Below are 56,131 nucleotides of genomic sequence, written 5' to 3'. Positions count from 1 at the left end.
GAAACCGCTCGAGCGCCGCGCACTGATCGACATGATTTCGACCCATGCGCCAGGCACAGGGGCGAGCGACAGCCGCGTGCATGCGGTGGTCTCAGCCGTCGGCGGCGCCGGCGCCAGTATGATCGCTTCGTCGCTCGCGCATGTGCTGGCCCAGCCGACCAAGAATTCCACGCCGCGGATCGACTTGTTCGACACGGATTTTTGCTCCGGTGCGCTGGGCTACTATCTCAACCTTGTCAACGACTACGACTTGAAACCGGTCATCGCCAATCCTTCCCGGGTCGATCTGGAATTCATCGATCTGGTCAGAAAGCGTCATTCGGGGGGCTTTTCACTGCTGTCCTTCAAGCAGCCATCCGTCCTTCTGGCGCCGAAGGGCCGTGAGCTCGTGCTGCGCATGCTCGACGTGGCCGCCTTCGAGAGCGACCACACGATCATCGACATTCCCTATTATGACACGCCCTGGAAATTCGAGGTGCTCGCTTCGGTCAACAGCATCTGCATCGTCACCGAAATGACTGTCCCTGCGCTTTCTCAAGCCAAGGATTTGTTTACCAATCTGGTACGGCTGCGAGGCAATTCGGATCAGATTTTCATCGTAATCAACAAATACCGCAGCAAGCTTTTCGGCCTCGGCCTGCGCCGGCAACAAACGGCGAAGATATTCAAGGAGATCCCGACGCATGTCATCGGAGATGACTGGGATACTTTGAGCGAGGCGGTCAATCGCGGCGTGCTGCCATTTCAGGTGAATTCCAGGGCGCGTTTCTGCGGCGCGGTCGGTAAACTTGGGGCACTGGTGCGATGAAGGCGATCGACAGTGGGCGGACAAGGCCCCGCGCCACCGATGTCAGCCGGGTGGCTTTAGCAATTCTGGCCGCTGCCGGGGATGCCGGGGCAGGCGGGCTGGTACCACGAAGCCTTGGGCCGACGACAAGCGCCGTGGTGACGATCGAAAAAAGCTACGCGGCTGGGACAATCGTCATCGTCACCGCGAACCGTACGCTGGATCTCGTCATCTCCGATGGACGCGCGATCCGCTACAAGATCGGCGTTGGACGAGACGGATTTCGCTGGAGCGGTATCGTCAAGGTTGGACGCAAGGCTGAGTGGCCCGACTGGCGCCCGCCTGCCGAGATGAAGGCGCGCTCAGCCGGACTTCCGGACCTGGTGCCTGCCGGACCACTCAATCCATTGGGCGCGCGCGGGATCTATCTCTACAAGGACAGCACCGATACACTCTACCGCATTCACGGAACGAACGAGCAGTCGACGGTCGGCGGTTTTGCGTCATCGGGCTGTTTTCGCATGAGCAATGCCGACGTCATCGATCTCTATGAGAGGGTGAAAATCGGTTCCACGGTCATTGTAAAATAGTTCGGGGGGTGGGAAGCATGGCGACCGGAATCATTGGGCGTTTCTACAAGCATCAGCAGGAACCTGAAAGCCGGGAACATCCGGAGGCGATCGAACCATCTCCAGTCGCAGTTCAGGACATGCCTGCCCAACCGGTCTCTGACACCGCCACGGCAAGCGGCGAAGAAGCCTCGCTCGGGCCGGACATGGTTTCCGAGCGGGTCAATCTGCACCGCTACCTGCTCGACCGCATCAACCTCGGGATCCTCGACACGCTCGACAACGAGGAGATCGCCACCGAAATCCGACCGTTGGTCAAGGATTATATCCGGAGCAACAATTTCCCGCTGAACGCCAGGGAAATCAACGATCTGATCCGCGATATCACCGATGAGATGCTCGGGCTTGGACCGATAGAGCCGCTGCTGGCCGACGACACGATCGCAGATATTCTCATCAACGGCTACAACAGCGTCTATGTCGAGCGGAGCGGCAAGCTCGAGAGCACCGCAGTGCGGTTCAAAGACGAGGACCATCTCCTTCGGGTGATCAACAAGATCGTCTCGGCGGTCGGCCGCCGCGTCGATGAGTCGACGCCGATGGTTGACGCCCGCCTCAAGGATGGCTCGCGTGTCAACGTCGCCATCAGGCCGATCTCGGTCGATGGACCGCTCGTTTCCATTCGCAAATTCACCCGCAAGCCGCTGACAATGGAGCGCCTTGTGCAATATGGCGCCATGGCCGATGCGATGCGCGTCCTTCTCAGCGCCGCGGTCAAGGGCAAGGTGTCCATGGTGATCTCAGGCGGCACCGGTTCCGGCAAGACCACCTTGCTCAATGCTCTCTCGTCGCAGATTTCTCCAAAGGAGCGCCTAATCACCATCGAGGACGCGGCCGAGCTTCAACTGCAGCAGCCACATGTCGGGCGTTTGGAAACCCGTCCGCCGACGCTCGACGGACGCAACGAGATCCGCCAGCGCGAACTTTTGAAGAACGCCCTCCGCATGCGTCCCGACCGCATCATCGTTGGCGAAGTACGCGGCGACGAGGCGTTCGACATGCTGCAGGCGATGAATACCGGTCACGAGGGGTCGATGACGACCATTCACGCCAACACGCCCCGCGACGCCGTCGGTCGGCTCGAGCAGATGGTCGGCATGGCCGGGATGCCGATGTCGCAGTTGAGCATTCGCTCGCAGATCTCGTCCGCCATCACCATCATCGTGCAGGTCCAGCGCCTGAGCGACGGCAGCCGCAAAGTTGTCTCGATTTCCGAGATCACCGGCATGGAGGGCGAAGTCGTGCAGATGCAGGAGATCATGAAATTCAAGAAAATTGGTACCGATGAAGGCGGGCGGATCCATGGAGAATTCCGCGCCACCGGCATCAGGCCGCGGTTCGTCGAGGAATTTGCCGAACTCGGGATTGAGATCCCTGTGGCGATTTTCGATCCCGGTAAACCGCTGCAAACGGGACCCGTCCAATGATGCTGACCCTGCTATACGCGGCCGTTTTCACCGCGGCCCTTGTTGCTGTCGAAGCGGTCATGCGCGGCTACTTCAAGACATCCGAACGCCACCGGGCTGTAAACCATCGGCTGAGATTGCTCGAGGTCAGCGATGATCATCGCAAGACCTATAGCGACATGCTCAAGGAGCGCGGGGTTGCCGGCAGCTGGCGGCAAATCCCCGTAATGCAGCGGCTGCTGCGGTTCTACGCGCAGTCGGGCATTAAGTTCGATGCCAAGAGGTTTGCTCTCTTCGCGATCGCTGGTGCACTTCTGACGTGGCTGGTCGTCCAGTTCCTAGTGCCGAGCACACTGCTCAAAATACCCGTCTTCCTCCTGATCTGCCTTCTCATCCCCGCACTCGTCGTCTGGCGCGCACGGGCGCGCCGCCTGAAGAAATTCGAACTGAAGCTTCCTGAAGCGCTCGATGTCGCCAATCGCAGCTTGGCCGCCGGCCACCCTCTGCCGGCGGCGATTTCTTTGGTGGCACGCGAGATGCCTGATCCGATCGGCACCGAGTTCGGCCTGCTCTCGGATGAACTCACCTACGGCGTGAGCCTGGACGATGCCCTCCTCAACTTGGCGGATCGGGTCGGCGCCGAGGATCTCAACCTCTTGGCGATATCGCTGAGCGTACAGGCGGGAACCGGCGGAAATCTCGTGGAGATCTTGCAGAACCTTTCGAAGACGCTGCGAGACCGGACGATGCTGAAGGCAAAGGTCAGGGCGATTTCGTCAGAGGGACGCATCACGGCGATCTTCATGTCGGTCTATCCGTTTCTGCTCTATGCGATGATCAAGGCATTGTCGCCGACCTACTTCGATCCCGTCTGGGAGAGCGGCTACGGCACCGCCATTGTGAGCGTGCTGCTCACCGTCATGGCGATTGGCAATGTCATTCTCTACAAGATGGTCAACTTCGAGTACTGAGGCGGTCATGTCGAGTGAGTATGGAATTTACCTCATCCTCTTCTTTGCAGTGCTGATATTTACTGCGGCAGCATCGGAATTGTTTTTTCGACAACGCGAGGTCTCGGTTCGGGTGTCGAAGAGCTCGTCGGCAACAGGCCAGGAGTTCCACCTTGGCGATGCGACGATTGCCGATCTCGGCGAGGCGGAAAATCGCCTGATCCGTCGCTATTTCGAGATTACCCGGCGTGACACCAATGTGAACTCCACCCAGAACCGGCTGATCAGGGCAGGGTACTTCGCTGCCGGCGCCGTGACCACCTTCCAGGTGGTTCGCGCGGTCGTCTGTATCAGCATGCTCGTCGCGACGGTCTGGGCCCTGAACCGGGTCGCGCCTGCTATGTCGCAAATGGCGACCCTGTTCGTTGCCATGTTTGCTGCGGGTGCGACCTTCATTCTCGTCAACATCTACATCGACCGGCGTGGCGCCGCCAAGGAGCGGGAGTACCGCCGCCTCTTTCCCGACTTTATGGATATGCTGATCGTCTGCCTCGATGCAGGCATGAGCATCGAGGCGGCGGCCAACCGCGTGGCCCGGGAATTCGTCGACAAGCAGCAGGATTTCGGCCTGCATCTCTCGATCATGATGCTGGAAGTGCGGGGCGGCCGGCGTTTGCGCGAGGCGCTCTCCAACCTTGCCACCCGCCTGAGGATTGACGAGGCCAGGGCCCTTTCGGTTCTGTTCCGTCAATCGGAGGAACTCGGAACCAGCGTAACGCAGACGCTGCGGGTCTACAGCAAGGAAATGCGCGATCTGCGGATTGTTCGCGCGGAGGAGAAGGCGAACGCCCTGCCGGTCAAGATGCTGCTGCCGCTCGGCGCGTTCCTTTTTCCGGTGAGCCTCGTCATCGTTCTCGTACCTGTTGTTATCCGCGTCGTCATGCTTCTCGTCAGCATGAAACCCGGCGGTTGAGCCAAGCGAGGTCATATGCAGTATTCGCTCGAAAACAATCGTAATGATGCAATCATTTCCCTCGATCCGCGTATGCCACTGGCACCGGCAAGCATGGAACAAGCGGGATTGGACCCGTCGTTCCTGCTTCGGCTGGCGTCAAAATGTGCGGCCGAGCAGGATACGACCACGGCATCTCATCTCGCTGACCGGATGAAATTGCCGAAGGTGATCGTCAATATGCTGATCAAGGAGCTCGTGAAACTCGCCTACCTCGAGGCTCGCGGCCTGGCCGGCGAGGATGTTCGATCCGATGTTCGATACGCGCTGTCGATGAAGGGGTTCGAATATGCCCATGCGGCGTCGCGTCAATCCCAATATGTCGGGCCGGCGCCGGTGCCGCTCGACGCGTTCTGCCGGCAACTGGGTTTGCAGTCCATCCATCACGAGCGCGTGACCCCGGAGCGGCTGACCGATAGTCTTCACGGGCTGGTGCTTTCAGACGCCCTGGTCGAAAAGCTCGGGCCGGCCATCAACTCCGGTCGCTCTATCCTGCTCTACGGACCGCCCGGCAACGGAAAAACGAGCATCGCCGAGCGCACGTCGCAGCTGTTTCGCCAAACGATCTGGGTGCCCTATGCCATCGAAGTGGGCGGCCATGTCATCAGTTTCTATGACGAAGCAGTCCATCTCCCCGTATCCGAGGCTGTCAGCGAAGCCCATCCGAAAGCGGATCAACGATGGATCGAATGCCGCCGTCCGGTGATCAAGACGGGCGGGGAATTGACCCTCGATCAGCTCGATCTCATCTTCAACGCAGGACCGAATGTCTATGAAGCGCCCATACACTTGAAGGCATCAGGCGGCGTTTTCATCATCGACGACTTCGGGCGCCAGCAAGTGGCGCCGCAGGCGCTCATCAATCGCTGGATTGTGCCTCTCGAGCGCGGATATGACTTCCTGACGCTGCACACCGGCAAGAAGTTCAAGGTTCCCTTTGACGAACTGGTGGTATTTTCGACCAATATCGCACCGAAGGACCTCTCGGACGAGGCGGGCTTGCGGCGCCTAAAATACAAGATCTTTGTCAACACGCCGTCGCGCGACGAATATATCAGAATTTTTAAATCCTATGCCAGCGGCACCGGATTGGCTGTCTCTGATTCAGAGCTGAGCCTGTTCTACGATCGCAAGTACAACGGCGATGTGCTAGCGTCGTGCTATCATCCCAAATATCTTCTCGATTTTGTCGGTTCTTACTGCGAGTTCAACGGCTTGGCGAGAATCGCGTCGCTCGATATGCTCGAACGGGCGTGGGAAGGTGTATTTACGTCGGAATGAGTGCGGACTTGGCGCTGATCGCGGCCTTTTCCTGGACAATGTGTCCAAGCGGATGTGATGACTTACGGGGGAGTAAACGCATGACCGGCATCCCGAATATCGACGTCGAAGTCGACGGCGCAAAACCAAGCCATCTGCGAGCACCGGAGCCGAAAGGCTCAAGAAACCCGCTGCTCGTCGGTTTGATCCTCATGCTCTTGCCAGTGAATGCTGGCGTTCTCATCTATACCGCCAAGAACTCAGCGGATGTTCGCGAGAGCCGCGAGACCATCGCCGCGCTCAAAAGGTCCATCGACGGCCTCAAAGGACAATTAGACAAGCAGTCGCACCACATTGCGGACAATGCCAAGGCCGACGAACTCGCACTTGTCCGCCAGGAGATGGAAAGCCTGCAGAAGGCTATCTTGTCGATGAATGAACGGATGCGCACCGACATAAGCGGTACCCGCATGGGTTCAGCTTTGGTCCTCAGCGCGCCCGGCAAGGAGCCGGCACAATTTTTCGCACCCCGTGCCGTGCCAGCGGAAACCGAAACTCCGGATAGCACTCTTGCGTCGATCGAAGCCGGGGGTATTGCCGTCGATAACCTCCCGCGTTACGAACGCACACTCTCGCCCGAAGGCCAGCTCATCCTTCGGAAGGCACGGTAAACGCCGATCTCACCGAAACCTTCAAAGCAATCGGCGGACGCCCCGCCGATGCTCGCAGTGCGGCAAGAGCAGCTCTATCTCGACGCGGATTGATCGGTCGCTGAAGGGGCCTAGCCCCGCTGAGGGTGATTGACGCTGTTCTTCATCAATTCGAGATTGCGGGCAGTGACCTCGTTTCCGGGGTCAAGCTCATAGGCTTTCAGGAAATACCGTCTGGCATTGCGCAAATCACCGCGTAAAAGGTGAGAATATCCGATATTGTTGTAGTAGACCGGAGTATTGCCGATCATCCGCGAGAGTTGCTGATAGGCGCGGTCAGAGGTGTCGAAGCGGGCAACCATGTCGGCGGAGGCTGCCAAGCCCAACCAAGCGGCCGGATCCTGCGGAAAAACGTCAACCGCCCGCTTGTAAATGGCGTAGGATTTTCCGTAGTTCTTTTCCTGAAACTGCAGCTTGCCGGTCGTGATCAACTCGTCGTTCTTATAGAAGGCGACGGCTGCGTCATCTTCAAGGGTCTTTGCACTATCTCCATAAGCAGCCAGACCATCGACGCTGGATGATTGGCAGCCAGCTAAAACCGCTCCGGCCGCTATCAAAAACGCAATGCATTTAGTTCCAGCTCTGATCTGCAACATTGCAACTCGATCCCCCATCAGACATTTTTACCTAAGATCCGGATGCGTTCACCGGAAATCATCGTAAAAAAAAGCTAACAACTCAAGAATTTGAGCGAATAGTCGCAAAAAAGCGACAGATGCGGTCTACGCTGAAAGACACCAGCGTGGTAGATGGCAACCATTCAAGGTTGGTATCATGTGTCCGGTGATTCTCAGAGTAGAAAATTAATCAACGTCGCCTAACCTCTTAGCAGGTCAAAGGATGGAGCGCCTTATGCGGACCGCTATTTTCACGCTGATGCGACTTGGACCATCACTCGCTTATGCGACAGCATTGATCTTCGTTCTCAGCATGCCGCTCTTGGAAAGCTATCCGGCAAGTGCGTTCGCCTGGTGGCTCCATATGACGATACTTCCGGTCATGCGCGAACCCATTTATCTGCTTTTAGCGGTACCCGGCGTTGGAATTTGGAGCGCCGCGGTCCTGTTGATGCTTGCATCGGTTTTTGGGATTCGAGTGGCCCTGCAGCCGCAAAGACACTACCGGTCGGGCTTCATCCATGCCCATATCGCGCTAATCGCGACCGGGCTAACTATGGGACGGGCAGCAGTCGCGCAAGCCGGCCTTTCCGGCTTTGCGATGCCTCAGCTTCAGCGAAGCGACTGGTCGTTCCTGCCGCTATCCTACTCGCCGCTTGGGGTCGTCCTTTTTGTATCCGTCTGTTTGGCTTGCATTTGCTGCCATTTAACGGTCATCAAGCGGATAAAATCAGCGCCATAGAACCTGGCGGCGCGTGTCTTCACCAACTGCCGCTTCACGCTTTAGTCTCTGGCGCTGAGGATTTCGATCGTCCGCTCGTCGAATTTTCCTTGATAAAAGCGTTCGATCGCCCGGTGGAAGGGCGAGCCGTGATCGCTGATCGCGGCAAACAAGGTCATTGATGAGCGCAGCTTGAGATCATCAGGCGAACCGAAGATGTCATGTGCCGATCGGCCGTCGATCGACAAAATCGCCTCGACGCAGCGCAGCAGCCGGCTCGAGAGAGTGGGATCGGCGAGATAGGCGGCCGCTTCCCCGGCCGAGCGTATGGCATATTTTTCGGCCATCGCAGAGGTGCCGAGGCCCGCAATCTGCGGGAAGATGAACCACATCCAATGAGACGTCTTGCGTCCGGCCTTCAGCTCGGAAAGCGCCTGTTCATAGACGCCCTTTTGCGCCTCAATGAAACGACCAAGATTGTAGTCGATGTTGCCGGCCATGGTCTCTCCTCTTTGCTGTCAAGCAGCCTGGCCCAAGATCTCCTTGCCCGGCGAACCGGTTCTTGTAGCCGGCGCCAGGCTGGCAGAGGCGAGCCACGGTCGCCTTCAGCAAACCCTTTCAGCATAAGGGCTGCTGTCGCGGCAGTGGCCGTAAGGCGGCGCGCTGTCGCCTGATGTGGCGGCAATGGCCGAGGTCGTCATAGGATCGGTATCACCAGAAGAATATGCGGCAAAACCTGCAAAGCTCAGGACGACCAAGGCCGCAACCACGAAAATGCGCTCGAAACCGGAAAGCTTCTGGGCGCTGACATGTTCCACATAGTCGTGCTCGCCTGGGCCGGCCGTTTCGTCCTCTTTCACATGGAGGGTCACCATGTCCTGGCGACGGCTTAATGTTTCACAATCTATCATTTTAATTACTCCTGCAACACATGCGGGGGCGGTCGAAGAGGACACTCTCACCCTCACGCCGAACCGGCTCGGCATGCGTGCATGCATGTGTGTCTTCAATCGTGGCAAATGAAGGGGCGATATCCAAACTCAGTGTTCAAAAATTCGTACCAATAGATGCAAAAGACCGTGAGGCTCTGGCTCGCTCGAATGATCCGGGTTAGTCCTTTGACAGCATCTCTCATCAGGACCGTCCCATGAGCAAATCCTTCGGTGCGATGTCGGTCGCCCAGCTTTCCGTCCTCATCCAAGGCGGTGCCGCCGATCCGGTCGATGTGGCCGAGACGGTGTTCGAATCCATCGAAAATTATGCCGATAAGGCGGTCTTCACCACGCTGCTCAAAGACCGGGCTATGGAGGAGGCGCTCGCATCTTCCAAACGTCTGCGGGAAGGGCGCTCGCTGGGTCTGCTGGACGGCGTTCCGATTGCGTGGAAGGATCTTTTCGACATCGAGGGGTTGCCGACGACGGCGGGGTCCGTCGTCCTGACCGCCGACGCGCCCGCCAGCTGCGATGCGGCGATCGTCGGTCTCCTCAGGCAGGCGGGCATGGTCGCCATAGGCCGCACCAATATGAGCGAATTCGCCTTTTCCGGCCTGGGCATCAATCCGCATTACGGCACGCCGGTCAATCCACGCGGCGCCGATCTCCCGCGCGTTCCCGGCGGTTCGTCCTCCGGCGCCGGTGTCGCCGTCGCAGCCGGGCTGGTCCCGGTCGCGATGGGCACGGATACCGGCGGATCAGTGCGCATTCCTGCGGCCTTCAACGGCATCGTCGGCTACAAGGCGACACGCGGCCGTCATGCGATGGATGGCGTCTTTCCGCTGGCCAAGAGCCTCGATTCCCTGGGGCCGCTCTGCCGCAGCGTCAGGGACGCCGTCTGGATCGATGCGGCGATGCGCGGCTTGACCGCGCCTGATGTCGTCCAGCGACCGCTGCGGGGGCTGGAATTGCTCGTGCCCGAAAATGTCGTTTTCGATGCGGCGGAACCGGGTGTCATTGCCGCGTTCGAGGCGGCTTTGGAGCGCTTTCAAAATGCGGGCGCCTCCGTTTCCCGCACCGCCATTCCCGCTTTCAACGAAATCTTCGACCTGATGACGAGATATGGTCCGCTGGTAACGGCGGAGGCTTTCGCCCTTCACCGCGAACGTCTGGAGGGGCCGGACGCAGACCGGATGGACCATCGCGTCGTCATGCGCACCCGCTTGGGAAGCAGGACCACGACGCCCGATTACATCGCGATCCTGCAGGCACGCAGCCGCCTGATCGCCGATGCGGAGCGTCTTATCGGTAACCGTCTGATCGCCTTTCCCACGGTCGCTCATGTCGCTCCGCCGATCGCGCCGCTGGAGGATGATGATGAACTCTTCTTCGCTGCGAATAACAAGACGCTGCGCAACACCGCGCTCGGCAATTTCCTAGACTGGTGCGGCGTTTCCATCCCCTGCGGCACGGGCGTAGCAGGCATGCCGGTCGGTCTGCTGCTTTCGGCGACCGCCAGTCGTGACGAGGCGCTGCTGGGGGCGGCACTTGCTGCCGAGGCGGTGGTCCGCGGCGATTTCGTCTGAAATTGGCAATTGAACCACCGGGCTTTTATTGCCATTGATGGATGAGGAGAGCCTGGAGGAAAGCACGTGCAGGTTTTGCAGAACGGACGCTTCGCGGTTTCGACCTGGTCGCTGCATCGGCTGCTCGGCACCGTTTATGCCTATAGCCCCGATCCCGGCAAGAGCGCGGCGCCAAAACAGCCATATGGTCCCGGCGGTGCGGCGCTGATCGACATGCCGGCAGCGCTCGCCGCGCGCGGTATACACCGGCTGGAAGTCTGCTCCTTCCATCTGCCGAGCCTTGATGCCGCTTATTTGAGTGAACTCAGCGACGCGATGGCGTCGTCGAACGTGCTGTTCCAGACCCTGCTCGTCGAGGACGGCGATCCAAGCGACCCCGAAACGGCCGAACGCGACGTCAGATGGATGGCAGAATGGATCGATATTGCGGCTGCGCTCGGGGCGCAAAGGATGCGCGTCATCGCCGGCAAGCAGAAGCCGGTGCAGGAAAACCTTGCCCGCGCCGCCCGTAACCTTGGCTGGCTGGCCGAAAAGGCGGAGGGCAGCAATGTGCGTGTCGTCGTCGAAAACTGGTTCGATCTGCTGCCGTCCCCCGTCGAAGTGAACTGGCTGCTGGACCGGCTGAACGGGAGGGTCGGGCTCAACGGCGACCTTGGCAACTGGGCTGCACCGGCCAAATACGAAGGCCTGGCCGATATCATGGGTTGGGCGGAAATCTGCCACGCCAAGGCCGATTACGGCGCCACCGGCCTCGATGCGGACGATTATCGCAAGTGCCTGGAGATGTGCGAAAAGGCCGGTTACGCCGGTCCTTTCACGCTGATCTACGACTCGCCGTTCTTCGCCGACGAATGGGACGGCATTCTGCTGCAAAAGCAGTTCATCGAGGGTTTCCTGCGCGAGGCGCCGGCGCGCAGCATTGCTTAAATACCAAGGACTTCGCGCTTATTCCTGGCGCGGGAACCTCTGGCTTTCCTCCAGCACGTTTAGATCCATGTGGTTGCGCATATAACGCTCCGAGGCTTTCTGCAGCGGCTGATAATCCCACGGATAATAGGCGCCGTTGCGAAGTGCTGCGTAAACCACCCAGCGGCGTGCCTGGCTCTCGCGTACGGCCGCATCGAAATCTGACAGGTTCCAACGTCGCCCGGCCTGTTCGACAAGCCGAGCCAAGGTGTCGGCATGCGCCGGGTCGGCCGCCAGATTCTTGAGTTCTTGCGGATCGGCCTCGAGATCGAACAGCATAGGCGGATCCTTCTCGCAGAGCGATAGCTTATATCGCCCATCCCTCAGGCAGACGAGCGGCGCTTCGGAGCCTTCCGCGGCATATTCCATCGGCACGGGGCCGCGGCTGCCGGTGCCTTGGGCAAGCGGTGCAAGATCCCAGCCCTCGGTCCACGGTCTCAGCGAAGCGATGTCGATCCCGACGAGGCCGGCGAGCGTCGGCGTCACGTCGAGGGTGGAGACGGGTTGGTCGATGCGGTTAGGCTTCCAGCCTGGTGCCGCAATCATCAGCGGAACGCGGGCAGAACCTTCGAAGAAGTTCATTTTGAACCAGAGGCCGCGATCGCCGAGCATGTCGCCATGGTCGGACACGAAGAGGATGATCGTGTTGCCGGCCATGCGGCTGCGTTGCAGGACGTCGAGAACCTCGCCGATCTTTTCATCGACATAGGAGATATTGGCGAAATAGCCGCGTCTTGCCCGCCTGATCTGTTCGCGGCTGATATCGAATGCATCGTGGTCGCAGGCTCTCATCAGACGCTGCGAATGCGGGTCCTGCTGATCATACGCGATCGGTGCAACCGCCGGATCGAGGGCCGGGCAGTCCTCATAGAGATCCCAATATTTGCGCCGTGCGACGTAGGGGTCGTGTGGATGCGTGAAGCTGACGGTCAGGCACCAGGGGCGCTCGTCATGGCCACGCGAGAGGTCGTAGAGTTTCCGCGTGGCGTGATAGGCGACCTCGTCGTCATATTCCATCTGGTTGGTGATTTCGGCCACGCCGGCGCCGGTGACCGAGCCGAGATTATGGTACCACCAGTCGATGCGCTCGCCGGGCTTGGTGTAGTCAGGTGTCCAGCCGAAATCGGCAGGATAGATATCCGTCGTCAGGCGCTCTTCGAAGCCGTGCAGCTGGTCGGGGCCGACGAAGTGCATCTTTCCCGAAAGCGCCGTCTGATATCCGGCCGCGCGCAGATGATGGGCATAGGTCGGGATATCGGACGCAAATTCGGCCGCGTTGTCATAGACCCGCGTCCGGCTCGGCAATTGTCCGGACATGAAGGAGGCTCGCGCCGGCGCGCAGAGCGGACTTGCCGTATAGGTATTGCCGAAACGCACCGAGCGCTCAGCCAGCGATTTCAGATGCGGCGCGTGAAGAAAATCGGCGGGGCCATCGGGAAACAATGTCCCGTTCAACTGATCTACCATCAGGATAAGGAAGTTAGGGCGCGCCATTTGGAATTGCCTTTTGCTATTTGAAGATTTTATTGAAACGCCTATCATCTCACCTGTAAAGGCTGCTTTTTTCGATGGCTTCCCAAAGGGATTTTTATGTCAGAACGACCGCCTGAGCTCGGATGGATGCGCCTGTTCGTCGAGATCGCCAGGCTCGGGAGCTTTTCAGCGGCTGCAACTCTTCTCGGGCTGACCCAGCCAGCCGTGAGCTACCAGATCCGCCGGCTGGAGGAGCAGTTCGGCGTCACCCTGCTGCGCCGGCGGCATCGCGGGGTCGAACTCACTGCCGAGGGCGAGCGGCTTCTTGAGGTCACCGCAAAAGCGATCGGCGACATCGATGCCCTCGCCCGCAGTTTCAGGGTCGAAGCTCAAAGACCGGTCGTCAGACTCAGGACCGATTACGCTTTCTCGGCGCTCTGGCTGATCCCACGTATGGATGGCTTTCGCCATCTGCATCCGGAAACGGATATGCAGATCGTCGCGACGCAGCGGCTTGCCGCCGGATTTCGCGACGAGGCAGATGTCGCGGTGGTTTTCGGTACGCGGGCGGAATTCGGCTCTGTCGGTACGCTGCTGTTGCCGGAGAGGATCGTGCCCGTCTGCACGCAGGGATTTCTCGATCGCAACGGCCCTTTCGACGATCCAGGACAGCTTGCCAAGGCGCGGCTCATTCATCTCGATGCGCCGCTGCCATCACCCTGGTTCGACTGGCGCAGCTATTTTGCCGAATTCTCGGTCCTGCGCGACATCAATGCCGGTCGCGGCGATATCAGTTTCAATACCTATTCATTGGTCGTTCAAGCCGCTCTGAGCGAGCAAGGGGTGGCGATCGGCTGGATGGGCCTGGTTGATACGCTTCTTTCGGCACGCATGCTGCTGGAAGCCGGCCCGCCGCTGGAGGCGCCCGACCACGGTTACTGGCTGGTGCCGCCGCGATCTCCGAACATCCACAGCGAGAGGCTGAGCGCCTGGCTGTCGGATGAGGTGAAGAGAAATGGTGGGTAACGGTTGCATTTCTCGTCGGGAGAAGCCTTGTCATTGGCAATGGCGACCGACATTGTGGGATCGCATCTAAGGAGAAGGTGGCTGACGCATGCGAGCGATCGGATATGTCATCGGACTGCTTATGGTCCTGCTCGGCCTGATCTGGATCGGGCAGGGAAGCGGCTATTTTCCCTATCCGGCGTCCAGTTTCATGATTGCCCAAAAGATCTGGATGCTCTGGGGCGCCGTTCTGGCGGTTGCGGGCATCGTCGTGATGGTCATCAGCTCGCGGCTGCACCGCAGAGGATGAATTGCTGCTGCCGTTTGGCGGCAATCCGGCCGTTGACGGCCTGTCGAAATGAGGAGAATGGCATGAGCGCAGCTGAAATCGATGGCTTTGCGGACCGGATCAGGAAGCATCAAGGCGGCATGATCTCCGGCTGGGTCGGCATCCCCGACGCCATGCTCGTCAACCATCTGGCGCAGGAAGCTTTCGATGCAGTCGTGCTGGATATGCAGCATGGGATGTGGGACATGCAGTCGGCGGCAAACGCTGTCGCTCAGACGCGTCTTGCCGGCAAGCCGGCCATCGCGCGCATTCCCGTCGGCGATTTCGCCTCGGCCTCGCGGCTGCTCGATGCCGGTGCCTCCGGTGTCATCGCGCCGATGATCAATTCGGCCGAGGATGCGCGAGCGCTCGTCAGGACCACGAAATATCCGCCCCTCGGCGAGCGCAGCTGGGGGCCATCTCTTGCGCTGAACCATTCCGGCCTGTCGGCCGATGCCTATCTCAAGAACGCCAACGAGCTCACCGTCGCCATCGCCATGGTCGAGACCCGCGCCGCCCTCGATGCGATCGACGGCATTCTCGGGGTGACCGGCATTGACGGCATTTTCGTCGGCCCTGCCGATCTCTCGATCGCGCTGTCCAACGGTGACCAGGTGGCGCCGAACGCCGCCGAGATCGACAGCGCCATGCAGCACGCCGTTTCGCGCTGCCGCGCCCACGGCAAATTCGCCTGTGCCTATGCCGGCGACGGTGAGCGGGCCGGCGAACTGCTGAAATTCGGCTTCGATCTGGTCATCGCCGGTGCGGAGACGGTGCAACTGCGCGCCGGCGCCCGCCGGGCGATCAATGCTGCGCGCAGGATCGCTTCCGGCGGCTGAGCTCGTCTCAGCGGGCCGGTTTAACCGCCAGCCAGATCACATGCCGGGCGCCGCGCTTGCGGTTGGCGCGGGTATTGACGACGTCGACGGCAAAGCCGCTGTCCTTGAGACGGCGGGTGAAATCCGGATCGGGACCGGATGACCAGACGGCGAGCACGCCGCCGGGGCGCAACGCGTCTCGGGCGGCGCGCAGGCCGGCGAAATCATAGAGACGATCATTGGATTTGCGGGTCAGCCCGTCCGGGCCGTTGTCGACGTCGAGCAGGATAGCGTCATAGGCGACCTTGCCGGCGCGGATCGCCTCGCCGACATCGCCCTGATGGATGCCGACGCGCGGGTCGTCGAGGCAGCCTTTGAAGACCTCGGCCATCGGCCCGCGCGCCCAGGCAATGACGGCGGGCACCAGTTCGGCGACGGTGACGGCGGCATCCTCGGGAAGCACGGCAAGGGCGGCACGCAGGGTGAAGCCCATGCCGAGCCCGCCGATCAGGATTCTCGGCGTTGGATGCGCCTTGATCCGCTCCCAGGCAAGGGTCGCCAGCGCCTCCTCCGAGCCGCTGAGGCGGCTGTTCATCAGCTCGTTGGCCCCGAGCACGATCGAGAATTCGCTGCCGCGCCGCTTCAGCCTGAGTTCGCCGTCTTCGCCGGGAATGGTCGCGGAATCGAGCTGGATCCAGGGCAGCATGACGGTTTCGCCTCACATGAAAGGGATCGTCCCCTAGCATAGGGCGAGGGGCGAAGCCAGCAAACCGGCCTTAGATCATCCGCATGAAATGATCCGGTTCCACTTCGACGATATTGTCCTGCGGTGCGGCGGAACGGCGGCGGACGTCGTCGACCTCATCGGGCCTGAGGCGTGCCTTCGGATCGTCGAAGCGGATATCGGGATCGGGCACGGCCGAAAGCAGCAGTCTTGTATAGGGGTGCAGCGGATTGTCGATCACGCTGGCGGTGCTGCCCCATTCGACGATCTGGCCGGCATACATCACCGCGATGTCCTCCGCGACATAGCGGGCGGTGGCGATGTCATGGGTGATGTAGAGCAGCCCGAGATTCATCTCCTGCTTCATCTCGTTCAGCAGGTTGAGCACGCCGAGGCGCACCGAAACGTCGAGCATCGAGGTCGGCTCATCGGCGACGATGACTTCAGGCTTGACGGCAAGGGCGCGTGCGATGTTGACGCGCTGGCGCTGGCCGCCGGAGAGCTCGTGGGGGTATTTCGGAGCGACGAGATCGGGATCGAGCCTGACGCGCTGCAGCATTCCGCGGATCGTTGCGTCGATCTCGCTTCCCTTGATCTCCGGCCGGTGCAGCTTCAGCGGTCGCCTGAGATGATGGGCGATGGTGTGAGCAGGGTTCAGCGAGGCGAAGGGGTCCTGGAAGATCATCTGCACTGAACGGCGGTACCGGGCGATTTCTGCGGATTTCGCCCCTTCGACCGGGCGGCCCTTATAGAGGATCTGCCCCGATGTCGGCTGATACTCGCGCATCGCCATCCGGGCGCAAGTGGTCTTGCCGCTGCCGGATTCGCCGACGAGCGCCAGCGCCCGGCCGGCATGCAGCGAAAAGGAGATCGTGCGGGCAGCATGGACGGCGGATGCGCCGTGGCCGAAGGTCTTCGTTACCTGGTCTAGAGCGAGGATGGCATTGCTCACAGCAGCACGCCTCCATGAAGCGAGGGGAAGGAGGCCCAGAGCTTCTTCGTATAGGCGTGCTTCGGCGTCTTGTAGATCGCCTCGGCGCCGTTCTGCTCAACGAGCTTGCCGGCAAGCATGATGCCGATGCGGTCGCAGAACTGCACCATGAGCCCGAGATCATGGGTGATAAACAGCACGGAGAAGCCGAATCTGCGACGAAGTTCGTTGATGCGCTGGAGGATCTCGCGCTGGACAACAACGTCGAGCGCTGTCGTCGGCTCGTCCATGACGACGAGTTTCGGATCGAGCGCCATGCAGATGGCGATGACGATGCGCTGGCGCATCCCGCCGGAAAACTGGTGCGGATAGTCGCGCATGCGGTCCGGCGCGATGTCGACCAGTTTCAGCATCTCGGCGGTGCGCTCGCGGGCTTGCGCGCGGCTCATGTTCTTATGGGTACGCAGCACGTCGTAAAACTGAGCCTCGATGCGCAGCACCGGATTCAGCGAATTCATGGCGCTCTGGAAAACCATGGCAACCTCGCGCCAGCGGAAGGCGGCGAGCGCCTGCCGGTCGAGGCCGAGCACGTCGCGGCCGTCGAGCAGGATACGGCTCTCCTTGCGGATCAGTGCCGGCGGCCTGTGCAGGCGGCTGATGGCGAATGCGATGGTGCTCTTGCCGCAGCCGGATTCGCCAGCAAGGCCGAAGACTTCGCTCGGTGCGACGTCGAAGCTGACATCATCGACGGCGCGAAAATCCTTCTCCTCGCCGATATAGTCGATGGTGAGGTTCCTCACCGAAAGCAGCGGCTGCGTCACAGGCGGCCCTCCCCGGAACGGACGAGCAGCGACCAGCGCTTCAGGTGATTGCCGGTGCGCAGGCGCGGATTGGCGATCTCGTCGACGGCGAAGTTCAGCAGCGACATGCCGATGCCGAGAAAGGCGAGCGCGAAGCAGGGGGTGAGGATATCCCACCAGGCACCGACCGAAAGGGCCGAGGCCTTCTGGGCATTGTAGAGCATCGTGCCCCAGGAGATTGCTTTGGGATCGCCGAGGCCGAGGAACTCCAGCGTCGCCTCTGTGATAATCGCGAAGATGACGCTGCCGATGAAATTGATGCCGACGATCGAGATCACGTTGGGGAAGATCTCGAATGTCATGATGCGCCATTGCGGCTCGCCCATCATCTCGGCGGATTTGACGAAATCCTTCTGCTTGACGGAGAGCGTCTCGGCGCGGGTGACGCGCGCGCCCCAGGCCCAGGAAGTGGCGCCGAGGATGAGGGCGATGACCAGCGGACTTGCCTGGCCGATGAAGGCGGCGAGCACCAAGAGCAGCGGCAGATTGGGAACGACGAGCACCATGTTGGTGAAGAAGCTGATGATCTCATCCGTCTTGCCGCCGCGATAACCGGAGATGATGCCTAGCGCTGTGCCGACGAAGGTGATCAGCAGGCCGGCGCCGAAGCCGACGGCAAGTGATGTGCGTGCGCCGTAGAGCAGACGGGCGAAGACATCCTGGCCGATGCGGGTCGTGCCGAGCAGATGATCGAGCGACGGCGGCTGATGCGGCCTGCCGGTGCGGGCAGCGGGATCATATTGCGTCAGCAGCGGCGCTGCGATCGCGACGGCGATGATGAAAGCGATGATGACGAGGCCAGCGAGCGCCTTACGGTTTCGAAGCAGGGCTCTCATTTCATGCTCCCTTCAGCCGCGGGTCGAGCAAGATATAACTGACGTCGACGATGAAATTGGCGATCAGCATGGTCGCGGTCATGATGAGGAGCTGGCCTTGGATGACCGGGTAATCGCGGGCGAGGATCGCCTGGTAAAGAATGTTGCCGAGGCCGGGATAGTTGTAGACGACCTCCGTCACCAGCGAGCCGCCGAGGATGGTGCCGATGGCGATGGCAAGGCTGGAGACGGTCGGCAGCAGGGCATTGCGCGCCGCATACCAGAGCATCACATGCCGGTCGGACAGACCCTTGGCGCGGGCCATGACGATATAGTCCTCGCCGAGCAGATTGATCATGTTGTTTCGCATGGTGACGGTGAAGCCGCCGATCAGCACGGTGCAGAGCGTCACCATCGGCAGGATGCCGTGATAGGCGACGCTGCCGATATATTGCAGGCTGAGAGCCGGATCGAGTGACGGGTCGGCGGCATAGCCATTGGGAAACCAGCCAAGCGTGAAGCCGAAGATGAAGAGCACGATCAGCGAGGTGACGACAGCCGGCACCGAGGTCGCGAAGATCGCGCCGACGGAGACGATGACATCGAACTTGCTGCCGCGCCGCCAGGCGGCGACGATGCCGAGGAAGGTGCCGAGCGCGAAGCTGACGATCGTTGCCGTTCCCATCAGGCCGACGGTCCAGACGAGAGCATGGCCGAGCACCGAAGTGACCGGCAGCGGGAAATATTTGATCGAGCGGCCAAGATCGCCGGTGAAGATACTGCCGAGATAGGTGAGATATTGCTGCCAGAGCGGGCCGTCGACGAAACCGAAGGTGAGCTTCAGCGCCTGCAGGCTTTCCGGCGGCAATTCGGCGCCGGCGCTCGAAAACATGATCTGCACCGGATCGCCCGGCATCAGCCGGGGCAGGAAGAAATTGATCGTCGCTGCCGCGATGAAGGCTGCCATATAGAAGACGAGGCGGCGAAGCAGAAAAGCCATGGGAACTCCGTCGTGGCGGAAGCGGCGGTTTCTATGCCGCTTCCGGAGATCATGATGCTTACTTCACAGGTTCCAGGGCGAGCAGGTTCAAGAGGCGTGCCGGATTGGTGCGCGAGATCGACGGATTGACGAAGGGGTTCTCCTTGGTCGACCAGCCGGTGAAACGCTTGGTATTGTACTGATACCAGTTTGGATTGTTGAACACCGGAATGACAGGCATGTTTTCGGCGACGATGCGCTGCGCCTTGTTGATCGCTTCCTTCTGCTTGGCAAGGTCGGCGGTATGGGTGAACTCGCCAACGAGCTTCTCGACATCGGGATTGAACCAGCGCTGCGCTGTGAAGCGGGTCTTGCCCTTGTCCGAGGCGCTGAAGGCGCGCTTGTAGGGGTAATACGGCGAGGCCGAAGCGGGCAGGCTGTTGATCGCCGCATCGAAGGTTCCGTTGATGAGGTTGCCGGTCCAGACGGCTTCCTCAGGCGTTTCGATCTTGGCGTCGATGCCGACCGCCTGCATACCTTCGACGGCAATGTTTACGGTGTCGACCCAGTCCGTCCAGGAGTTCGGGACGATGATCGAGAAGGAGATCTTGCTGCCGTCGGGATTGTCGCGGAAGCCGTCGCCGTCCTTGTCATTATAACCAGCCTCGTCGAGCAGGGCTTTGGCGGCGTCGGCGTCATAAGTGGCGAACTTGCCGAAGTCGGCCTTGACGGACGGATCCGCCCAGCTCTTGTAGAGCTCGCCCATAAGGCCGGGGTCTTCGTTCAGCGTCGGGTAGCCGTAGCCGGCGACGTCGATCATCGTCTTGCGGTCGAGCGCCATGCCGACTGCGCGGCGGAACTTCACGTCGGTGAAGGCCTTCTTGTTGTTCTCATTCGCTGTTTCCAGGTTGAACAGGAAGGCGACCATGCTGCTCGGCGAATACCAGTAGTGGAAGTGCTGCGGGTCCTTCGAGACATAGACATTGTCGATATCGGGAATGAAGGAGACGCCCCAGTCGAGCGTACCGTCGGCCGTTGCCGTCAGGATCTGGTTGTTGTCGGCAAGCTGCGGGAAGCGAATGCAATCGACCTTCAGATGCGCGTTGTCCCAGTAGTTCGGGTTGCGGCACTGGTCGTAGGTCTGGCCGGTGAAGCGCGGCACCTCGGTCAGCGGGCCGCTACCGACTGGGTTCTCGTTGGCGAAGGTAACGGGATCGGCGACATCCTTCCAGACATGTTCCGGAACGATCGGCAGCTGCGAGATCTGCTCGGCGGCAAGCGAGCTCGGATTGGCGAGGGTGAAGCGCACCGTCTGGCCGTCGACGGCTTGCACGTCGGTGACGAAGGTCCAGATGCTGACGAAATCGAGCGCCGGGAACTTCTTCAGGTAGTCATAGGTGAATTTGACGTCGGCTGCGGTCAACGGCTTGCCATCCGACCATCTCAGGTCGGGGCGCAGCTTGAACTCGATGCTCTTCAGGTCGTCGGACAGCTTGAAGCTTTCGGCAAGGCGATAGACAGGCTTGTTGCTGTCGAAGCGGTTGAAAATAACAAGCGGCTCATAGATGAAATCGAGCGTCGACTGGCGCGCCGAGGTCTGGTTGAACGGGTTGAAGTTGCGCACCCAGGTCGTCGCCGGTTCGATATTCGCCGTCAGGACCGTCTGCGCCATGGCGGATCCCGAAAGAAGCGTGAGTGCTGCGGCTGCAAGAAGATATTTTTTCATGTTCTATTCCCCTTTTATACAGTGAGAGATGGCGCGCCGGTCAGGAGACAAGCGCGCTTGCAAACATGTCTTCGACTTCGGCGTGGGCGGCGCGATAATCGATCTTGAGATCGCCGAGGCGGGCCTTGCCGGCGGCGATGCGCTTGAGGGCGGCATCCGTCAGCGGGCGGGCCGCCTTGGCGGCGGCTTCGCTTTCCCTGACGTCACCATGGCTGTGGAGGGCGATGTCGAAGCCGGCATCGAGCACTTGGGCGACCCGCTCCGGCAGCGTGCCGGCAAGCGACTCCATGAAGATGCAGTCGGAGATCAGCACGCCCTCGTAACCCATGTCCTTGCGGATGACGTCGTGCATAACAGGCGAGATCGACGCCGGCAGCTCCGCGTCATAAGCCGAATAGACGACATGAGCGACCATCGCCCAGGGCGTATCCTTCAGCGCGACGAATGGTTTGAAATCGGTGGCGATGAGGGTCTCACGGCTGGCATCGACGACCGGGCGCTCCTTGTGGGAATCGAGCGTCGCGCGGCCGTGGCCGGGAATGTGCTTCATCACCGGCATGTTGCCGGTCTCGAGCAGACCGTCGACAACCTCGCGGCCGAGGGCAGCGATGAAGTCGGGATCAGGGCCGAACGAGCGGGCGCCGATCACCGTGCTCGTCGTCTCGAAGACGAGGTCGAGAACGGGCGAGCAGCCGCTGGAAAGGCCAAGTTCCGTCATCATCGCGCCTATGGCCTGGGAGGAAAGGCGCAGTGCTCTTTTGCCGAGATCGAAATCGCGGCGGGCAAGCTCGGCGAATTGGCCGAAGCTGCGGAAGAGCGGCCAGGGGCCGGCATCGAGATGCTGGACGCGGCCGCCTTCCTGGTCGGTGAAAACGGGCGCATCGTCGCGGCCGACGGCTTCGCGGAAGCGGTCGATGAGCCGCTTCGTCTGCTCCGGCTCGCGCTGATTGCGCCGCCCGACGAAAAGGCCGAGCGGATTGGTCTCGCGAAAGAGCGCGAATTCCTCATCCGAAATCGTGGGGTTCGGGAGGCCGACGAAAAGGGCGAGCGGGGTCGGGGACAATTCAGTAACTCCGGTATCAGATGGTCATCTCGGCGCGCTTCTCAGCATGCCTTCATAAATGCCTTTGTCGGGGGCAGGGATGGCGATCGCGCCTGCGGCGCTGGCGTAGAAATCGACCGGACCGGCATCACCGATGAAGGCATAGGCATGGCCGAGCGCCTTCATGGTCTGGAGGCACGCGGAAAACAGCGCGATGCCGATGTCCTTGCCGCGTGCTCCTGGATCGACGCCGGTCGGGCCGAAAAAGCCGCGTGCAGTCGTGTCGTAGCAGGCAAAGCCGAGCAGCTTGCCACCTTCCACGGCGATCATACAGGCGACGGGCTGGCGGGAAAAAGCGACGGAAACCTCGCTTGCCCAGTTCTCGCTGAATTGTTCGCGAACCCAGTTGACCACGAGGTGCAGTTCCGGAGGAAGAGCCGGACGGATGGAGGCGCCGACGACGTCGGCCCGTTCTTTCAGTTCGGCGAGCCTGTTGGAATATAAGCTCACAAGCAGGTCTGGCACCTGTTCTCTCCTCCAGATGTTCCGCTATTGCGGAATATATCCCCTTTTAATGTCATAGACTTGGCCATCTCAGAAGGCTTGTCAACAGGGATTTTCAGATGGGACGCGACTGTTCTCGTTGCGCCTTCAATGTGGGTATGGGTCCAATGCAAAACGGCCCGGAAGAAGCCGGGCCGTTTTACATTTGCATCTGTTTGCCGATGCCAGCGCTTATTCGGTGTGTTTCCACAGCGCGTGGAAATGCTGCACCGGACCGTGGCCAGAGCCGACGCTGAGCTTTCCCGCGGCTGCGACCGCGCCGGCGAGATAATCCTTGGCGATGGCAACGGCCTCGGAAGCCGAGGCGCCGTTGGCAAGTTCGGCGGCCAGCGCACTGGAGAGCGTGCAGCCGGTGCCGTGGGTATTCTTGGTCGGCACGCGTCGGGCCTCGAACCAGTGCAGGCCGCCGGCTGTGGCAAGCACGTCGGGGCTCTCGTCACTGTCGAGATGGCCGCCCTTGACCAGCACGGCGGTCGGACCGAGGGTACGCAGCTGTTCGGCCTGGGCAGCCATCTCGGCCCGATTTGTTGCGACCTGCTGGTGCAGAAGTGCAGCGGCCTCCGGCAGGTTCGGGGTAAGAAGCGTGGCAAGCGGCAGCAGCCGCCGGGTCAGCACGTCGACCGCGTCAGGCTCAAGCAGGGCGGCGCCGCCCTTGGCGATCATCACCGGGTCGAGCACGACGGGGATGCCACGTCGATTGGTGAGCGCTGTGGCGACGGCCTCGGCAATGCCGGCATTGGCGATCATGCCGATCTTGACGGCGTCGACGCGCACATCGGCAAAGACGGCATCGATCTGGTCGGCGACGAATTGCGGCGGCACCAGATGCACGCCGCTCACCCCTTGCGTGTTCTGCGCCGTCAGCGCGGTCAGCACCGCCATGCCGTAGACGCCGCGGGCGGAAAAGGCCTTGAGATCGGCCTGGATGCCGGCGCCGCCGGATGGATCGGAGCCGGCGATGGAGAGAACGTTGCGGATCATGGGCGGACCTTTCGGATTTCTGCGGCGATGCGGCGGGTGGCGGCCTCGGGGTCTGCAGTGCCGCAGATGGCGGAGACGACGGCAAGCCCTCTGGCGCCGGCTGTGAACACCTCCGCCACATGCTCCGCCTTGAGGCCGCCGATGGCGACCGACGGCACCGGCGAGGCCTTCACCAGCCTTGCAAGACCGTCAAAGCCGATTGGCTGTTTGTGGTCGGCCTTGGTCGGGGTCGCAAAGACCGGTCCGACGCCGGTATAATCAACGAGACCGGGATCGACGGCGCTAGCAAGCGGCGCTGTCTCGACCGAGAGGCCGAGGATCATGTCGGGACCGATCATTGTCCGTGCCGTGCGCGCATCCATGTCCTCCTGGCCGATATGCAGGCCGTCGGCACCTATGGCGACCGCTGCCTCGACATCGTCATTGACGATAAGCAGCGCGCCGGTTCCCGCAAGCGCTTGTTTCAAGGCTCGGCCGGTCTCGATCATTCTGGGCGTGCCCGCATGTTTGTCGCGCAGCTGCACCATCGTCGCGCCGCCGGCAACGGCAAGGCGCGCGGTCTCGATCATGCCGATCGCGGCGCAGAGATCGGAATCGAGAACGAGATAGAGCGAAAGGTCGAAGCGCTTCATGCGACCGATACCCTTGCCCTGGCATCGAGCGTTTCGGCGTCGATCGCAGCCAGCGCATCGAGGAAGCGCCAGGAGAAGGAGCCCGGGCCGGCGGCACCCAGCGCCGCATCTTCGCCGGCAACGGCGAAGGTCGCAAGCGCGGCGACAGTCGCGCCGAAGATATCCTCGGGCGCGGTCGCGGCAAAGGCGCCGACGAGGCAGGTAAGCGAGCAACCGAGCGCGGTGACCTGCGGCATCAGGGCCGACCCACCCTGAATGCGCACGGCCCTTTCACCATCGGTGACGAAATCGACCGCACCGGTGACGGCAACGACGGCTTGCTGCCGCTCCGCCAGCCGCCGTGCCGAATCCTCCGCCTGTTCGACCGGGTCGCGGCTGTCGACGCCCTGGCCGCGGCTCTCTCCGCCAGCAAGCGCGATGATCTCGGACGCGTTGCCGCGGATGATCGTCGGCTCGAGCGCCAGGAGATCGGCGACCGCTGCGCGGCGGAAGGCCGTCGCGTAATGCGCGACCGGATCGAGCACCCAGGGTTTGCCGGCTGCGTTGGCGGCCTTCGCCGCCGTCTGCATGCCGTCGATCCATTGCGTCGAAAGCGTGCCGATGTTGATGGTCAATGCATTCGCGATGCCGGCGAATTCACCGGCTTCTTCAGCGGCATGTACCATGGCGGGCGAGGCACCCGACGCAAGCAGGACATTGGCCGCGACGTTCATGGCGACATAATTGGTGATGCACTGGACGAGCGGCGGCTTTTCGCGCATCGCCTTCAGCATGGCTCCCGACGTGATCTTGCTCTGCATGGTGCCCCTTTCAGGCGGGGCGGCCGCGGGGCGCGCCTCTCACGGCGGGGCCCCGAGCGACTCCCTCCGCCGGCATTATCCGGTTCAGGTTCGAAGGGTTCTTCTCAGCCCGTCTGTCGACGAACGCCCCTGTCTCTCAATCGTGCTCTTTTCGCAGAGAAGGGCGCGGCTGTCACTCAGAAATGACAATTCGGGTATAGTGGCTACCTTTGGGCGTGGATGTTACTGCGGTGCTTCGGAGCGCAATCCTGACGAAATCCCCCTAACTCAAATCATGAAGACCCGTCGTGATCGCGGCCGCGATCGAAAACTCCGCAAACCGCACCGTCAGCCCCCTGCGCTCCGGCGTGCAGGCTGTCGGCCCCACCTCGTAACGGTCTGCAGCCGGGAAGGGCGCTAACCGCAGCAACGCCCAGAAGCGCCCATTGCGTGAAGCCTGGATTCGCATCGCTCCGTTTGCGACGGTGACGCGGATGTGGAAATCCTCCAGTTCCTTGAAGGGCTGCGATACCGACCAGTCGGATCTGCCGTCGGTAACGACGGTGCTGAGGAAGGCTTCGCCGTCGGTGAATTCGACGCCTGTCTTCAACCAGCGGCTCTCGTCGAGGCGCACCATCAGGCCGGCCTGGTCGTAGAGGGTGCGGAACTCGCCCTGGACGCGGATCTGTGCGGTGAAGCTGTCGCCGGTGGGAAAGGCGAGGAAGTGGCCGGTGTCGCGGGTGAAGCCGTAATAGGTCTCGCGCCAGAAATCGGTCTTTTCGTCCGTTGTGATCGTCAGGCCGGTTTCGTCGGCGTGCCAGCTGGCCGGTTCGTTCAGCCATTGTCCCTGGTTGAAGTCGATGCTCATTCGATCCTCCCTTTGTTGAAGTCCTGACGCTGCCGATTCTCCATGTTCGTATCATGCGCGACCTTCGCGCAGGCAGCCAGTCTCGGCCGGCGATGTTGTGCTCTCTCAGGCATTTCAGCCTCCGCCGCAGACATAATCCGCGGCTTCGGCTTGACACGATAGTTCCAGCTTCTATTCTGTTACAAAAAGATGAATTACATAATTGTGGAACGAAATCGGGAGCTCTTACATGAAAACGCTTGTCGCATTCCTTCTCGGCACCGCGCTCGTCGCCCTGCCTTCGACCCTCTCTGCCCAGGAAAAGGGCGGCGTCATCAATGTCGCGACGATCGGCGAGCCGCCGACGCTTGATCCGATGTCGTCGACGGCCGATCTCGTCGGCATCGTCACGCAGCATATTTTCGAAACGCTCTATACCTTCGACAAGAGCTGGAACGTCACGCCGCTGCTGGCCGAGAGCCTGCCTGAGATCAGCGCCGACGGCAAAACCTATACGATCAAACTCAGAACCGGCATCAAGTTCCACGACAATACAGACATGACGTCGGAGGATGTCGTCGCCTCCCTTAACCGCTGGATGAAGATCGCCTCGCGCGGCAAGCAGGTGGCCGGCTTCATCGACAAGGTCACTGCCGCCGATCCGGCGACCGTGACGATCACGCTGAAGCAGCCCTATGCGCCGCTGACCTCGCTGCTGGCCTTCAACAATTCGGCGGCAATCATCATCCCGTCGGAAAAGCAGGACGAACCGATGAAGGAATTCATCGGCACTGGCCCCTATATGCTGAAAGAGCGCAAGGCAGATCAGTATATTCAGCTCGTCCGCTTCGACGGGTATGTCCCGCGCAGCGGCGAGAGCGATGGTTATGGTGGCGCCCGTCATCAATATCTCGATGAAATCCGCTTCGTACCGGTGCCGGACCCGAACACCCGCGTCGAGGCCGCTATCTCCGGCCAGTATGATTATGTCGACTCGATCCCGGTCGAATCCTACGACAAGCTGAAGGCTTCGACCGCCTCGCAGCCGGTCATGCTGAAGCCCTTCGGTTATCCAGTCTTCGTCTTCAACACGAAGGAGGGTGTTGCCGGGAATGTCGAGGTCCGCAAGGCGATCCGCCAGGCGCTCAGCATGGAAGACATGCTGGCGGCGGCTTTCGGCAGCAAGGATTTTTATGCGCTCGACGGCGCCATCTACCCCAAGACCTTTGCCTGGTCGACAGATGCCGGCGTCGAGGGCGCCTATAATGTCGCTGATCCGGAAGGGGCGGCTGCGGCCGCCAAGAAGGCCGGCTACAATGGCGAGCCGATCCGCATCCTGACCAGCCGCCAATACGAGTTCCACTACAAGATGGCGCAGGTCGCCGCCGAATATCTGAAGCTTGCCGGCTTCGCCGTCGATATGCAGGTGGTGGACTGGGCGACGCTGACGCAGCGCCGCACCGATCCGAAGCTCTGGGACATCTACATCACCCACAGCCCCTTCCTGCCGGAGCCGGCGCTCATCGGCTCGCTTTCGACCAGCTCGCCCGGTTGGTGGGATACGCCGGCCCGCAAGGCCGCCGTCGACGCCTTCACCTCCGAGGTCGACCCGAAGAAGCGCGTGGCGCTCTGGGCCGACGTCCAGAACGCCGTTTATGCAGACGCGCCCTTCATGAAGGTCGGTGATTTCAATGCGGTCTCGGCAAAATCGGTCAAGCTCGAAGGCGTCGATCCGGCACCGTGGCCGTATTTCTGGAATGCCTCGATCAAGAAGTAAGCATCACCGCCGGTGCCGGTCCTTCGCGACCGGTACCGGTCATCTTTTCTGCCGCATCTGTAAGGGCTTGAAGGCCGGCATTCATGATACGCTACATCCTCCAGCGCCTGTTCGGCATGGTCGTCGTGATGTTTCTGGTCGTCACGATCGTCTTCGTCATCGTGCGCGTGACGCCGGGAGATCCGGCCGCCGTAATGCTCGGGCCGGATGCGACGCCGCAGGATATTGCCGATCTGAGAAGCCGGCTCGGCCTCGATCAATCGCTCGGGCTGCAATATGTCTATTATATCGGCCAGCTGCTGAGAGGCGATCTCGGCCAGTCGATCTTCCTCAATATGCCGGTCACATCGGCGCTCATCGACCGGGCCGAGCCGACCTTCTTCCTGACGCTGTTTTCGCTTGCGATCGCCAGCATCATCGCCCTGCCGATCGGCATCTATGCCGCCTATCGGCGCGGTTCCTTCATTGATCAGGCGGCAACGACGCTCGCCATGTTCGCCGCCAGCATTCCGAGCTTCTGGCTCGGCCTCATCCTGATGCAGTTCTTCGCCGTCAGGCTCAATCTCTTCCCGGTCTCCGGCTATGGCGGCCCGGGCTCGACCTTCATCGACCGGATGTATCACCTGACGCTGCCGGCCTTTGCGCTTGGCATCGTCTCTTCTGCGCTCATCCTGCGCTTCACCCGCGCCTCTATGCTCGATGTGCTCGGCGACGATTATATCCGCACGGCCCGCGCCAAGGGGCTGATCGAGCGCAAGGTCATCCTCAAGCACGCGCTGAAGAACGCGCTGATCCCGATCCTGACGGTGCTCGGCCTGACGGCAGCGGTGCTGATCTCGGGCGCCGTCGTCACCGAGACTGTCTTCGGTCTGCCGGGTGTCGGCAATCTCGTCGTTTCGGCGGTTTTGCGCCGCGACTATCCCGTCATCCAGGGCGCGCTGCTCGTCATCGCCGCGCTCTATGTGCTGATCAATTTTGCGATCGACATGCTCTATCTGCTGGTCGATCCGAGGGTGCGCTACTGATGGCCGATATCGCAATTAAACCCGCCGAAAGCGAAGGCAGCAAATTCGTCCGTCGGCTGATGAAGCGCAGGACGGTGGCCTTTGGGCTGCTGATCCTGACGATCTTCGTGCTGCTGGCGGCCTTCGCGCCTGTGGTCGCGCCCTATTCGCCTTCGAAGCTTTCCATCGTCAACCGGCTGAAGCCGCCGAGCGGCACCTTCTTCTTCGGCACCGACGAGTTCGGCCGCGACGTCTTCTCGCGCACGATTTTCGCCGGCCGCCTGTCGCTGCTGGTTGGTGCCGCGGTCGTCGCCCTGTCGGCCGCCATCGGCGTCACGCTCGGCCTGCTTGCCGGCTTCTTCCAGAAGCTCGATACGCCGATCGCCCGGATGATCGACGCGATGATGGCCTTTCCCGATATCCTGCTGGCGATCGCCCTCGTCGCCGCCCTCGGCCCGTCCTTGACGACTGTCATCATTGCGCTGTCGATCGTCTATGCGCCGCGTCTTGCCCGTATCGTCCGCGCCTCGACGCTTGTTATTCGCGAGCTGCCCTATGTCGAGGCGGCGAGGGCGCTCGGCATTTCGACCTTCCATATCATGACGCGGCATGTGCTGCGCAATCTGCTGTCGCCGATCCTGGTGCAGGCTACTTTCCTCTTTGCCAGCGCGATGCTTGCTGAAGCCGGTCTCTCTTTCCTCGGCCTCGGCGTCAGCCCGGAAATCCCCACCTGGGGAACGATGATCGCCGCCGGCCGGCAATATATCGGCCAGGCCGACTGGACGACGCTTTTCCCCGGCGTAGCGATCGTTCTCTCGGTGCTGTCGCTGCAAATGGTCGGCGATGGGCTGAGAGACATGCTCGACCCGAGACTGCGCAAAGACCTTTAATCCGCCGACCAGCGGTCGGCTCAATGCAAATCCGCCAATCGAAATTCGCATGACAGGAGTTCGCGTGAATCAGTTCCCCGCCGCCGCCGGCAAGGTCGAGAATTCGCCTTACCAACGGTTAGCCGCCCTCGGCATAACGCTGCCACCGCCACCGCCACCAATCGCCAATTTCGTGACGCATGTGGTGGAAGGCAACATGCTCTATCTCTCAGGCCAGGGGCCGCGCGAGGCCAATGGCTTCCTGCATGCCGGCAAGGTCGGCGGCGGCGTCAGTGTCGAGGAGGCTTACCGCCATGCGCGGCTGACCGGTATCAATCTGCTTGCCGTCATGCATGAGGCGCTCGGCGATCTCTCGCGCGTCAAGCGGGTGGTCAAGCTGCTCGGCATGGTCAACGCCGTGCCGGAGTTCGAGGACCATCCAAGCGTCATCAACGGCTGCTCGGACCTGTTGATCGCGGTCTTCGGCGCGGCCGGCGAACATGCCCGCTCGGCGGTCGGCTTCGGCTCGCTGCCCGGCAATATCACCGTCGAGATCGAGGCGATCGTCGCCTTGCATGGCTGACGAGGTGTTTTCATGTTTAGAGTGGTCTTCGGATGAGCTTTTTCTATTTCAATCCGCGTCTTTCGCCCGGCGTCTCGACACTACCGGATGACCGCGCCATGTTCTGCCCTTCGCCCCAGACTTCCGGAGAACTTCATGCCCGATGATATCAGACCTTCGCTCGGCCTTCGCCCCGTCATCAATGTCTCCGGCACGATGACCAGCCTCGGCGCCTCGATCGTCGTTCCGGAGGCGATCGCCGCGATGACGGCGATCCTGCCGCACTTCGTCGAGATCAACGACCTGCAGCGCAAGGCAAGCAGCGTCATCGCCCGGCTGACAGGCGGCGATGCCGGCTTCGTCACCGCCTCCTGCTCGGCCGGCATTTCGCTTGCCGTCGCCGGCGCGATCACCGGCGACAATCTGCTGGCGATCGAGAGGCTGCCGGATGCCGTGCCTGAGAAGAACGAGGTGCTGGTGCAGATGGGCCATGTGGTGAGCTACGGTGCGCCGGTCGACCAGGCGATCCGGCTTGCCGGCGGGAAGGTGGTGCTTGTGGGACAGGCGACCTCGACACACCGTTTCCACATGGAAAGAGCGATCACCGACAAGACCGCCGCTGCCGTCTATGTCATCTCCCATCATGTCGTCGATTACGGTCTTCTGAGCCTCAAGGAATTTGTCGAGATCGCCCATGCCAGGGGCGTGCCCGTCATCGTCGATGCGGCCTCGGAATACGACCTCAGGATTTTCCTGGAGCAGGGGGCCGATATCGCCCTTTATTCCGGCCACAAATTCCTCGGCGGTCCGACCTCGGGCATCGTTGCCGGCAGCAAGGGGCTGGTGCGCCATGCCTTCCTGCAGAATATGGGCATCGGCCGCGGCATGAAGGTCGGCAAGGAGAGCATTTTCGGGGTCATGGCGGCGCTGGAAGCCTGGGAAAGCCGCGACCATGCCGGGATCCGCGAACGTGAGACCAGCTATCTCAATCTCTGGAAGAAGACGCTCGACGGCCGTCCCGGCGTCACCGCGCTGATCGAGCCCGACCCGACCAACAACCCCCTCGACCGTCTTCGCCTGATCGTCGATCCGGAAGAGGCGCATATCACCGCCTGGGATCTGGCCGATGCGCTGGCGAGGGGCAGTCCGCCGATTATCGTGCGCGACCACGAAGTGGAGCATCGCTATTTCTATCTCGACCCGTGCAACCTGCATCCGGGCCAGGAGGTGATCGTCGCAAACCGTCTTGCTGAGGAGCTCGACAAGGTGCGCGCTTCCAACGAGATCATTGCAACTCCGATCGAAAACCGCAGCAGGCACCGCTTCGACGGATTGCTGCGCTGGCCGGATTGATCCGCCGTTCTCATCCGCCGCAAGAGGAGCCGACATGGCCAACGCCCAAGCCCAGCCGATCGAGACATTGAGCCCCGTTCTTTCCGTCGACCGGCTGACCACGTCCTTCGTGGTCGACGGCGCCTGGAAGCCGGTCGTGCGCGACGTTTCCTTCACCGTCGCGCCCGGTGAGACCGTGGCGATCGTCGGCGAATCCGGCTCGGGCAAGAGCGTGACGTCGCTGTCGATCATGCGGCTGTTGCAGCCGGAGACGAGCCGCATCGAAGGCCGCGTCATGCTCGGCGGACGCGATCTGCTGGCCCTGCCGGAACATGCCATGCGGCAGGTGCGCGGCAATGAGGTGGCAATGATCTTCCAGGAGCCGATGACCTCGCTCAATCCGCTCTTCACCATCGGCGATCAGATCTCCGAAGCGCTGCTCTGCCACTCCGATATGAGCCGGGCCGACGCCAGGGCTGAAACGATCAGGGTGCTGGAGAAGGTCCGCATCCCCTCGGCCGCCTCCCGCTTCGACGAATATTCGCATCGTTTTTCCGGCGGCATGCGCCAGCGGGTGATGATCGCCATGGCGCTTGCCAGCCGGCCGAAACTGCTGATCGCCGACGAGCCGACGACCGCACTCGACGTGACGATCCAGGGCCAGATCCTCGATCTCATCAAGATGCTGCAGGAGGAGGAGGGAACCTCCGTTCTCTTCATCACCCACGATATGGGCGTCGTCGCCGAGATTGCCGACAGGACCGTGGTGATGTATCGCGGCGAGCAGGTGGAAAGCGGCGCCACTTCCGATATCTTTCACCGCGGCAGACATCCCTACACAAGGGCGCTGTTGTCAGCCGTGCCGGTGCTCGGCTCGATGCAGGGCCGGCAGAGGCCGCTGCGTTTTCCCGTGGTCAACACCGCGACGGGCGAATCGGACGTCCCCGCCGAGGCTGCCGATACGGTGGCGGCAACGCCAGTCCTGCAGGTGAAAAACCTCACCAAGCGCTTCGACATCCATTCCGGCCTCTTCGGGCGGCTGACAAGCCGCGTGCACGCGGTCGAAAACGTCTCTTTCGATCTCAATGCCGGCGAGACGCTGTCGCTCGTCGGCGAATCCGGCTGCGGCAAATCGACGACAGGGCGGGCGATCATGCGCCTGATCGAGCCGCAGGCCGGTTCGGTGCTCGTCGAAGGCAGGGAGGTGCTGGGCCTCGACAGGAAGGAGCTGCGCGAGATGCGCAAATCCGTGCAGATGATCTTCCAGGATCCCTTCGCCAGCCTCAACCCGCGCATGACGGTGGGTGCTGCGATCGCCGAGCCCTATCTCGAGCACAGGATGGGCAGTTCAAAACAGGCCAGGGACGTCGTCGCCGATCTGCTGGTCAAGGTCGGCCTTTCCGCTGACATGGCCGTGCGTTATCCGCATGAATTTTCCGGCGGCCAGCGCCAGCGCATCTGCATCGCCCGGGCGCTCGCCCTGCAGCCGAAGGTCATCGTTGCCGACGAAAGCGTTTCGGCGCTCGACGTGTCAATCAAGGCGCAGGTCATCAACTTGATGCTCGACTTGCAGCAGAGCCTCGACCTCGCCTTCCTGTTCATCTCGCATGATATGGCGGTGGTCGAGCGCGTCAGCCACCGCGTGGCGGTGATGTATCTCGGCGAGATCGTCGAGGTCGGCCCGCGGGCCGCCATCTTCGAAAATCCACAGCACCCCTATACGAAGAAACTCATCGCCGCCGTGCCGGTGCCCGATCCCGACCGCCGCCACGAAAAGCGCATGGTGGCGAACGACGAGATCAAGAGCCCGATGCGCCCGATCGACTATGCCCCTCCGATAGCCGCTTATCGCGAGGTCGGGCCGGGCCATCTTGTCATGGCCGATCGCTCGTCCGGCTTGGGAGTTGCCTAACGGATCAGCGGCGCATAAAGCAGATGCGATAGACACACGCTTCGAAAGCCGCGCCCATGAACAAGACAGATTATTTTTCGACGCTCGGCGGATTGCCGCCGCAGAGCCAGCTGCTTTCGGGCCGGGCCGTTTTTACCACGGCTTACGCGGTCATCCCCCGCGGCGTCATGAGCGATATTGTCACGAGCCTCCTTCCGCATTGGACGGGCACGCGCGCATGGGTTCTCTCCCGCCCGCTTTCCGGCTTCTCCGAGACCTTCTCACAATATGTGATGGAGGTTCAGCCGGGCGGCGGTAGCGACCGGCCGGAGCCCGACAAGCGGGCCGAAGCGGTGCTGTTCGTCGTCGAAGGCGGCATGACGATCGAGCTCGAAGGCGTCAGCCACGCGCTGCGCGCCGGCTCCTTCGCCTACCTTCCGGCCGGCTCGGCTTGGCGCCTGAAGAACGACGGTTCGACCGCAGCGATCTTCCATTGGGTCCGGAAGGCATTCCAGGAAGTCGAGGGACTGGAGCTGCCGCCGGCGATCGTCACGCATGAGGACGACCATCCGATCCGCGCCATGCCAGACACCGACGGCCGCTGGGGCACCACCCGCTTCATCGATCCGGCCGATGTGCGTTATGACATGCATGTCAATATCGTGACGCTGGAGCCGGGCGCGGTGATCCCCTTCATGGAAACGCATGTCATGGAGCACGGCCTCTATGTGCTGGAGGGCAAGGCGGTCTATCGCCTGAACCAGGATTGGGTCGAGGTCGAGGCCGGCGACTTCATGTGGCTGCGCGCCTTCTGCCCGCAGGCCTGCTACGCCGGCGGCCCCGGGCGCTTCCGGTACCTGCTCTACAAGGACGTCAACCGCCATATGAAGCTCTGGTAGTCGCTTTTCGCGACGCGCGTGGCATTCGCGGGGCACGCTTCGGATCGCCTGTTCGGTTGCTTGACAGCTCTCTGGATTGCCCGCATCGTCCTTCGATGCGGGATATGGATTCATGGCTGTCGGAGAAGAAAGAAATAGGCCGAAGAAACGCTGCCGAAGCGGTCTTCGAGGATATCCGCACGGCCATTGTCGATCGGAAACTGGCGCTCGGGATCCGTCTTCCCTCGGAGGTGCAGCTCGCCGAACGTTACGGCATCAGCCGGGCTATCATCCGTGAAGCGCTCCGCTCGCTGCAGACACTGGGGTTTACCCAGACCCTGACTGGCCGGGGCACCTTCGTCGTTTCGGAGAGCCCCGCGCGACAACTCGGCGGCGGCGCCTATTCCGCCCGCGATCTGATGGAGGCGCGACCCTGCGTGGAGATTCCGGCTGCCGGTTGGGCGGCGTTGCGGCGCTCGGACGAGCAGCTGAGCCGCCTGACATCCTTGTGCGAGCGGATGGATGAGGAAGAGGGTGTCCGGGAATGGGTGCGGATGGATGCCGCCTTTCACGGAGAAATCGCGGAGGCTTCCGGCAATGCGATCTTCCGCAAAGTCGTCGCCGATGTTCGCGGCGCGCTTTCGACGCAATCGGAACTGGTCGAGCATGTTCGCGGCCGGCGCAAAGCGTCGAACGCCGAGCATCGTCGAATCCTGGAGGCAATTGCCGCGGGCAGCGAGCAGGATGCGCGCGCAGCCATGGCGGAGCACCTACTGGAGGTCAAGCGGTCCATTATCGGGATTGCCGATGACAGTCGAGCTGCCGCGAAGGCATGATTTCAAATTTGCGCCCGGATATCCCGCGCGGCCGATCGAATGCAAGCGATGAACGATCTAGAAAACTGGCTGTCCAATCCCGCGACCATCAGTCGCAAAAGCGCCTCGGAACTTGTGTTCGAGGAGTTGCGTAGCCTCATCCTTTCCGGCCGATTTGCTGCCGGTTCGAAGCTGCCGTCGGAAGCTAAGCTGGCGGCAAAATATGGCGTCAGCCGACCAATCGTGCGGGAAGCGCTGCGTTCGCTGCAGATTTTGGGGCTGACCGAGACGAGAACGGGCAGCGGTACATATGTGCTTGCGGCTGCCGGCGACGGAGATATCAGTTACGGCGATTATTCGGCGCGTGATCTGATGGAGGCGCGGCCTCACGTCGAAGTATCGGCCGCCGGCTGGGCGGCGCTGCGTCGGAGCGATGACGAGCTGTCCCGGTTGTTCGGACTTTGCGACGAGATGGAGCAGGAGGAAAATACCGAGGCCTGGGTGCGGCTGGATTCGGATTTTCATGGGCTTATCGCAACGGTATCGAAGAACGCCGTCTTCCGCGATATCGTCGACGAGGTTCGGGAGGCGATGGCGCAGCAATCCGGGCTGCTGACGGTGTTGGGGCCGCGGCGTCAGGAGTCGAATGAAGAGCATCGCGCCATTGTCGAAGCCATCCGCGCCGGCTCGGATATCGAGGCCAGGGCTGCGATGGAAGTCCATCTCCAAAAGGTCGAGGCGGCGGTCAATCGCATCATCGGCGCCGCACCGCGTTAAGCAATTGCGAACGATTCCCGCAACACCGTTGCGTCCGGGCATAGGCAGCTGCTGATGGCCGAACCGGCTTCCATATATGCACACCATCGAACGAAAGGCCCTTGACCGTGGCGCGGCTTCTCCGTTATTCCCGAACCTGTCAGACCGCATTGCAGATTGGCACCTTGTGTGGCGGCCGGGGAGGCTGCCGAACCCAAGATAGGGAGGAGAAATGACAGTCATGGAATCCACCAGAACGAAGGCCGACGGCCAGGTTTTCGCCGAGGAGGACCTCGGTTACAAAAAGGCGCTGAAGCCGCGGCAGATCCAGATGATCGCCATCGGCGGCGCCATCGGCACCGGCCTGTTTCTGGGTGCGGGCGGGCGGCTTGCCGCTGCCGGTCCGGCGCTCGTGCTCGTCTATGCCCTATGCGGCTTTTTTGCATTCCTCGTTCTGAGAGCGCTCGGCGAACTGATCGTGCATCGCCCGACCTCGGGTTCGTTCGTCTCCTATGCCCGTGAATTCTACGGCGAAAAGCTCGCCTTCGCGGTCGGCTGGCTGTACTGGCTGACCTGGGCGATGACAGCCGTCGCCGATGTCACCGCAGTGGCTCTCTACATGAATTTCTTCAAGGCATATGTCCCATGGATCGCCATGATCGATCAGTGGGTGTTTGCGCTGACGGCGCTGGTCCTCGTTCTCGCCATGAACCTTGTGTCGGTAAAGGTCTTCGGCGAACTGGAATTCTGGTTCAGCCTCGTCAAGGTTCTCGCTCTGGTCGTCTTCCTGATCGTCGGGTTCTACTTCGTCGTCACCGGCACGCCGATCGACGGCCATGTTCCGGGGCTGGATACGATCACCGACTTCGGCGGCATGTTTCCGAGCGGGATCTTGCCGGCGCTGGTCGTGATACAAGGCGTCGTCTTCGCCTATGCCTCGATCGAGTTGATCGGCACTGCCGCAGGCGAAACCGAAAATGCGCGCAAGGTCATGCCCCGCGCGATCCGAACGGTCGTGCTGCGGTTGGTGGTCTTTTATGTCGGCTCGGTTCTGCTGCTGTCGCTGCTGCTGCCCTATACCGCCTATAAGGGCGGCGAGAGCCCGTTCGTCACCTTCTTCGGCAAGATCGGCGTCCAGGGCGCCGACGTCGTCATGAACCTCGTCGTGCTGACTGCGGTCCTGTCGTCGCTCAATGCGGGCCTATATTCGACCGGCCGCATCCTGCATTCCATGGCGATTTCGGGCTCGGCGCCGGCTGCGCTGGCGAAGATGAACAGATCCGGCGTGCCCTATGGCGGCATTGCGGTGACGGCTGTCGTCACCGCCTTCGGCGTCGTGCTGAACGCCGTCGTTCCGGCAGAAGCTTTCGAGATCGGCTTGAATGTCGCCGCACTCGGCATCATCGCTGCATGGGGCGTCATCGTCCTGTGCCAGCTCAAGCTGTGGCACCTGTCGCGTCAGGGCAAGCTTGCCCGGCCTGAATTCCGGATGTTCGGCGCGCCCTATACCGGCCTGCTGACGCTGGGCTTCCTGGCGGTCGTCGTGATCCTGATGGCGCTCGATTATCCCGTCGGAACCTACACGGTCGCCTCTCTGCTGCTGATCATTCCGGCGCTGGTGGTCGGCTGGCTCGTGATGCGCGAGCGCATCCACATGCTCGCCGCCGAACAGGGCGAGGATCGCGGCGGCTTCGATCTGGCCTGAGGGATAATCGAACCTGTCCCGGTGGCGCATCATGCCGCCGCCGGGGCACCGCATCAATGGAGAGAAAAATGACCCCCAGTGAGGATTTCGTCGTCACCGATCGTGGCGGGATCGTCGAGAACCGTCATCGCGTCCACGTTGCTGTCGTCGATGCTAAGGGCAGGCTGCTTTACACGCTGGGGGACCCGACACGCATGACGCTTGCCCGCTCCGCCGCCAAGCCGGCCCAGGCGCTCGCCATCCTGGAGACGAATGGGTTCGAGCGCTACGGCTTCGATGATGCGGATCTCGCGCTAATGTGCGCTTCCCACAGCAGCGAAGAGCGGCATATCGCACGGACGCGAGCCATGCTGTCGAAGATCAAGGCCGAGGAGGCCGATCTTCGCTGCGGCGGCCATTCTTCCCTGTCCGAAACGGTGAACCGCGCCTGGATCAAGCAGGACTATACGCCGACGGCGGTCTGCAGCAACTGCTCGGGAAAGCACGTCGGAATGATTGCCGGCGCCCGCGCCATCGGAGCGGGGGCGGAGGACTATCACCTGCCGGATCATCCGATGCAGGTGATCGTGAAGCGAACGGTTGCCGAGCTGTGCGATCTGGACCCGCAGGACGTCGAATGGGGGATCGACGGATGCAATCTGCCGACCCCCGCCTTTCCGTTGGATCGCCTGGCGCGCCTCTATGCCAAGCTTGCTTCGGCAGCAGATGGAGGCGAGTGGCGCGAGGGGTCGTCGAGGCGAGGCCCGGCACTGGCTCGCATTTTCCAGGCGATGACGCGCCACCCCGACATGGTCGCGGGCGAGGGGCGCTACTGCACGGTTTTGATGGGCGCATTCGGCGGTGCGATAATCGGCAAGCTCGGCGCCGATGCCAGCTATGCAATCGGTGTGCGCGCCTCGGATGATACCAGGCGATTGGGAGCGGATGGGGCGCTCGGCATCTCGGTCAAGATCGAGGATGGCAACGTCGAAATCCTCTACGCCGTCGTCACGGAAATCCTCGAACAGCTTGGCATCGGCTCGCCGGAACGCCGCAAGCAGCTTGCGGAGTTTCATCATCCCAAGCGCGTGAACACCATGGGTGTCACGACCGGCGGCGTGTCCTTTCCTTTCGAGCTACGCGGATACACGCCGGACGGAGAGAATTCCAGTCCTGCGGCTTTAACCCGATGACACAATCAGGACGCGGCAATTTCTGCCGCGTCTCAACCCATCATCTCTTTGGCCTGCCGCCGTCTTTCAGCCCCGCAGCGCCGTCTCTCGAAAGTCCAGCCATGACTATTTCCGATATTGCAAAAATCCGCGTGGAACATGACCTGATCGGCGATCGCGACGTGCCGGCTTCGGCCTATTACGGCGTGCATACGTTACGCGCGGTCGAGAATTTTCCCATTACCGGCCAGACCCTGCGTGAATCGGCGGATCTGATTGCGTCGCTCGCCGCAATCAAGCAGGCGGCGGCTCAGGCCAATGCAAGCCTTGGTCTTCTAGATCGGGCGCGCGCCGACGCCATCATCGCGGCCTGTATCGAGATCCGCGACGGTGCGCTGCACGACCAGTTCGTCGTCGATCTCATCCAGGGCGGCGCCGGCACCTCGACCAACATGAACGCCAACGAGGTGATTGCGAACCGGGCGCTCGAAATCATGGGATATGGGCGGGGCGATTACCAGCACCTGCATCCGAACGAGCATGTCAATCTCTCGCAATCCACCAACGACGTCTATCCGACGGCGCTGAAGCTCGCCGCATGGATCGGCGTTCACCGTCTCGTCGACGCCATGGCCGTCTTGCGCCGGTCGTTCGAGGCCAAGGCGATCGAGTTTGCCGACGTCCTCAAGATGGGCCGCACCCAACTGCAGGACGCCGTGCCGATGACGCTGGGGCAGGAATTCGGAACCTATGCGCTGATGCTCGCGGAGGACGAGGCGCGCCTTGCCGAAGCCGTCTCGCTGATCCGCGAGATCAATCTTGGGGCAACGGCCATCGGCACCGGCATCACCGCCCATCCTCACTATGCCGCGCTGGTGCGCGAGCGCTTGTCTGCTATCGTCGGCGTCGATCTGGTGACCTCACCGGATCTGGTGGAGGCGACACAGGACTGCGGATCCTTCGTGCAGCTTTCGGGCGTCCTCAAACGCGTGGCGGTCAAGCTGTCCAAAACCTGCAACGACCTGCGGCTTTTGTCTTCGGGACCGCGCGCCGGGCTGAACGAGATCAACCTGCCGGCGCGGCAGGCCGGCTCCTCGATCATGCCGGGCAAGGTCAACCCGGTCATCCCTGAGGTCGTCAACCAGGTCGCTTTCGAAGTGATCGGCAACGACGTGACGATCACCATGGCCGCGGAAGCCGGCCAGCTTCAACTGAACGCCTTCGAGCCGGTGATCTTCTACAGCCTCTACCGCAGTCTCAGCCACCTGACCAATGCCTGCCTGACGCTTGAGGCGAATTGCATTCAAGGCATTACCGCCAACCGTGACCGGCTGCGACAGACGGTCGAGCAGTCGATCGGCATCGTGACGGCGCTGAACCCCTATATCGGTTATCGCAATGCTACGGAGGTTGCGCTGGAAGCGCATCATTCGGGACGGGGGGTCTATGAAATCCTTCTCGAACGCGGCCTTATGCAGAAGGAGCATCTGGATGCGGTGCTGCGCCCGGAAACGCTGACCCGGCCAAGCGAGAAGCTTTCTTTCTCGTAAGGCATGCGGCTCATTTTGTCCGGGGGCTTCTTTGCGAGGGGTCTCCGGCCGTCCGCCGTCTGTCCTGGAAGGTGTCGACCGGCAGATGAAGCTCTGGTCGCTTCATGTGCCGGCCAACACTCATGTATGTGGGATCACGCCGCCTTTGCTTGCGGCTTGGCGGCCCTGACATGGGTTATGCTGCGGCGACCGTCGATGCTGAAGGGAACATCGCCGTCAACCGTGGCACGGCGCACGACGCGGTGCTGGTCGCCATAGTCGTTGACGGCACAGTGCTGGGTTGCGCGGTTGTCCCAGATCGCGACATCTCCGGCTCTCCAGCGCCAGCGCACGGTATTTTCCGGGGCGGTGACGTAGGACTGGAACACCTCGTACAGTTTCGCGGAGTCGCTCTTCGACAGTCCGACAAGGCGCTGAACGAAGTTGCCGAGCAGCAGCGATCTTTCGCCGGTCTCCGGATGAACACGCACGACCGGGTGCTCGGTCTCGTAGATCGTGGAGGTGAAAACCTCTTCGAAAAACTTCTTCTCTTCGGCGGTGGCGCGAGGGCGCACGGCGGCATAGTCATAGGCGTTGCTGTGAATGGCCCACAAATTGTCGGCCAGCAGTTTGAGCGGCGCCGGCAGGCTTTCATATGCGGCATGGGTATTGGACCAGATCGTGTCACCGCCGGCCGCCGGAATGACGACGCCGCGAAGGACGGAGAATTTGGGATAGGCATCAACGAAGGTGACGTCTGTGTGCCACTGGTCCGCCCGGCCGCCGCCGCGGCTGGAATCGAGGTTGAGGATGGAAGCCGTGCCGGCGACCGGTCCCTGGGTCGGATGAGGCACGAGATCGCCGAGCCGGCGCGCGAAGGCTTCCTGTTCGGAATCGTCCAGATGTCCCTGATCGCGGAAGAAGATGACCTTGTGTTTCAGGAGAAGCTGGTTGATGGCTGCCACCGTTGCATCCGAAAGATCTCCGCCAAGGCGGATACCTCTAATTTCGGCTCCGACACGGCCGGTCAGCGGGACGACATCGGATTCGGGAATGATCTGATTGACGAGAACCGGATTGCTCATGGAAATCTCCTGTTGATATTGGAAGAAGTCGGCAGGTCGCCAGCGCCCGGAGAAAGGTTCATCGGACGTTCGAAATCTCATCGCTGAAAGTCGACGGGGCTATGGAACCGTATAATCTATAAAATCTGTAGACAATAATTTCTAATTTTGCCTGTTTTCCTGAAACAGCTGTCTTCGATTTCCTCGCCGGGAGGGAGGCTGGCGGCCATTGTCATTTCTTCGTATGTTCCGCCCGGCAGAGTGGGATCGCCGAGAAAAATATGCTTTGAGGCCGTAGATCGGCGCTCGGAAAGGAACTTTCGATGGCAACAGTCAAGCTTCTGTCGGACCAAGAGGCGGCAGCCATTCCAGCCGTGCAAGCCGTGTTCGATGACATCAGAGCGACACGCAAGACCGATTTCATCAACAATTTCTGGCGTGCTCTTGCAAACGATCCGGCAAATCTCAAGCGGGTATGGGAGACGCTCAAATCGGTCATGACGGTCGAAGGCGCGATCGATCCGTTGACGCGGGAGATGATCTACATCGCCGTGTCGACGGCCAATGCCTGCCAGTACTGCATTCAATCCCACACCGCAGCCGCCCGCACGCGCGGCATGACCGATGCCCAGCATGGCGAACTGCTAACGATCATCGGGCTTGCCGCGCAGACAAATTATCTCGCTCTCGCTATGCAGGTTCCCACAGATCCGGAATTCGAGGTGCGATAGGTAACGACGTCTCGGATCAAGCACATGCAACCAGTCCCGTCCGCAATCTCCCGCATCATCAGATGCGGGGAGTGTCACATTCCAACTTAGCTTAGCTTTGCGACTATCCCTTAGAGCGACTTCAGCACGATGCGATTACTCCCTTAAAACGCTCACATGTGCCTTCGATAGAATTACAAGATTGTCCGGTCTGACGTTGAGATAGTTGCGCCGCGTGCCGCAGACGGCTCCTCCGTCAGCAAAAATCTCTAAGATGCCCTTGTCGTGGATGACTCTCAGATCAGTCGCATCGGCAATGGCCGCGGAGTAGCGGATCGATCCGTCGTCTTGTGGCAGATGCACGGAGATACTTTGATCTTCCACCAGGATGGAAAATGACAATCGTCCGGCTTCGGTCGCGGTGATCCTTGTACCGTCTAGCATCCCGTTCAGTCGGATGTCGATGGACGCTTCTTCCAGAACATATCTGCCGGGCTCTGCGGAAGACAGAGGCCCATGAGGGAGAGCCTCCTCCACTTCGTCGGCGGGTCTCATACATATCCTGTTGCGCGCATCCAGCGATAGCTCGCGGGGTAACGACAACTCGCCGGAATACGGCGATCCGGCAGGCTTGCGGAACTCCCAATTGAAGAGCCACGCAAACGCGATCTGCCTGCCACCCGCCGCGAAGCTCTGCATCGCATAAAAGTCGCTGCCGAAATCGAGGAGTTGCAGCGCATCGGAGTCCGGAATGAAGCGGTCATCGGCGAAACTCCCGACGAGCCCATAGAGCAGGTTGTGTCGCCCGCTGTCAGGATCACAGTGTCCGACAAGTCCCATGATCAGCACCCATTTGCCGTCGATGGAAAAAAAGTCAGGGCATTCAACTGCCCTGGCGCCCTGCTCGCGGAAATAGGGCGGCGCACGGTACAGCGGTCCCAGGTATTTCCACTCAAGCAGATCCTCCGAACCATAAAGCAAGACTGCCGGGTCGCCATGAATAGAAGCTCCGAGCACCATGCGATAAGCGCCGGAGGCTTCATCCCACCACACCTTTGGATCGCGGAAATCGTGCTCAATTCCTTCGGGTCGTTGCTCGAGCACGGTCGAGATGCTTTCCGCCTTGATCATCCGCCGGTCCGGCCGGGCGATCTTCTGTATTTCTCGATAGCCTTTGAAAAGGTCATAGGCGGGCAGGCGTTCCGTATAGAAGAACATCAGGCTGCCATCCCTGTCCTGAAATGCATTGCCGGAGAATGCGCCTCCGGTTGCACCGAGACGCCAGAGGTTCTGCTCCGGATGGAGGAAAACCGGCATGTGTGTCCAAGTGAACAGGTCAGGGCTGGTAGCATGTCCCCAGTGCATTGGCCCCCAGTCGCCGCCGCATGGATGGAATTGATAAAACAGGTGCCAGCAGTCGCCGATCCTGCAGAGACCCACGGGATCGTTCATCCAGTTGCGACAAGGAGAAAAATGAATTCGAGGCCGCTGAGGATCGCTTCGCAGCCATGTGCCAATTTCGCTTCCTGCGCGAATTAGAATTTCATCCGTGTTGAATTCCCATAGCTTTATGCCGGCCTCCGCAACGGTTGCCGGATCGTAGGAGTAGGCCCAAAGGAATGCTTCCGGCCGGTCCCATTCAACGACAACGCTGCCTGCCTCGCGGTGGTGATAGGAATAGTATGATGGATGAGCTTCGAAAGCGGGCACATGCCAGAGGGTCTCACCATATTGTGAAATGGTGACGGCCCCAGGGCCAGTTGCCCAGAATTCGAAACGCTCGCCCGAAGCAAATGAGACAGTCGCTTTAGCCATTTGGAGACGCAATCCGAGTGAAGAACGGCCGGTCCGAAGACTGGCTCAAATTATGCAGGGGAGGAGGACTTTCGGTCCCATGACGGCGGAAGAGGCCTTGCGGCTGCGGGTTCTATTGCCCAGGAACCGGATTGCCCCTGAATGCATTTACCGTTCTGTCCATCACCACTTGTTCGACATTTCCGGAGTCTAGGACTGTATTCCGTACGGAGTCCTTGTGCACCAGCACTGTCGTTACGTCGAGCGCTGTCGAATTCCCGACCGAAAGCAATGCGGTTACTTGTGTTGAAAAACAGGCGCTGTTTGGCGCATCGTTCCTGTCATTTTGAGGTATTTCGGTGGTTGCCACAATGTGATTGTTGGCTATGTAGTTTCCACTGCCGGAAACTACATTAATTATTACGGGTTTTGCTGCGGGAGGCCTGATATATTGAGCGTCTATGGTTTCTGAAATATGGTTCGCGATCAGCGAATTGTTGCTGCCGTCAATCTGCAAAAGCCCAAACAGATCATCCAAGCCGTTGTCGTACTTCTGCATCGGCGCCCATGGCTCGCGATCTCGCAGAAAGTGATTTGAGGAGACCAAATTCTCGCAGCAGTTAGCAGCAAAAACCAACATTCCTGGATAAAAGGAATGGAATCTATTTCCTGTTACCGAGGAGCGCACCACGCCGGAGAAATGGACACTGCTCGCTCCTCGAGGAAATACGTTATTTGAGGATACCAGAATGCCCGCGTAATTCTCGGCGTAAATTGAGTGTCCCCTATATCCGGCGCCGACGAAATTATTTGCTATTCTTGAGGCCTGCCCCATACCTTTCAGTTCGATACAGTTGCCGCACTCTGCGATGAAATTGTTGTCTATCGCGAGCGCATCCGCATCATGAACAGTAACTCCATGCTCCAGATAGATAAGGCCCATCCCGGTTATTCGGAATGAGTCATTGGCGCTGCCGACGTAGATCCCCGTTTTGCCATTCCTGTATGTGTTTTCTGCGTCGTTTTGCCCCGAACCATCATCGATGAAGTGCAAGCCATCGATGCAAAAGTCAGCAAACTCCACAGAGCTTATACGAGGATTTCCGCCGCGCTTGACATAAAACGCGGCACCAGCAGCCTCACCGTCTGCGGCCTCTGGAGAAATGTCCACAAGTATACGACTTCCGCCCGGCCACACCTCGTGCCAGTGGGCTAGCTCGCTTGCGGGTGTGTTGAAACGGATGCTCGACGACGTAAAACCATGCCCAGAGCCAACGATTTTCAGATAGCTCACGTCTATCACGACTTGAGTGACAAGACGATAATCGCCTGGCGGTATATAGATAACTGATCCAGGTTTTCCGCCGTCATTTGCATCGACAACCGCTTGCCTTTTTTTAATATCCGCAATGATGTTATTGATGACGGCGCCAATATCCTCGCGAGGATTGCCTGCTGGATACTTCGTGACGTCGTAACAATTTTCGCTAATCATTGTAATGCCTCCTCGGACGGCGAGAGTAATCTTGTTTTCTTTTGGCTATGCCATCACCAGATGCTGGTGCGGGTGTCCGGGTCAAAGAAGTGAAGTTCTTCGGCATCGACAGCTATGCGCGCGATGTCACCTGCTCGCACCGTGCTCTTTGGGGAAAAACGGGCTACAGCAGCTTTTTCGTCGCCGATGTCGGCGATGGCGTCCGGGTCGCCAGCATCGACCCAAGGTGCATCGATATTCAGATGCACCATGGATTCAGAACCTAGCGCCTCAACAAGAGTGACCGGGGCCGAGATCTCGGCGGGAGAAGGCCGGATTGCAGCGTCGTTCATGTGCTCGGGCCGGATACCGAGGAGAATTTGACGGTTAGACGCACCGTTCAGCGAGGGACGGCATTCGAAAACCCGGTCAGGAATTTCGAAACTGTTGCTGCCCAGGGTCACCGTCCTTCCATTCAGAACGGCCTCGTACAAGTTCATCGAGGGCGATCCGATAAAAGCCGCAACAAAGACGTTGTCAGGGCGGCTGTACAGGTTTTGCGGTGTGTCGACTTGCTGCAGCACACCGCCCTTCATGACAGCGACACGGTCACCCATCGTCATTGCCTCGACCTGATCGTGAGTGACGTAGATGGTGGTGACGTTTAGTTTTCTCTGGAGGCTGGCAATCTCGGCGCGCATCTGCACACGCAGTTTTGCATCGAGATTGGACAGCGGTTCATCCATCAGGAAGGCGGACGGCTGGCGGACGATCGCCCGACCCATGGCGACGCGCTGCCGCTGGCCGCCGGAGAGCAGCGCCGGTTTGCGGTCGAGCAGAGCCGTCAGTTCGAGGATGCGCGCGGCCTCATCCACGCGCCTGGCGATGACGGATTTTGGCAACCCCGCCATTAGCAGTGGAAAGGCGATGTTTTCGCGCACGGTCTTGTGCGGGTACAGCGCGTAAGATTGAAAGACCATGGCGATGTCGCGATCCTTGGGATCGACATCGTTGACGACCCTGTCCCCGATCCTGAGTTCGCCGCTCGAAACGCTCTCAAGGCCGGCGATCATCCGAAGCGCCGTCGATTTCCCACATCCCGAGGGACCGACAAACACCATGAACTCACCATCCCTGATGTTGAAATTCAGGTCGTGTAGCGCATGAAAGCTGTTGCCGTAGATCTTGTTGACGTTGCGTAGTTCTATACCGGCCATGTCTCCGCCTCCCTCATCCTTTTACAGCGCCGAAAGTCAGGCCGCCGACGATCTGCTTTTGAAGTGCGAGTGTTACGATGATGACGGGCAGCGAATAGAGCACGGCCGCCGCCGTCATCGCTCCCCAGGCAAGGCCATAGACTGAGTTGTATTCAGCAATGACGATCGGTGCCGTTTTGGTCGCCTCTGACGTCAGCAGCAGAGCGTAGAGGAACTCGTTCCAACTCGTGATGAAGGTAAAGAGCGCGGTGACGGCGATTCCGCCCGTCATGATCGGAAGAATGACCTTCAGAAAAGCCTGGAAACGGGTGCAGCCGTCCATGCGCGCCGCCTCTTCCAGATCCTTCGGAACGCCTTCAAAGAAGGCTGCCATGAGAAGAAGCGCAAGAGGTACCGCGGCTGATGTGTGGGCGAGCACCAGACCGGGAACGGTATCCAGCAGACCGAGCGACTTCAGAAGCTGGAACAACGGCACGCCGAGCGACACCGAGGGCACCATGCGCGTGACCAGCGCGAAAAGCAGGAACAGGGTGGTGATCCGGCGCCGGTAGTGGGTCGCGACATAAGCGGCCGGAACCGCCACAGCGAGGGAAAGGATGGTTGTCAGTACCGCCACCGTCAGCGAGCTTGCGAAGGCCCGCGGCAGGGTCGATGATTGCAGGACTTCGCGAAAATTCTGGAAAGAGGTCACGACGGGAAAGAAGCTCGGCGGAATCTGCTGGACATCCGCTGCCGGCTTGATCGACGTCATGAGCAGATAAACGTAGGGCAGCGCATAGGACAGGACGAGGACGAGCGCGGCGGAATTGATCACGATGCCGTTGAGATTCAGGCGGCGCGCACTAAGCATGGACCGGCCTCCATATCTTCCAATAGGCAGCGGCAGCCAGAAGCATCATGACGATCAGAAACAGCGTGCCGGAGGCCGACGCCTCGCCGAGATCGCCGAAGCGCACCATGCGCTGATAGATGTTCATCGAAAACACTTCAGAAGCGTGGTTGGGACCACCTTGCGTCTGAATCCAGATGAGGTCGAAAGTCTTGGCCGCATCCACCCCACGCACGATGACGACAACGGCGATCACCGGGCGCATCAGCGGCAGCGTGACATGCCAGAAGCGTTTGAACGCGTTCGCGCCGTCGATCCGCGCGGCCTCGAGCAGGTCTTTGGGAATGTTGGTCAATCCGGCGTAGGAGACGAGGGCGACAAAGGATGTCGTTAGCCAGATATCGGCGAAAGAAACGGAATAGATGACGATATCTTCATCGGACAACCAGGCAATCGCATCGGGGTCGCTGATGACGCCCAGATGGACGAGCCCGTAATTCAAGATGCCGATGTCCCCGACCAGGAGAAAGCGCCACAATAGGCCGGCGACAATGGGCGGCACCATTAATGGCAGCGTGAAGATCGTGCGGTGCCAGCGCGACTGGCCTGGGAGCGCCGTGAACAGCAGAGCGGCGCAGAAACCGAAGGTAAATTCGAAGAACAGCGCAAAGATCGAGTACTGAATTGTTCTGAATGCGCTTTCCGCGACGCGTTTCGAGGTGAGCGCATCGATATAGTTCTTGAGCCCGATCCACTCTCGTATGTGGGGAGTAATGGTATCGACCTTAAAAAAGGAATCGAACACCAAAAGCCCTACCGGGTATGCGACCAGCAAGCCAAGGATGGCGAGGGCCGGCGCAAGCATGCACAGCACGAATCGGTCTTCACCCGACATGGCGCTCTCCGAAAGCTGATGATGCGAGGAGGACCACCCCGGCCTCCTCGCCGCCGAGGGATTACTCGAGGATGTCTTCGATCGTTTCCTTGGCGTCCGCCAGGACCTTGCCGACATCCGCTTTGCACGTCAGGGCCTGTTGCACAGCTGGAAGAACCGCTTCGTCGACAATTTCCTGATATTTTTCGTTAAGCGGACGGCCTTGCGTCGCAGGAGCACTCAACGTCTCAAGCAGCGGCGTGAAATGCTCATAACCGGGCTTGCTGGCATAGCCGTTATAGGCCGAGTTCGTCGCAGCCAACCCAAGCGGCGCTTCGATACCCAGGGCATTGTTGGCTATCGCGAAAGCTATGAACTTCTTGGCCGCTTCCTTGTGCTGGGACGTCGACGGAACGACATTGTACCAAGGACCCGGAATTGCCCCGACTCCTGCATCGCCGGCCAGCATTGGGGCGACGCCGACCTTTCCGCTGACCTTGGAATCGGTGGGCGTCATCTTGTAGGCGTGCGCCCAGAATTTCATCATCGCTGTCTTGCCTTGATAGAACAGGTTCTGAGCCTCGCCCCAGCCGATCTCGTTCACGTTTTCGGGCACGGAATGATCGATGCAGTGCGGCGCGATGTAGAATTCGAGCGCCTTCCTATGCGCTTCGTTGTCGATGATCACCTTCCCGTCCTTGTCGAGGATTACACCTGGCGAGCCCGCCTGAAGCACATGCGCCATCCATTCTTCGGAGAAGCTGCCGATCGTGTCGGTGCCCCAAAAGTCGGTCTTGCCGTCACCATCTGTGTCTCGGGTGAAGAATGTTGCGATGTCGCGCCATTGCTGCCAAGTCTTCGGCGGCGCGAGGGGATAACCATATTTTGCCTGGAACGCTTTCTGTTCCTCAGGCTTGTCGAAGAGGTCCTTGCGATAAAAAACAACTTCGGCATTGGCCCAAGCAGGCATGCCGATCAGTTTGTCACCGATCTTCGCGTCGGCAAGCAAGGCAGGCGGCAGGTCCTTGCGAACTGCATCGGTGAAAAGCGGCGCAAGGTCTTCGACATGGCTTGCGAATTTCGCGTTCCACACGACGTCGATCGTTACCACATCGAACGCCGACGAACCTGAGGCGATTTCGGCCGAAAACTTGTCGAAGACGCCTTGATAGGGAACGACGGTGAAGTCCACCTTGATACCGGTCTCGGCCGTGAACTTCTCTGCGGCTGCCTTCTGCAGCATTTCGCCGCCGCCTTCCACAAGGATATTGATGGTCTCGGCCTTGGCGGAGGCCGTAATGCAAACGAGCGCGAGCGCGCTGGCGCCAAGCAGTTTCTTCATGAGTTCCTCCCTTGTTCCGCCGGAAGCACTTGCCTCAGGCTGCTCCATTGTCAGGACCATAGGCGTGCTATGACGACGTTGTCAATTCCAATTGTCGACGTTGTCAGAAAAATATGTCGACGTTGTCATTTGTGTGGATTACAACAGACCCGCATCAGGAGAATTGGCGGAAATGGTAAGCATCGTGAGCGTCGCGAAAGCGGCAGGGGTTTCGAATAAAACAGTCTCTCGCGTCATCAATGGCGAGCCCTACGTGACTGAGGAAACCCGGGAGAGGGTGGAAAAGGCTATTCGGGACCTCGGCTATATCCCGAATATGTCGGCGCGCCTCATACGATCCAGCCGCTCCAACACCTTTGGGATTATCACCGATTATGTTTCCACGACGCCTTATTCGGTTGATATTGTCCGCGGAATTCAGGATTGGGCCAATGCGAATGGGAAAACCATCCTGATAGCCAACACCGGTGGTTCGTCCGAGCGAGAGGTGGAAATCTGGAAAATGTTCCAGTCCCATCGCATTGATGGAGTCTTGTATGTAACCATGTACCGCCGCATTGTGGATCCGGAGACCGGCGATGTCAGCATTCCAACCGTGATGATAAATTGTCGGCCGCAAACAAGGGAGCTCCTGCCGTCTATCGAGCCCGATGATTATCAGGGGGCGCGAGATCTTACCCGGTATCTCCTTGAACGGCGTCATCGCAGAATCGGTTACATCCGGCTCAATCCGATCCTATTGGGAGCCGAACTACGCTTGGATGCATTTCGCCGAACGACAAGCGAATTCGGTCTCACAGAGAACGACCTCTCTATCAGCCTGGGCATGGATGGGCCTGTTGGGGCAGAAAACAACTACGTCTTTGCTGCAGCGACCGAAATGCTCAAACAAGACGACCGTCCGACTGCGATCATGAGCGGCAACGACGAAATGGCAATTCAGATCTACATTGCTGCCATGGCACTGGGATTGCGGATTCCACAAGATGTCAGCATCGTCGGCTTTGACGATTTTCGAACAGTCACTATGGCGCTGAAGCCAGAGCTGACCACGGCGGCGTTACCATACTACGATCTCGGCCGAGAGGGTGCGCAGTGCCTGAACGATTTGATAGCGGGCGAGAAGATTTATCCGGGCAGTCGAGTTGTCTCTTGCAAGCTGGTTGAACGTAGCTCTGCGACCTTTAGCCCTCATTAGGCGCGAGAATCTCTACTGCCTGCCTCGAATGACCACGTCTGGTTTGAGCGTTGCCACAGCTGAATGAGCTCCGCCAGATAACCTTGTTTTGCCTATGAAAATCAGAGACCGTCGAAGGCCGATTTTGGATGCTGAAACGCATAATCCTGAATCGAGCGACAGCCTTCACCCACAATATTCAACTGAACTTCAGGAGTAGAATCGTCGCCATCACGGCGCTCAGCACGATGAGAAAGCGGGCCAGGAACGATGTCAATGGTGCCGGGGAAGTGGCATCGGCGACGGAGGAGAGGGCGGCATTGAGCTTCTTGCACGACAGGGCGCCCTACGCCGGGGTTTACTCCGGTTTACCTAATCGCGGTGAACGCCTGGATGTGAGATACTGAATATGCGGCAGATCAGCCGATCTGCCCGATTGTTGAGGAGGATGTCCTATGCCACTGTTCATAATCACAGGGTGCTATTCAGCCGCGGCAGCGAAGGGAATGATCGCCGATCCATCGGACCGGGAAGCGGCGGCCCGTGCCATCATGGAAGCAGCAGGCGGGAAACAGCATTCTTTCTACGTCACGACCGGCGAAACCGACTGGATGGTAATCGCAGAATTCCCCGACGGTGTTGACCTGATCCCCGCGCTTCTTGTCGTCGGCGCATCGGGAGCAGTATCGAATATCAAAACCGTGCGAGCGTACACGGGTGCCGAATTCAAGGCCGCCCAAGAAAAGGCGGGCAAAATCGCATCTGCCTACAAAGCCCCGGCAAAATAAGCAGACCACTTGTTGAATTATCTTCGGCAGCGGATGTTCGATCCGTTGCCGGTTCGTTTCCGGCATCGCTGACAGGCGGAGAGGTCAGGCATTCGGGCAGGTGAGTGCGTAGATCCGAAACTGTGGGTGCACAGTCCAAGAGTGCGTGACCGAAGTCCAAAATTATCTGGCGATACTCAACTTCATCCTTGAACCCACCCGGCTTACATGTAAAAAGCGGCGTAATCTGTCTTATGGAACTTGATGGCGCAAGGCAAAGCTGCTGGATAATTCCTTGAGATATACCGTTTGGGTGCCTTCCACATCAACGTGCGAGCGTTAGCCAATCACCGATCGTTGTCCCGACACGTCGCATGGAACGTGTCGCTGGGATGGCCGGGCGCTCGGTTGCCATGGTCTTTCGGACCTCTCGCGGGCTGAGCCCGAATTCATGGCTGAACGCGCGCGTGAAATTGGCTGCAACATCGAAGCCGGCGGCCTCGGCAATCTCCGAGATCGGCCTGTTGTCGGTCGGGTTGGTAATATCCGCATAGGCCTGCAGCAAACGGCGTTTGCGAATGTAATTGAAGACGCCCCCGCTCGTTTCGAACAACTGGTAGAGTCGCGTCCGCGAGATGCCCAGCGCACGGCACATGACCTCAGGCGTCAAGCTATCTGAATGAAGATTAAGGTGAATATAGCGATGCGCCCGCTCCATCAGCCCCATATTGGTCTGTTCCTGACCGCGATCCAAACTGGTGGATGATGCAGCGCATGCAACGACCATATCGCCAATCGTCCGTATGATCCGCGGCACCTCTTCCACTGTCAAATTGCTCAGGTTCGCCTCCAGCCCGTTGATATAGCTGACGAGCAATTCAGCCAGGCTGCCGGAGAAGGCTATGTTGTTGGCGCTCTGCAGAAGACTCGCATCACGGGTCAACAGTTCATAGGGCAGGAAGACCAGCACAGCGGCTGAATCGGTCATACGCCCGCGGTACGGATAACCTAGAGACCTGAAAAATATTTCACCCGGCCCGGTCTCCGTTACATGCCGATTAGCCTCGGTCCAGGCCCGGCCGCTGCGCAGTACGCCGACGTTCCAGTGATCGATAGGACTCGATCGCAGCATGGCCTGGTCGCGAATATAGCTGCACGCCTGCGCGCGCTGCTGAACGATAAGGATATCGCCGAGATGCCAGCCGGTCTGTTCCGCAAGGAAACCGTCTCCCTCTGATTTGCCGTCCGGCAGATGAACATCCACAAGCGGCGCCACATGTGATCGCCAAGCCTGGAACTGTTCTTTGGGTGGCAGGTCGTGCGTCGAAAATCGCACGGGCACCAGCGCCGGTGGAATGTCCACCCGATGTTCTTTCTGGGGGGGCGGTTCGCGCGGCCAGCGCCGCCGCTCCAAGTGGGCCGGCCATTCCTGTCCCGCAGGGGGGTCATCTCCAGATTCTGTAACCATCCAATTCCTCCAGCGCATAAGCCATCCGGGCTGTTGAGACTGAAGCAAACAATGTTTTCGCGGGCTGAACCGCGCAGCCATCCGCCAGCCGAATTGGCTAAAGCTCTACGTGCATAAGCTACTTATCATATTCCTCTGCGAGCAGAAATGGACGGACCGATAATTTTCTGGATGCGGCGATAACGACAAGTGCGTTCCGTTCATATATCTAAATAAGCAATGGTTCATTCCGACAGAAAGTTCGGGAGTTCCAAATACTTAACTGCCGGTGCAATGTAGTGTCGAAGCGCCGAGAACACAAAACGACACTTGTTCAAAACAAAAGATGCAAACATGGGAGGATAGGTCGTGAACTATCGGAGAAGTAATCGTGCGCGCCTTGCGCAAGCGTTGGATTGCAACAGGAATCATTCCGAGGGTGCGCCAGTAAAATCCTACCGTGCGTCGTGCAGACTGATGCGAGACGCTCCTGAGGCCGACATCGGCAAATAATGGCGCGCGAGGGGTTGCGCGCAGCCGAGGCCATACATGTCTGTGCGTAATGGCTCGAGGTCTGTACGCAACCCCTACAATATCCACTTATCGTCGAATTTCTTTACGCTGCCCTTTCAATGGCAGAACGGAGGCTAAGATGACTACCGTATGTGATGAGAACGTTATCCAATTGAAGCCGATTTCGAGCTGCAGACGAGAAGTCGAAGTCGCAATGGTGGAAATGCTCGTCAGTTTGCAGAAACGTGGATGGTCGGCCGCGGAATTGGCATTGACACTCGCAGACGCCTCGGAAGATCTCGTCATGCTGATCGCGACCAAAGAACTTCGGCCGCATTAGAGCCGTTCCTGGCAAGGTGAGAAGCGGTTTCCCGTCCCGAATTGCGGCGCTGAGTATGCAATAATCAGCTTGATCCGTCTATGCACGCTCGACAGGGACGGATGGTCGCTCTTGAGGGATAGGAACACGAGCCGCGATAAGACTTGCGTACCATAATATCGATTTACTGAAGGATCGCTCAAAATCCGGCGGCACGCTGAGCCTGAAAAGACTCTTCGATCCCGCCGGATATTGTGAGACCTCAGAGGAAAGAGACAAGCAGATCTGCCGCCATGGCAGCAGTGATCACCTTCTCGAACTATTGGCCAGATCGTTCGTCGAGGATGGACAGCGCGTCCTGCAGTCTGAGCGCCGCCAGCGCTTCCGTTGCCTCGTCCGGAGACCATCCTGCTTCAAGCGCTGCAGAAAGAACCAGCGATTCCGTTTGAAGTTCGAGCTTCTCATAAAGCGGCTCGATGGCCTCGCGCGCGGTGACAACGTGCTGATCGGGCGGAGTGATGGGCGTCGCAGCAACCGTAGGCATAATGCTCCTCCTTTTAAACACTAAGGTTCGAAACCCAATTGCCGGCATGCTTGTTCCGTTCACAACACATTTTTTGGCCGTATCACGGCTGACGGAAACTGTTCCGAGGCTCTGGACGATCGCAACTTCGCCTGTCCTCGGCATCTATGGGGCTTGCAGCGAAGATCTTCGCTGGATGTGAACGAACGGACAGGCTACCGCACAATTGCCGAAAGCGGAAGCGACTTGCGGTAATCATTGAGTGCCGCCGCTATGAAGAACGCCTCCACATCCAGCGAAATTTCCTCCATTTCAGAAAGGCACGTATGACGATGACCGGCGGTATCTTCCTGTGGTCGCCGACGGTCCCCTGCTTGGCGACCGGTGCGTTTGCATCGAGGAGAAACGCGATCAACGTGACTGGATCCTTGGCCTCAAGGCCGAGCCTGTCATCCGACAGATGCAGTCCCTGCTCGCCTTCGGTAAAGCTCTGCCCATCAACGGCGATTGAGCCACTGAAGACATAAAAGTAGAGATCTCTGCCCTGTTTCCGCGGGAATTCTGCCCGTGCGCCCGCCTCCAGCCGAATGTCGAATATGTCGACGGCGTTGCGGATATAATACGGCGCGCCCTCCCCTTCCGGGCCGACCAGATGCCGCCAGAAATTCGCCGTGGCCGCAGGGATTGAGCCGTATTGGATTTTCGGCTCCAGACCGATGGCGCGCGGGCGAACAAGGATCTGCAGCATGCGCAGCGGCGGATCGGAGGCGAGCGTTTCTTCGGAGTGCCAGAAGCCTGTTCCGGCATTCATCACCATCAGATGGTCGCGGTCGATGACCAGGCGGCCGGTGGCCTTGTCGTCGTGACGCATCACGCCTTCGGGCACCCAGGAAACGATCTCGTCGTTTCTGTGCTCATGCATCGCGATCAGCCGGCCAGGATCGAGAATGGATTCGACGACCATTGCGAGAGGGCCATGGCCGTGGTCAACCGGCCTGGGCTTCAGCCACCCGGGCATATTGATGTGCGCGACGAAACCTCCAGCATCCCGCACCACGAATGTTCGTTCGCCTTTGAGCAGCATCGCGTCCTCCATGCCTGCCAGGCTATGACGACACCACGTCTTGCTGAAGATGCCGATGAATGGCCTTAGTGGCAATTTGAAAACATCCGCCGCAATCGATTCGCTGACGGGATCTCCAATGACTATCGACGCCGCACGAAATCCGCATCCGATCTATTTTGCCGGCGCTTTTGCTACGGGTGGGCTCCTGACGTTCATGGTGCACCTGAATGGCGAGCTGGCACGTTATGGCAATCCGCTGTTCTCCTCTTGGACCGCTCACGGTACCGGCATCATTGCCGCCGTCATTCTTCTCCTGCTGATCCACCGGCGAGACACGCCAACGCGGGGCAACACCCCCAAGGCGCCCTTATGGGCCTATTTCGGCGGAATATCCGGTGCGGCAACGGTCATTCTAACCTCCACTGCGGTCAATTCACCGCTCGGGCTCTCCGGCACCCTGGCTCTGGGCCTGGCCGGTCAGGTTGTCTTCAGCGCCGCCGCCGATAGTTGGGGACTGTTCGGGCTGCCAAAGCGACGTCTCGTTACACGGGACGTCGCGGCGCTCGGCTTGGTCGTGACGGGTGCGGCCCTGATTATCCTGTTCGGGCGAGGTGCGGCGTGACGGTCTTCGTTCTCCTCGCAAGTCTGGGCGGCGTGCTTGTCGGC

At 60.2% G+C, this 56,131-nt stretch carries 57 protein-coding genes and 1 riboswitch (2 of these 58 running past the window's edge); of the genes, 31 read left to right on the top strand and 26 right to left on the bottom strand.

Features of this window, described 5'->3' with window-relative positions; translation table 11 throughout:
• The 7 genes from FFR93_RS28725 to FFR93_RS28695 all read left to right on the top strand — a co-directional run.
• Window positions 1-808, top strand: partial view of a pilus assembly protein gene (locus FFR93_RS28725; RefSeq protein WP_138395647.1) — the 3' portion only. Its footprint begins 335 nt before the window's first position; the window shows 808 of its 1,143 coding nt (coding positions 336-1,143); its start codon lies beyond the left edge, outside the window; it ends in the stop codon at window positions 806-808.
• Complete coding sequence (locus FFR93_RS28720) at window positions 805-1,377, top strand: L,D-transpeptidase (RefSeq protein WP_138395646.1); 573 nt, start codon at window positions 805-807, stop codon at window positions 1,375-1,377. Before FFR93_RS28725 ends, FFR93_RS28720 begins: the two co-directional genes overlap by 4 nt.
• Window positions 1,378-1,394: 17 nt before the next feature.
• Window positions 1,395-2,843 (top strand): CpaF family protein, encoded by a 1,449-nt coding sequence (locus FFR93_RS28715; RefSeq protein ID WP_138395645.1) that lies wholly within the window; start codon window positions 1,395-1,397, stop codon window positions 2,841-2,843.
• Window positions 2,840-3,793, top strand: coding sequence for a type II secretion system F family protein (locus tag FFR93_RS28710; protein ID WP_138395644.1), 954 nt, complete (start codon window positions 2,840-2,842; stop codon window positions 3,791-3,793). The genes FFR93_RS28715 and FFR93_RS28710 overlap by 4 nt, the downstream gene beginning before the upstream one ends.
• Before the next feature lie 7 nt (window positions 3,794-3,800).
• The gene (locus tag FFR93_RS28705; RefSeq protein WP_138395643.1) at window positions 3,801-4,745 is read left to right on the top strand and encodes a type II secretion system F family protein; all 945 of its coding nucleotides are present in this window, start codon (window positions 3,801-3,803) and stop codon (window positions 4,743-4,745) included.
• Window positions 4,746-4,760: 15 nt separating this feature from the next.
• The gene (locus tag FFR93_RS28700; protein WP_138395642.1) at window positions 4,761-6,065 is read left to right on the top strand and encodes an AAA family ATPase; all 1,305 of its coding nucleotides are present in this window, start codon (window positions 4,761-4,763) and stop codon (window positions 6,063-6,065) included.
• Window positions 6,066-6,145: 80 nt separating this feature from the next.
• Entirely contained in the window at window positions 6,146-6,715 is a 570-nt protein-coding gene (locus FFR93_RS28695) for a hypothetical protein (RefSeq protein ID WP_138395757.1), read from the top strand.
• A 110-nt stretch (window positions 6,716-6,825) separates the two neighbouring features.
• Here the strand turns inward: FFR93_RS28695 and FFR93_RS28690 are convergent, their stop codons facing one another.
• Complete coding sequence (locus FFR93_RS28690) at window positions 6,826-7,350, bottom strand: tetratricopeptide repeat protein (RefSeq protein WP_138395641.1); 525 nt, start codon at window positions 7,348-7,350, stop codon at window positions 6,826-6,828.
• A gap of 256 nt (window positions 7,351-7,606) precedes the next feature.
• On the opposite strand from FFR93_RS28690, the gene FFR93_RS28685 reads away from it, so the two are divergent.
• On the top strand, window positions 7,607-8,113 hold the full coding sequence (locus tag FFR93_RS28685; protein ID WP_138395640.1) for a hypothetical protein: 507 nt from the start codon (window positions 7,607-7,609) through the stop codon (window positions 8,111-8,113).
• 41 nt (window positions 8,114-8,154) lie between these two features.
• Here the strand turns inward: FFR93_RS28685 and FFR93_RS28680 are convergent, their stop codons facing one another.
• Window positions 8,155-8,592 (bottom strand): DUF1810 domain-containing protein, encoded by a 438-nt coding sequence (locus FFR93_RS28680; RefSeq protein ID WP_064707126.1) that lies wholly within the window; start codon window positions 8,590-8,592, stop codon window positions 8,155-8,157.
• A 105-nt stretch (window positions 8,593-8,697) separates the two neighbouring features.
• Window positions 8,698-8,967, bottom strand: coding sequence for a hypothetical protein (locus tag FFR93_RS28675; RefSeq protein ID WP_138395756.1), 270 nt, complete (start codon window positions 8,965-8,967; stop codon window positions 8,698-8,700).
• Window positions 8,968-9,239: 272 nt separating this feature from the next.
• On the opposite strand from FFR93_RS28675, the gene FFR93_RS28670 reads away from it, so the two are divergent.
• Both FFR93_RS28670 and FFR93_RS28665 read left to right on the top strand, forming a co-directional pair.
• On the top strand, window positions 9,240-10,610 hold the full coding sequence (locus FFR93_RS28670) for an amidase (RefSeq protein ID WP_138395639.1): 1,371 nt from the start codon (window positions 9,240-9,242) through the stop codon (window positions 10,608-10,610).
• Window positions 10,611-10,676: 66 nt separating this feature from the next.
• The gene (locus tag FFR93_RS28665; protein WP_138395638.1) at window positions 10,677-11,537 is read left to right on the top strand and encodes a TIM barrel protein; all 861 of its coding nucleotides are present in this window, start codon (window positions 10,677-10,679) and stop codon (window positions 11,535-11,537) included.
• Window positions 11,538-11,555: 18 nt separating this feature from the next.
• Here the strand turns inward: FFR93_RS28665 and betC are convergent, their stop codons facing one another.
• Window positions 11,556-13,070 (bottom strand): choline-sulfatase, encoded by a 1,515-nt coding sequence (gene betC, locus FFR93_RS28660; protein WP_138395637.1) that lies wholly within the window; start codon window positions 13,068-13,070, stop codon window positions 11,556-11,558.
• A 96-nt stretch (window positions 13,071-13,166) separates the two neighbouring features.
• On the opposite strand from betC, the gene FFR93_RS28655 reads away from it, so the two are divergent.
• The 3 genes from FFR93_RS28655 to FFR93_RS28645 all read left to right on the top strand — a co-directional run bounded on the left by FFR93_RS28655 (window position 13,167) and on the right by FFR93_RS28645 (window position 15,221).
• Window positions 13,167-14,075, top strand: coding sequence for a LysR family transcriptional regulator (locus tag FFR93_RS28655; RefSeq protein WP_138395636.1), 909 nt, complete (start codon window positions 13,167-13,169; stop codon window positions 14,073-14,075).
• A gap of 88 nt (window positions 14,076-14,163) precedes the next feature.
• Complete coding sequence (locus FFR93_RS28650; RefSeq protein ID WP_064707120.1) at window positions 14,164-14,364, top strand: hypothetical protein; 201 nt, start codon at window positions 14,164-14,166, stop codon at window positions 14,362-14,364.
• Window positions 14,365-14,426: 62 nt separating this feature from the next.
• Window positions 14,427-15,221 (top strand): aldolase/citrate lyase family protein, encoded by a 795-nt coding sequence (locus FFR93_RS28645; RefSeq protein WP_064707119.1) that lies wholly within the window; start codon window positions 14,427-14,429, stop codon window positions 15,219-15,221.
• Window positions 15,222-15,228: 7 nt separating this feature from the next.
• Here FFR93_RS28645 and FFR93_RS28640 read toward each other — a convergent pair whose 3' ends face one another.
• The 12 genes from FFR93_RS28640 to FFR93_RS28585 form a co-directional block, all read right to left on the bottom strand.
• On the bottom strand, window positions 15,229-15,906 hold the full coding sequence (locus FFR93_RS28640; protein ID WP_138395635.1) for a hypothetical protein: 678 nt from the start codon (window positions 15,904-15,906) through the stop codon (window positions 15,229-15,231).
• A gap of 70 nt (window positions 15,907-15,976) precedes the next feature.
• Complete coding sequence (locus FFR93_RS28635; protein ID WP_138395634.1) at window positions 15,977-16,876, bottom strand: ATP-binding cassette domain-containing protein; 900 nt, start codon at window positions 16,874-16,876, stop codon at window positions 15,977-15,979.
• A complete protein-coding gene (locus tag FFR93_RS28630) occupies window positions 16,873-17,676 on the bottom strand; it encodes an ABC transporter ATP-binding protein (RefSeq protein WP_138395633.1) in 804 nt (267 codons plus the stop codon). Before FFR93_RS28630 ends, FFR93_RS28635 begins: the two co-directional genes overlap by 4 nt.
• Window positions 17,673-18,551, bottom strand: coding sequence for an ABC transporter permease (locus FFR93_RS28625; RefSeq protein ID WP_138395632.1), 879 nt, complete (start codon window positions 18,549-18,551; stop codon window positions 17,673-17,675). The genes FFR93_RS28630 and FFR93_RS28625 overlap by 4 nt, the downstream gene beginning before the upstream one ends.
• A gap of 1 nt (window position 18,552) precedes the next feature.
• Entirely contained in the window at window positions 18,553-19,530 is a 978-nt protein-coding gene (locus FFR93_RS28620) for an ABC transporter permease (RefSeq protein ID WP_138395631.1), read from the bottom strand.
• A gap of 58 nt (window positions 19,531-19,588) precedes the next feature.
• Complete coding sequence (locus FFR93_RS28615) at window positions 19,589-21,235, bottom strand: ABC transporter substrate-binding protein (protein ID WP_138395630.1); 1,647 nt, start codon at window positions 21,233-21,235, stop codon at window positions 19,589-19,591.
• 40 nt (window positions 21,236-21,275) lie between these two features.
• A complete protein-coding gene (locus FFR93_RS28610) occupies window positions 21,276-22,298 on the bottom strand; it encodes a glycoside hydrolase family 3 N-terminal domain-containing protein (protein WP_138395629.1) in 1,023 nt (340 codons plus the stop codon).
• Between the two features lie 24 nt (window positions 22,299-22,322).
• Entirely contained in the window at window positions 22,323-22,802 is a 480-nt protein-coding gene (locus FFR93_RS28605) for a GNAT family N-acetyltransferase (RefSeq protein ID WP_138395628.1), read from the bottom strand.
• Between the two features lie 210 nt (window positions 22,803-23,012).
• Window positions 23,013-23,822 carry a bifunctional hydroxymethylpyrimidine kinase/phosphomethylpyrimidine kinase gene (gene thiD / locus FFR93_RS28600; RefSeq protein WP_138395627.1) on the bottom strand — a complete coding sequence of 270 codons (810 nt, stop codon included), beginning with the start codon at window positions 23,820-23,822 and terminating at the stop codon, window positions 23,013-23,015.
• A complete protein-coding gene (gene thiE / locus FFR93_RS28595) occupies window positions 23,819-24,454 on the bottom strand; it encodes a thiamine phosphate synthase (protein ID WP_064707109.1) in 636 nt (211 codons plus the stop codon). The genes thiD and thiE overlap by 4 nt, the downstream gene beginning before the upstream one ends.
• The gene (thiM, locus tag FFR93_RS28590) at window positions 24,451-25,254 is read right to left on the bottom strand and encodes a hydroxyethylthiazole kinase (RefSeq protein WP_138395626.1); all 804 of its coding nucleotides are present in this window, start codon (window positions 25,252-25,254) and stop codon (window positions 24,451-24,453) included. Before thiM ends, thiE begins: the two co-directional genes overlap by 4 nt.
• Window positions 25,255-25,298: 44 nt before the next feature.
• Window positions 25,299-25,395, bottom strand: a riboswitch (TPP riboswitch).
• A gap of 121 nt (window positions 25,396-25,516) precedes the next feature.
• Window positions 25,517-26,101 (bottom strand): DUF1349 domain-containing protein, encoded by a 585-nt coding sequence (locus tag FFR93_RS28585; RefSeq protein ID WP_138395625.1) that lies wholly within the window; start codon window positions 26,099-26,101, stop codon window positions 25,517-25,519.
• Window positions 26,102-26,330: 229 nt separating this feature from the next.
• On the opposite strand from FFR93_RS28585, the gene FFR93_RS28580 reads away from it, so the two are divergent.
• From FFR93_RS28580 to aspA, 12 genes are all read left to right on the top strand, one after another.
• Complete coding sequence (locus FFR93_RS28580) at window positions 26,331-27,857, top strand: ABC transporter substrate-binding protein (protein WP_064713430.1); 1,527 nt, start codon at window positions 26,331-26,333, stop codon at window positions 27,855-27,857.
• Window positions 27,858-27,940: 83 nt separating this feature from the next.
• A complete protein-coding gene (locus FFR93_RS28575) occupies window positions 27,941-28,882 on the top strand; it encodes an ABC transporter permease (protein ID WP_064707105.1) in 942 nt (313 codons plus the stop codon).
• Entirely contained in the window at window positions 28,882-29,751 is an 870-nt protein-coding gene (locus FFR93_RS28570; protein WP_138395624.1) for an ABC transporter permease, read from the top strand. The genes FFR93_RS28575 and FFR93_RS28570 overlap by 1 nt, the downstream gene beginning before the upstream one ends.
• Window positions 29,752-29,800: 49 nt before the next feature.
• A complete protein-coding gene (locus tag FFR93_RS28565; protein WP_138395623.1) occupies window positions 29,801-30,313 on the top strand; it encodes a RidA family protein in 513 nt (170 codons plus the stop codon).
• Between the two features lie 135 nt (window positions 30,314-30,448).
• Complete coding sequence (locus FFR93_RS28560; protein ID WP_138395622.1) at window positions 30,449-31,645, top strand: aminotransferase class V-fold PLP-dependent enzyme; 1,197 nt, start codon at window positions 30,449-30,451, stop codon at window positions 31,643-31,645.
• A 34-nt stretch (window positions 31,646-31,679) separates the two neighbouring features.
• Window positions 31,680-33,536, top strand: coding sequence for an ABC transporter ATP-binding protein (locus FFR93_RS28555; protein WP_138395621.1), 1,857 nt, complete (start codon window positions 31,680-31,682; stop codon window positions 33,534-33,536).
• 56 nt (window positions 33,537-33,592) lie between these two features.
• A complete protein-coding gene (locus FFR93_RS28550) occupies window positions 33,593-34,414 on the top strand; it encodes a bifunctional allantoicase/(S)-ureidoglycine aminohydrolase (RefSeq protein ID WP_138395620.1) in 822 nt (273 codons plus the stop codon).
• A 95-nt stretch (window positions 34,415-34,509) separates the two neighbouring features.
• Complete coding sequence (locus tag FFR93_RS28545) at window positions 34,510-35,229, top strand: FadR/GntR family transcriptional regulator (protein ID WP_138395619.1); 720 nt, start codon at window positions 34,510-34,512, stop codon at window positions 35,227-35,229.
• Window positions 35,230-35,277: 48 nt separating this feature from the next.
• Entirely contained in the window at window positions 35,278-35,985 is a 708-nt protein-coding gene (locus FFR93_RS28540) for a FadR/GntR family transcriptional regulator (protein WP_064707459.1), read from the top strand.
• Window positions 35,986-36,196: 211 nt separating this feature from the next.
• Window positions 36,197-37,669, top strand: a complete 1,473-nt coding sequence (locus tag FFR93_RS28535) for an amino acid permease (protein ID WP_138395618.1) — start codon at window positions 36,197-36,199, stop codon at window positions 37,667-37,669.
• Between the two features lie 68 nt (window positions 37,670-37,737).
• The gene (locus FFR93_RS28530) at window positions 37,738-38,841 is read left to right on the top strand and encodes an asparaginase (protein ID WP_138395617.1); all 1,104 of its coding nucleotides are present in this window, start codon (window positions 37,738-37,740) and stop codon (window positions 38,839-38,841) included.
• Between the two features lie 101 nt (window positions 38,842-38,942).
• Window positions 38,943-40,370, top strand: coding sequence for an aspartate ammonia-lyase (gene aspA / locus FFR93_RS28525; protein WP_138395616.1), 1,428 nt, complete (start codon window positions 38,943-38,945; stop codon window positions 40,368-40,370).
• A 134-nt stretch (window positions 40,371-40,504) separates the two neighbouring features.
• On the opposite strand, the gene FFR93_RS28520 is transcribed toward aspA, so the two are convergent.
• Window positions 40,505-41,434, bottom strand: coding sequence for a TauD/TfdA family dioxygenase (locus FFR93_RS28520; RefSeq protein WP_138395615.1), 930 nt, complete (start codon window positions 41,432-41,434; stop codon window positions 40,505-40,507).
• A gap of 302 nt (window positions 41,435-41,736) precedes the next feature.
• Between FFR93_RS28520 and FFR93_RS28515 the strand changes: the two genes are divergently transcribed.
• Entirely contained in the window at window positions 41,737-42,144 is a 408-nt protein-coding gene (locus tag FFR93_RS28515) for a carboxymuconolactone decarboxylase family protein (RefSeq protein ID WP_064713440.1), read from the top strand.
• A gap of 135 nt (window positions 42,145-42,279) precedes the next feature.
• On the opposite strand, the gene FFR93_RS28510 is transcribed toward FFR93_RS28515, so the two are convergent.
• From FFR93_RS28510 to FFR93_RS28485, 6 genes are all read right to left on the bottom strand, one after another.
• Window positions 42,280-43,938, bottom strand: a complete 1,659-nt coding sequence (locus FFR93_RS28510; RefSeq protein ID WP_138395614.1) for a glycoside hydrolase family 32 protein — start codon at window positions 43,936-43,938, stop codon at window positions 42,280-42,282.
• A gap of 112 nt (window positions 43,939-44,050) precedes the next feature.
• A complete protein-coding gene (locus FFR93_RS28505) occupies window positions 44,051-45,412 on the bottom strand; it encodes a NosD domain-containing protein (RefSeq protein WP_138395613.1) in 1,362 nt (453 codons plus the stop codon).
• 53 nt (window positions 45,413-45,465) lie between these two features.
• On the bottom strand, window positions 45,466-46,608 hold the full coding sequence (gene ugpC / locus FFR93_RS28500) for a sn-glycerol-3-phosphate ABC transporter ATP-binding protein UgpC (protein ID WP_138395612.1): 1,143 nt from the start codon (window positions 46,606-46,608) through the stop codon (window positions 45,466-45,468).
• Between the two features lie 13 nt (window positions 46,609-46,621).
• Window positions 46,622-47,458, bottom strand: coding sequence for a carbohydrate ABC transporter permease (locus FFR93_RS28495; protein WP_064707091.1), 837 nt, complete (start codon window positions 47,456-47,458; stop codon window positions 46,622-46,624).
• Window positions 47,451-48,332, bottom strand: coding sequence for a sugar ABC transporter permease (locus FFR93_RS28490; RefSeq protein ID WP_138395611.1), 882 nt, complete (start codon window positions 48,330-48,332; stop codon window positions 47,451-47,453). Before FFR93_RS28490 ends, FFR93_RS28495 begins: the two co-directional genes overlap by 8 nt.
• 61 nt (window positions 48,333-48,393) lie before the next feature.
• On the bottom strand, window positions 48,394-49,653 hold the full coding sequence (locus FFR93_RS28485) for a sugar ABC transporter substrate-binding protein (protein ID WP_064713446.1): 1,260 nt from the start codon (window positions 49,651-49,653) through the stop codon (window positions 48,394-48,396).
• Window positions 49,654-49,825: 172 nt separating this feature from the next.
• Here FFR93_RS28485 and FFR93_RS28480 point away from each other — a divergent pair, with 172 nt between their 5' ends.
• On the top strand, window positions 49,826-50,851 hold the full coding sequence (locus tag FFR93_RS28480; RefSeq protein WP_138395610.1) for a LacI family DNA-binding transcriptional regulator: 1,026 nt from the start codon (window positions 49,826-49,828) through the stop codon (window positions 50,849-50,851).
• 434 nt (window positions 50,852-51,285) lie between these two features.
• Window positions 51,286-51,618 (top strand): GYD domain-containing protein, encoded by a 333-nt coding sequence (locus FFR93_RS28475; RefSeq protein WP_064695711.1) that lies wholly within the window; start codon window positions 51,286-51,288, stop codon window positions 51,616-51,618.
• Between the two features lie 304 nt (window positions 51,619-51,922).
• On the opposite strand, the gene FFR93_RS28470 is transcribed toward FFR93_RS28475, so the two are convergent.
• Complete coding sequence (locus FFR93_RS28470; RefSeq protein WP_138395609.1) at window positions 51,923-53,065, bottom strand: AraC family transcriptional regulator; 1,143 nt, start codon at window positions 53,063-53,065, stop codon at window positions 51,923-51,925.
• A gap of 631 nt (window positions 53,066-53,696) precedes the next feature.
• On the opposite strand from FFR93_RS28470, the gene FFR93_RS28465 reads away from it, so the two are divergent.
• Entirely contained in the window at window positions 53,697-53,897 is a 201-nt protein-coding gene (locus FFR93_RS28465; protein ID WP_064710731.1) for a hypothetical protein, read from the top strand.
• Window positions 53,898-54,195: 298 nt separating this feature from the next.
• Here FFR93_RS28465 and FFR93_RS28460 read toward each other — a convergent pair whose 3' ends face one another.
• Both FFR93_RS28460 and FFR93_RS28455 read right to left on the bottom strand, forming a co-directional pair.
• Complete coding sequence (locus tag FFR93_RS28460) at window positions 54,196-54,420, bottom strand: hypothetical protein (protein WP_064695708.1); 225 nt, start codon at window positions 54,418-54,420, stop codon at window positions 54,196-54,198.
• A 250-nt stretch (window positions 54,421-54,670) separates the two neighbouring features.
• Window positions 54,671-55,483 carry a pirin family protein gene (locus FFR93_RS28455; protein WP_138395608.1) on the bottom strand — a complete coding sequence of 271 codons (813 nt, stop codon included), beginning with the start codon at window positions 55,481-55,483 and terminating at the stop codon, window positions 54,671-54,673.
• Window positions 55,484-55,601: 118 nt separating this feature from the next.
• Between FFR93_RS28455 and FFR93_RS28450 the strand changes: the two genes are divergently transcribed.
• The gene (locus FFR93_RS28450) at window positions 55,602-56,087 is read left to right on the top strand and encodes a DMT family transporter (protein ID WP_138395607.1); all 486 of its coding nucleotides are present in this window, start codon (window positions 55,602-55,604) and stop codon (window positions 56,085-56,087) included.
• Window positions 56,084-56,131: the beginning of a DMT family transporter gene (locus FFR93_RS28445; RefSeq protein WP_138395606.1), read on the top strand. 393 nt of this gene lie beyond the right edge of the window; the window shows 48 of its 441 coding nt (coding positions 1-48); the start codon lies at window positions 56,084-56,086; its stop codon lies off the right edge, out of view. The genes FFR93_RS28450 and FFR93_RS28445 overlap by 4 nt, the downstream gene beginning before the upstream one ends.

This window comes from Rhizobium sp. MHM7A (assembly GCF_005862215.1).
Lineage (GTDB): Bacteria > Pseudomonadota > Alphaproteobacteria > Rhizobiales > Rhizobiaceae > Rhizobium > Rhizobium bangladeshense.
The sequence above is the reverse complement of the archived record's forward strand: the minus strand, read 5'-3'. Positions and strand labels throughout refer to the sequence as shown.

Excerpts from the sequence above, each read along its gene's own strand:
- FFR93_RS28530 (WP_138395617.1), top strand. The coding sequence starts at position 37,738 with ATGACCCCCAGTGAGGATTTCGTCGTCACCGATCGTGGCGGGATCGTC.
- FFR93_RS28480 (WP_138395610.1), top strand. The coding sequence starts at position 49,826 with ATGGTAAGCATCGTGAGCGTCGCGAAAGCGGCAGGGGTTTCGAATAAA.
- FFR93_RS28455 (WP_138395608.1), bottom strand. The coding sequence starts at position 55,483 with ATGCTGCTCAAAGGCGAACGAACATTCGTGGTGCGGGATGCTGGAGGT.
- FFR93_RS28645 (WP_064707119.1), top strand. The coding sequence starts at position 14,427 with ATGAGCGCAGCTGAAATCGATGGCTTTGCGGACCGGATCAGGAAGCAT.
- FFR93_RS28520 (WP_138395615.1), bottom strand. The coding sequence starts at position 41,434 with ATGAGCAATCCGGTTCTCGTCAATCAGATCATTCCCGAATCCGATGTC.
- FFR93_RS28670 (WP_138395639.1), top strand. The coding sequence starts at position 9,240 with ATGAGCAAATCCTTCGGTGCGATGTCGGTCGCCCAGCTTTCCGTCCTC.
- FFR93_RS28690 (WP_138395641.1), bottom strand. The coding sequence starts at position 7,350 with ATGTTGCAGATCAGAGCTGGAACTAAATGCATTGCGTTTTTGATAGCG.
- FFR93_RS28510 (WP_138395614.1), bottom strand. The coding sequence starts at position 43,938 with ATGGCTAAAGCGACTGTCTCATTTGCTTCGGGCGAGCGTTTCGAATTC.
- FFR93_RS28570 (WP_138395624.1), top strand. The coding sequence starts at position 28,882 with ATGGCCGATATCGCAATTAAACCCGCCGAAAGCGAAGGCAGCAAATTC.
- FFR93_RS28505 (WP_138395613.1), bottom strand. The coding sequence starts at position 45,412 with ATGATTAGCGAAAATTGTTACGACGTCACGAAGTATCCAGCAGGCAAT.
- betC (WP_138395637.1), bottom strand. The coding sequence starts at position 13,070 with ATGGCGCGCCCTAACTTCCTTATCCTGATGGTAGATCAGTTGAACGGG.
- FFR93_RS28495 (WP_064707091.1), bottom strand. The coding sequence starts at position 47,458 with ATGCTTAGTGCGCGCCGCCTGAATCTCAACGGCATCGTGATCAATTCC.
- FFR93_RS28550 (WP_138395620.1), top strand. The coding sequence starts at position 33,593 with ATGAACAAGACAGATTATTTTTCGACGCTCGGCGGATTGCCGCCGCAG.
- FFR93_RS28565 (WP_138395623.1), top strand. The coding sequence starts at position 29,801 with ATGACAGGAGTTCGCGTGAATCAGTTCCCCGCCGCCGCCGGCAAGGTC.
- FFR93_RS28515 (WP_064713440.1), top strand. The coding sequence starts at position 41,737 with ATGGCAACAGTCAAGCTTCTGTCGGACCAAGAGGCGGCAGCCATTCCA.
- FFR93_RS28675 (WP_138395756.1), bottom strand. The coding sequence starts at position 8,967 with ATGGTGACCCTCCATGTGAAAGAGGACGAAACGGCCGGCCCAGGCGAG.
- FFR93_RS28685 (WP_138395640.1), top strand. The coding sequence starts at position 7,607 with ATGCGGACCGCTATTTTCACGCTGATGCGACTTGGACCATCACTCGCT.
- FFR93_RS28450 (WP_138395607.1), top strand. The coding sequence starts at position 55,602 with ATGACTATCGACGCCGCACGAAATCCGCATCCGATCTATTTTGCCGGC.
- FFR93_RS28490 (WP_138395611.1), bottom strand. The coding sequence starts at position 48,332 with ATGTCGGGTGAAGACCGATTCGTGCTGTGCATGCTTGCGCCGGCCCTC.
- thiD (WP_138395627.1), bottom strand. The coding sequence starts at position 23,822 with ATGATCCGCAACGTTCTCTCCATCGCCGGCTCCGATCCATCCGGCGGC.
- aspA (WP_138395616.1), top strand. The coding sequence starts at position 38,943 with ATGACTATTTCCGATATTGCAAAAATCCGCGTGGAACATGACCTGATC.
- FFR93_RS28475 (WP_064695711.1), top strand. The coding sequence starts at position 51,286 with ATGCCACTGTTCATAATCACAGGGTGCTATTCAGCCGCGGCAGCGAAG.
- thiM (WP_138395626.1), bottom strand. The coding sequence starts at position 25,254 with ATGCAGAGCAAGATCACGTCGGGAGCCATGCTGAAGGCGATGCGCGAA.
- FFR93_RS28535 (WP_138395618.1), top strand. The coding sequence starts at position 36,197 with ATGACAGTCATGGAATCCACCAGAACGAAGGCCGACGGCCAGGTTTTC.
- FFR93_RS28540 (WP_064707459.1), top strand. The coding sequence starts at position 35,278 with ATGAACGATCTAGAAAACTGGCTGTCCAATCCCGCGACCATCAGTCGC.
- FFR93_RS28710 (WP_138395644.1), top strand. The coding sequence starts at position 2,840 with ATGATGCTGACCCTGCTATACGCGGCCGTTTTCACCGCGGCCCTTGTT.
- thiE (WP_064707109.1), bottom strand. The coding sequence starts at position 24,454 with ATGAAGCGCTTCGACCTTTCGCTCTATCTCGTTCTCGATTCCGATCTC.
- FFR93_RS28705 (WP_138395643.1), top strand. The coding sequence starts at position 3,801 with ATGTCGAGTGAGTATGGAATTTACCTCATCCTCTTCTTTGCAGTGCTG.
- FFR93_RS28620 (WP_138395631.1), bottom strand. The coding sequence starts at position 19,530 with ATGGCTTTTCTGCTTCGCCGCCTCGTCTTCTATATGGCAGCCTTCATC.
- FFR93_RS28700 (WP_138395642.1), top strand. The coding sequence starts at position 4,761 with ATGCAGTATTCGCTCGAAAACAATCGTAATGATGCAATCATTTCCCTC.
- FFR93_RS28470 (WP_138395609.1), bottom strand. The coding sequence starts at position 53,065 with ATGGTTACAGAATCTGGAGATGACCCCCCTGCGGGACAGGAATGGCCG.
- FFR93_RS28485 (WP_064713446.1), bottom strand. The coding sequence starts at position 49,653 with ATGAAGAAACTGCTTGGCGCCAGCGCGCTCGCGCTCGTTTGCATTACG.
- FFR93_RS28615 (WP_138395630.1), bottom strand. The coding sequence starts at position 21,235 with ATGAAAAAATATCTTCTTGCAGCCGCAGCACTCACGCTTCTTTCGGGA.
- FFR93_RS28545 (WP_138395619.1), top strand. The coding sequence starts at position 34,510 with ATGCGGGATATGGATTCATGGCTGTCGGAGAAGAAAGAAATAGGCCGA.
- FFR93_RS28585 (WP_138395625.1), bottom strand. The coding sequence starts at position 26,101 with ATGAGCATCGACTTCAACCAGGGACAATGGCTGAACGAACCGGCCAGC.
- ugpC (WP_138395612.1), bottom strand. The coding sequence starts at position 46,608 with ATGGCCGGTATAGAACTACGCAACGTCAACAAGATCTACGGCAACAGC.
- FFR93_RS28460 (WP_064695708.1), bottom strand. The coding sequence starts at position 54,420 with ATGCCTACGGTTGCTGCGACGCCCATCACTCCGCCCGATCAGCACGTT.
- FFR93_RS28625 (WP_138395632.1), bottom strand. The coding sequence starts at position 18,551 with ATGAGAGCCCTGCTTCGAAACCGTAAGGCGCTCGCTGGCCTCGTCATC.
- FFR93_RS28695 (WP_138395757.1), top strand. The coding sequence starts at position 6,146 with ATGACCGGCATCCCGAATATCGACGTCGAAGTCGACGGCGCAAAACCA.
- FFR93_RS28640 (WP_138395635.1), bottom strand. The coding sequence starts at position 15,906 with ATGCTGCCCTGGATCCAGCTCGATTCCGCGACCATTCCCGGCGAAGAC.
- FFR93_RS28580 (WP_064713430.1), top strand. The coding sequence starts at position 26,331 with ATGAAAACGCTTGTCGCATTCCTTCTCGGCACCGCGCTCGTCGCCCTG.
- FFR93_RS28650 (WP_064707120.1), top strand. The coding sequence starts at position 14,164 with ATGCGAGCGATCGGATATGTCATCGGACTGCTTATGGTCCTGCTCGGC.
- FFR93_RS28715 (WP_138395645.1), top strand. The coding sequence starts at position 1,395 with ATGGCGACCGGAATCATTGGGCGTTTCTACAAGCATCAGCAGGAACCT.
- FFR93_RS28560 (WP_138395622.1), top strand. The coding sequence starts at position 30,449 with ATGCCCGATGATATCAGACCTTCGCTCGGCCTTCGCCCCGTCATCAAT.
- FFR93_RS28655 (WP_138395636.1), top strand. The coding sequence starts at position 13,167 with ATGTCAGAACGACCGCCTGAGCTCGGATGGATGCGCCTGTTCGTCGAG.
- FFR93_RS28680 (WP_064707126.1), bottom strand. The coding sequence starts at position 8,592 with ATGGCCGGCAACATCGACTACAATCTTGGTCGTTTCATTGAGGCGCAA.
- FFR93_RS28465 (WP_064710731.1), top strand. The coding sequence starts at position 53,697 with ATGACTACCGTATGTGATGAGAACGTTATCCAATTGAAGCCGATTTCG.
- FFR93_RS28575 (WP_064707105.1), top strand. The coding sequence starts at position 27,941 with ATGATACGCTACATCCTCCAGCGCCTGTTCGGCATGGTCGTCGTGATG.
- FFR93_RS28720 (WP_138395646.1), top strand. The coding sequence starts at position 805 with ATGAAGGCGATCGACAGTGGGCGGACAAGGCCCCGCGCCACCGATGTC.
- FFR93_RS28555 (WP_138395621.1), top strand. The coding sequence starts at position 31,680 with ATGGCCAACGCCCAAGCCCAGCCGATCGAGACATTGAGCCCCGTTCTT.